Source organism: Nocardia sp. NPDC004168 (assembly GCF_040610355.1).
Classification (GTDB): domain Bacteria; phylum Actinomycetota; class Actinomycetes; order Mycobacteriales; family Mycobacteriaceae; genus Nocardia; species Nocardia sichangensis.
This window is the reverse complement of record NZ_JBEXME010000002.1, coordinates 618,136-664,424: the sequence shown is the minus strand read 5'-3', so window position 1 is coordinate 664,424 and position 46,289 is coordinate 618,136. Positions and strand designations below refer to the sequence as shown.

Sequence of the window (46,289 nt, the reverse complement as noted above, 5' to 3'; positions counted from 1 at the left end):
CGCACGATGCCACGCTCGTCCAGATCCGCGAGCACCTCATCGGAGACGTTCGGGATATCCCGCGTGATCTCCTCGGCACCCAGCTTGGTGTCGCGAGCATCGATCTCGTGCTCCTCGATATGAATCGAGGTGAGAACGTCCTCCTCCACCAACCGCTGCGACAGGATGATCGCGTCCTCGTAGTTGTGACCCTCCCACGGCATGATCGCCACCAGCAGGTTCTTACCCAGAGCCATCTCACCGTTCTCGGTGCACGGACCATCGGCCAGAACCTGACCGCGCTCCACCCGCTGGCCCTCGTCCACGATCGGACGCTGGTTGGAGCAGGTGCCCTGGTTCGACCGGTTGAACTTACGCATCCGGTAGCTCTTGCGGGTGCCGTCGTCGGCCATCACGGTGACGTAGTCGGCGGAGACCTCCTCGACCACACCGGCCTTCTCGTTCACCACCACGTCACCGGCGTCGACCGCCGCGCGCAACTCCATACCGGTGCCGACGATCGGCGCCTCGGAACGGATCAGCGGAACCGCCTGACGCTGCATGTTCGCACCCATCAGGGCGCGGTTGGCGTCGTCGTGCTCGAGGAACGGGATCATCGCCGTCGCGACCGACACCATCTGGCGCGGCGAGACGTCCATGAAGTCGACCTCGCTAGCGGCGACGAGCTCGTTCTCCTCGTTGCCACGGCGGCACAGGACCCGATCCTCGAGGAAGCGGCCGTCCGCGCCGACCGGCGAGTTCGCCTGGGCGCGCACGTGGCGGTCCTCTTCGTCGGCGGTCAGGTAGACCACCTCGTCGGTGACCCGGCCGTCGACGACCTTGCGGTACGGGGTCTCGATGAAGCCGAACGGGTTGACCCGCGCGTACACCGACAGCGAACCGATCAGGCCGATGTTCGGGCCTTCCGGGGTCTCGATCGGGCACATGCGGCCGTAGTGCGACGGGTGGACGTCACGGACTTCCAGACCGGCGCGCTCACGGGACAGACCACCCGGGCCAAGCGCCGAGAGACGACGCTTGTGGGTCAGGCCCGACAGCGGGTTGTTCTGGTCCATGAACTGCGACAGCTGGGACGTTCCGAAGAACTCCTTGATCGCGGCGACGACCGGGCGGATGTTGATCAGGGTCTGCGGCGTGATCGCCTCGACGTCCTGAGTGGTCATCCGCTCGCGGACCACGCGCTCCATACGGGAGAGGCCGACCCGGATCTGGTTCTGGATCAGCTCGCCGACGGTGCGCAGGCGGCGGTTGCCGAAGTGGTCGATGTCGTCCACTTCCACCGGGACCTCGACGCCGCCGGGGGCGGTCATGAGCTTGTCACCCGCGTGCAGGCGCACCAGGTACTCGATGGTGTTGACGATGTCTTCCTTCGTCAAGACCGAACCGACGACCTGCTCGCCCAGGTGGATGCCGAGCTTCTTGTTGACCTTGTATCGGCCCACGCGCGCCAAGTCGTAGCGCTTCTCCTTGAAGAACAGGTTCTCCAACAGGGTCTGCGCGGACTCCTTCGTCGGCGGCTCGCCCGGACGCAGCTTGCGGTAGATGTCCAGCAGCGCCTCGTCCTGACCGGCGGTGTTGTCCTTCTCCAGGGTCGACATCATGATCTCGGAGAAGCCGAAGCGCTCGACGATCTCCTCGGTGGTCCACCCCAGCGCCTTGAGCAGCACGGTGACCGGCTGGCGGCGTTTGCGGTCGATGCGCACACCCACGGTGTCGCGCTTGTCCACATCGAACTCCAGCCACGCGCCACGGCTCGGGATGACCCGCACACTGTGCAAGTCCTTCTCCGTGCCCTTGTCGACACTGTGGTCGAAATAGACACCCGGCGAACGCACCAACTGCGACACCACGACCCGCTCGGTGCCGTTGATGATGAACGTGCCCTTATCGGTCATCATCGGGAAATCACCCATGAAGACCGTCTGGCTCTTGATCTCACCGGTGTTGTTGTTGATGAACTCCGCCGTCACGAACAACGGAGCCGCATACGTCATGTCCTTGTCCTTGCACTCATCGATCGAGGCCTTGACCTCTTCGAAGCGCGGATCGGAGAAGGACAGGGACATGGAGCCGGAGAAGTCCTCGATCGGAGAAAGCTCCTCGAGTACCTCCTCGAGGCCACCGACTAGGCCGACGTCGCCGCGAGCCGCCGCGCGCTCACGCCAATCCGGCGAACCGATCAGCCAAGCGAACGATTCCGTTTGTAGATCGAGAAGCCCGGGCACCTCCAAGGGTTCACGGATCTTCGCGAAAGACACCCGCAACGGGGCTCCGGGGATTCCGGCAACTGCCTTGGTCTGGGTGGAGACTGCCAAGATGCGTCCTTCCAGCACCTCATGCGCGTCGCGTGGTGGTCCGCGACCGTCGCTTGTCTGCTACGAATTCCGCTGGTTACTACCCGAACGAAACTCGAACAGGCAACAACGGAAGTAACACCGGAAGGGTGAACTTACGTGTGCAAATCGAGGTATGGACAGGAGGCAGCCAGCGCAACGTCCAAACCTACACCCAAGTACACGGGGGTGTCAAAGTACCACCCGTGTGATCGTCCGCATGGCTGCCGCGCCGGGCCGAATCCGCTGGCTGCGTCCTGACCCACGGTGCACTGGAAGCCACTGTGACAGCTGCCGCTGTTGTGAATAGCGTGACGGTTCGGGCGAAACTCGTCAAGTGGCAGGCCCGGCCGGGGCGCCGGCGAGATCGCCTGCCGCGCTGCGTCATCCCGGCCGATGTGGTAGCCGTTACTGGTCCACGATGTCGCTGGCCAGCCAGCGACCGCCCACCTTCTGCATGTGCAGGACAACCGGGCCCGAGACGCTCTGCTGCGCCACGCCGTCCTTGGTGGCGCTCACCACCAGATTGACGATCAACTCGGCGCGATCGTCGGTGAGCAATGTCACAGCAATCGGATCGGCTTTTGCATCGGCACTGGTCTGCGCCTGCTTGACCGCCGAAATAGTGGTGTCGGCGTACTTGTCCAGATCGGCGAGCATCTTCCCGGTGAGCACCTGCTTCGCGGTGTCCCGATAGCCGTCGATCTTCTTCACGTCATAGGCGTAGACGGTCCGCAGCGCGTTGTCGGCGGCCGCGCGCACCTCTTGGGTGGCCTCGTTGTCCACGTAGGCCTGATTCGACGTGTCCACGCCGGGCTGTTGCGCGGCGAGCCACGCGAAACCCCCGAGTAGGAGCGCGGCGATCAGCAGGGCCGCGCTGACGCCCCAGCGCGGCCGTCCGGTCGTGCGCCGCGGACGGTCCTTGCCGCGCGAGATGATCTCGCGCCATCGAGAGGCACCCGCAGGGGTTTGTTCGGCGCGGGGGTTATCCGATTCCGCGGCGGGCCGGGAAACGCCCGCCACACGCGGTTTGCGGGCTTGTGCGGGCCGTTCGGTGCGCGAGGACGCGGTACGGGGCGGTTCCGCGCCGGGCCTGCGCTTGGAGGTGACCCGGTTGACCGGTCGGCGAGACGTCATGGGTGTCCTCCTACGATCCCGGCTTCGGCGCGGCGGGCGGCTGGTCGGCCGCGGGCGCGGTCGGCTGAGCGGCGGGCCCGCCGCTCAGCAACACCGGCTGGCTGAGCGAGGAGATCTGCTCGGCCTTCCAGACCTCGCCGTCCTTGGCCAGGTCCACGGTCCAGGTGTAGCGGTAGTCGGCGGGCGGCTTGTCCTTGCCCTTCTCGGTGACCTGCAGCACGACCAGCGCCGACGCCTTGTCCTCCTCGCTGTTGAGCGAGGTGAGCGCGGAGCCGAGCACCTTCGAGGTCATCCCGACCCCACTCTGCTGCGCCATCTGCTCCGCCTGGTCCTTGTTCTTCGTGGCCGAGTCCAGCAACGCTCCGGTCATCGAGGACCGGGCCAGCGCCAGTGAGCCGGGCACGTCGTCCAGGTTCATCGAGGTCATGTTGAGCGCGGCTTGGCGCGCGGCGTCCAGGGCGGTGTCCCTGGCCTCGGCGCGCGGGCCGTCGGTGAACGCGGCCCGTACCCAGCCCGCGCCGAACCATGCGGCGCCGGCCAAAGCGATGACCAGCAGCACGGCCGAGCAGACGAGGACCACCCGGCTGAGCACGGACGCACCACCGAGGCGAGCGGACTCGACGCCTGCCCGGTCGGTGACTTTCCGATCACCGGCGTCGGATTGCGCGGTGGGCGTTTCCGCCGCTGTCGTCACGGTGTCCGGCGCGTCCGGCGCCGCCGCATCGGACCGCTTGGTCAGATCGGCGGTCACGACAGCGCCTCGCCGTCGGTCGGCTCGGTCGCGCTCCACGGCATGCCCGTGGTTCGCTCGCTCCAGTCACTCACGCGAGACACCCTAACGTCATTGCTCCTGGTCACCGCTTCGGCGTGACCCCCAGCAGGGTCGACAACTGCACGGCCACCGGAGTCAGGTTCAGCTTTTCCGGATCGGTTTTGGGGTTGGAGTCCCAGGGCTGGACGATGGCCGGATCGGCGAGATCGGCTCGTTCGCCACCCCGGACGGCGGTCGGATTACCGAACGGCACAAGACATTTGGCGTCCTTGTTGAACGGGAACTCGTCGCGCGTGTCGTCGAAGTTCGGGTTCTGCGCCTTCATCTGTTCGAGAATCCGATGCGTGCCCTCGTAGCCCACCGTACAGGCGGGCGGATTGTTGGTCTCGAGCACCAGGCCGAAGTGACTGGTCCCGTCGCCGGGCGCGGTCGAGGAACCGCCGATCGACAGCTGCGGGAGCATCTGCAGCAACGGCTTGATCGCGTAGAACTTCGGTGAGATCGCCTGCAACAACAGCCGCAGATTGGACAAATCCTGAGTGAGCGAGCCGCCGCTCTGCTCGAGCAGCGCGCCGATCTGCTCGCCCGCGTCGGTTCCGGTGCCGATGAGCCTGCGCACGTCGGGGTCGCTGGAGCGCAACTGGGCGGTGAGCTTGTCCAGGCCGTCGCTGAATTCGCGGATTTGCGCGGACTGCTCGGCCTGCGTGCCGAGGGCGACCCTGCCGTCGCGGACCAGCTGGATGGTCTGCGGCAGCGTCTGATGGAAGGTCTCGGTGAATTTGTTCAGCGAGTCGATCAGCACCTGCAGATCGTCGCCCTTGCCGTCGAACGCCTTGCCCAGTTCGCGCACCGTCGTGTTGAGCGCTGTCAGGTCCACCGAGCTGGCGAAGGTGTCCACGCTGGACACCAGTTGCTCGACCGACACCGGCAGGGTCGCCGAGGTGATCACCGAGTTGTCCCGCAGGAACGGGCCGGCGTCCGAATCGGGCTGCAGATCCACGTACTGCTCACCGATCGCGGACCGGTTGGCCACCACGGCTTTCGCCGACGCCGGGATCTTCGGTGCGCTCGAGTCGATGACGAGGTTCATCACCACGCCCTCACCGGTGAGTTCCAGCTCGCCGACCCGGCCGACCGGGACGCCGCGGTAGGTCACCTCGGCGCCTTTGTAGATGCCGCCGGTCTGCGCCGCGCGCAGCTTCACCGTGTACTGGTTGAGCCCGAACATGTGGTCGAGCCGGATGTACTTGCCGCCGACGTACACGACGCCGAGCACCGCGATGACCACGAACGCGATGAGCTGCCACCGCACCAGACGTGTCATCGCGGACCACTCCCTACGCCGAGTTGCTCGAGAATCGCCCCGACCGGACCGGGCACGCCGGGCGCGGGCGGCTGCGCCATCAGCGGCGGCAGCGGCAGGATCGACACCGTAGGCCAGCCCGGACGCGGACCGTTGCCGTTGTAGTACGGGTTGGTCGGGTTCACCGGCACCGGCGGACCGACCGGCGGGATGTACACCGGATCGGGTTTGCCCACACCCAGGTTGCTGAGCGTGACGCCGATCTGCTGGTCGACCGACAACCACGTGTTCACACTGCCGCCGAAGGTGCTCTCCAGCGCCGAATCGGGGAACGGGTAGGTCGGGATCAAGGGAACCGCGGTGACCAGATCCGGCGCCGACCGGCCCAGTTCCTGCAGCGTGGGCCGCAGCGAGGTCAGGTCGCGGATCAGGTCGTCCTTCGCGGTGTTCAGCACGTCGAAGCCTGCCTCGCCGAGCCGGTCCAGCTGCGCGAGCAGGGCGACCAGTTGCGGGCGCTGCTCTTCCAGGATCTTGATGCCCTTGGGCAGCTCGTCGAGGATCTTGCCGATCTGATCGGTCTGCTTGCTCACCCGGCTGCTGAGCACGTCGAGACCGTCCAGCGCCCGGGTGATGTCGTCCACCTGCTGGTTCAGGCCGTAGATCAGCGTGTTCGCCTGCTCGATCAACGAGCGCACCCGGTCCTCGCGGCCGCCGAGGGTCTTGTTCAACTCGGTGACGATCGGCTGCAACTGCGCGACGCCACCGCCGTTGAGCAGCAGTGACAGCGCGCCGAGCACTTGCTCCACCTCGGTGGCGTGCCGGGTGCGGTCGACCGGGATGACCGAGCCGTCGCCCAGCCGGGTGGACTCCGGCTCGGCGGCGGGTTTGGAGAGCTCGATGAACTTCTCGCCGAGCAGGTTCGATTGCCGGACCTCGGCCCGCGCGTTCGCGGGCAGGTTCACCGACGAGTTGACCACCGTGCGCACCGTGGCGGTCCACTGGTCCTTGCCGATGCTGATCTTCTCGACCCGGCCGACCGGCACGCCCTCGACCTTGACCGCCGACTGCGGCACGAGGTCGAGGACATCGTCGAACTGGATGTCGATGTGCATCGGATGCTCGCCCACGTCGGCGCCGCCGGGCAGGGGCACGCTGTAGATGCCGTCGGAGGCGCACGATGTGATCAGCGCGCCGGTCAGGCCGAGCGCCAGCGCCGCGCCGAAACCGCGTACGAGCGAACGGATTCGAGTGCTCATCGCGCCCCTCCCTGCGACGGCGGAAGCCGGTCCGACGGCGTGCCGGGCACGGTGCCCGGCACCGGATCGCGCTGCTGGTTCTCGCCGCTGAGGATGCCGAACGGCAGGTTCAGCGTCGGGGTCTGCACCCCGGAGGTGATCTGGTCGGTGATCTCCTTGCAGTGGTCGAGGATCGGCCGCATCTGCCTGCCGAGCGCCTCGAACTTGGGATCGCCTGGCATCAGCTTGGACAGGTCGAGCATCTTGCACACCACGCCGAACGGGTCCTGCAGTTCGGGGAAGTTCGCGCGCATGTCGAGGGTGCCCGATTCGGCGTTGTGCACGTTGATCAGGTTGCTCAACGCCAGCGGCAGGACCGGCAGCAGGGCGGCCACGTCGTTGCGCTGATCCGACAGCGTCTTGGTGAGCTGGGTCAGTTTGTCGGCGTTGCTCGCGATCAGGTCCCGGTTGTCGTCGATGAAGCGGGCGACGTCACCCAGCGCGATCGACAGCAGATTCAGTGCCGCGCCGAGATTCTGCCGCTCGTCGGCGAGAAAGGACGACAGGTCGGCCAGCTGGGTGTTGAACTGCCGGACCTGCTGGTCGTTCTGGGCCAGCATGGTGATGAAGGCCTGCAGGTTCTTGACCGTGTCGAAGATGTCGCCGCGGGCGTCCGACAGGTATCGCGCCGCCCTGGACAGCTGGGTGAGGCTGTTGGCCAGCGCCTCGCCATTGCCCGACAGGTTCGCCGCGCCGGTGCGCACCAGCTCGTTCACCGCTCCCTCGGCGTTGGCGCCGTTGGGCCCCAGCGCGTCGGAGAGTTCGGTGATGCTCTTGTACAGCTGGTCGACTTCCACCGGCGTGGCCGTGCGCTCGCGCGGAATGGTCGCGTTCCGCGCCATCTTCGGGCCGCCGGTGTAGGCCGGGGTGAGCTGGATGTAGCGATCCGACACGATGGACGGCGTGATCTGCGCGGCTCGCGCGTCCGCGGGCACGTCGTACTTGCGATCCACGCTCATCACGATCTTGACCTGATCGCCCTGCGGCTCCACCGAAGCGACCGAGCCGACCGGCACGCCGAGAACGCGCACGTCCGAGCCCTCGTAGATGCCGACCGAGCGATCGAAGTAGGCGGTGATCTTGGTCGTGGTCAGCCGGTCGAACAGCCACCACAGCACCACCGCCACCAGCACGGCCAGCACGACGACCAGCGCGATGCCGACCTTTGCGCCACGGCTGGAGCCGCGCACCGCGCCGACCGGATCGCTACGCCAGTTGTCCGCCACGTCAGTTACCTCCCAAGGTGCGGATCGGCTGACGGTAGCCGGGGATTTCGGGCAGTGCGGGCGGCACCACGTTGACGATCACCGCGTCGAACCAGCGCCCGGTGCCGAGCACACTGGCGTAGAGGCTGTAGAACGGCGCCGCGAGTTCCAACGTCTTCGAGACGTTCTGCTGGTTGTCGTTGAGCAGGTCGATGGCGGCGCGCAGATTCTTCAGCGCGGGCCCGATCTGCTCCTCGTTGTCGTGCACGAGCGCGCTCAGCTCCGCGGAGACCGTCTTGGCGCCCGACAGCAACTGCCTGATGGACTGCTGGCGGACGTTCAGTTCGGCGAGCAACTGGCCGCCGTTGGCGAGCAGCCGCTCGAACTGGGCGTTGCGGTCGGCGAGTATCTGCGTGGTCTGCCTGGTGGCGGCGAACAGCTTCTTCAACTCCTGATCGCGCTTGGCCAGCGTCTCCGACAGCCGGGCGACGCCGTCGATGGAGCCGCGGATCTCCGGCGGCGTCGTCTCGAAGGCGTCCGACAGCACCTGCATGCTCTTGGCCAGCTGGGTGGTGTCGATCTGATCGATGGTGCGCGCGGCGTCGGTGAACGCGTCCACCACGTCGTACGGGGAGACCGTGCGCGAGAGCGGGATCCGTGAACTGGGATCGGCCGGCTTCGAGCCTCGCGGATCGAGTGCGAGGTACTTCTGGCCGAGCAGCGTCTTGATCTGAATGGACGCGGTGGTGTCGTTGCCGATCCAGGTGTCCTTGGTGCGGAAGTCCACGAGCACCCGGTCACCGTCGAGCCGGACGTCGGACACCGACCCGACCTTGACGCCGGCCACCCGGACCTCGTTGCCCTTCTTCAGGCCCGCCGCCTCACGGAATTCCGCGGTGTACTTGGTCCCCGCGCCGATGATCGGCAGCTGATCCAGGAAGAACGCCGACACCGTCACCAACAGCACCACGGCGAGGCCGAGCGCGCCCAGGAACGCCGGGCTGCGCTTGCCGAGCAGAATGCGATCATCCATCAGCGAGCCTTCCCGTGGCAGCGCGGCGCGGCGTTGGTGTACAGCGGCTGGTTGATCGTCGGCAGTCCTGCTGGCAGGTTGAGCTGCGGCGCGTCGACGGCGCCCGGCCCGACGACGATGTCGATGCCGCACAGATAGAACTGGAACCAGGAGCCGTAACTCGCGGCGCGCCCGAGCTTCTCCATCTTGAGCGGCAGGTTGGTCAGCGCTTCGTTCACCTCGTCCTGGCGCTCGTCGAGCGTGCCGGTCAACTGGCTCAGACCCGCGATCGACCCTTGCAGGGTCGGACGCACCGGGACGAGCAGGTCGGAGGTCGCCGAAGTCAGGTTGGCCAGCGAGGTCACCGAACGGCCGATCGTGTCGCGATTGGCGTTGAGGCCGCTGATCAACGCTTCGGTGTTCACGATCAACTGATCGAACTGGTCGTCACGCTGATTGACGGTGTCCAGCACGGCGGTCAAATTGCGGGTCAGCTCACCGATCACGGCGTCCTTGTCGGCGATCTTGTTGGTCAGGTTCGCCGTGGTCGCGACGAGATCGTGGATCGTGCCCTGCTCACCCTGGAAGACCTGGATGATCTCGAAGGAGAGCTTGTTCACGTCGTCGGCGGTCAGCGTACGGAACAGCGGCCGGAAGCCGTTGAACAGCGTGGTCAGGTTCAGCGCGGGCCTGGTGTGCTCCAGCGGGATGGTGCTGCCCTTGTTCAGCTTCCGTCCCTGCTCCCCGGTCCCCTGCTCCAGCGCGATGTAGCGCTGGCCGACCAGGTTGCGGTACTTGATCGTCGCGGTGGTCGACGCGGGCAGCCAGTCCCGGTCGGTGAGGTCGAATTTCACCTCGGCCAGGCGTTTGTCGACGATCGAGACAGCGGTGACCTTGCCGACCCGCACGCCCGCGATGCGGACCTCGTCACCGGGATTGAGCGAGGTGACGTCGGTGAACCTGGCCTTGAAATGCGTGCCGCCGCCGCTGTAGTTGGCGATCGACAACGCGAGCACGGTGGTCACGAACAAGGTCACCACGACGAAGATGACCAGCTTGGTCAACGGCCCGCCCAGGCCGCGCAGTTGCTGCTTCATCGCACGCTCACCTCGCTTCCACGGAACGCGGGCGCGCCGACCCTGGTCACCCAGCCAGGCACCTGATCCGGGGCGACACCGTTGGCCGCGCCGTAGATCGCGCCGAGCGACTGCTGCTCCATGGGGGAACCGGCGATCGTCGGCATCTTGCTCGCCGGGTGGACGCCGAACTGCGGCGGCTCCAGATGACCGGTCTGCTGGTCACCCGGGTTACGACTCGGGACGGCGTAGGAGCCGTCGTTGTTCGGGCCGCCGGTGTACTGGCCGGGATCGACGCCCACCGGCATCTCGGGGATGCACCACGGCCCCCTGGTGTCCAGCCAGCGCGGTTCGTCCTGGTTGGGCAGGTATTTGCCGCGGGTGTTGGTCAGCTCGATGGTCACTCGGGAACCCGGGTTGTCGGTGCCCTTGCCGAAGATCCGGTCGATGCGCGGCTTCAGCTGCGCGAAGTTCGCCAGCGCGCACGCGTAGTTCGGCGAGTAGTAGGCCAGCTGCTCCAGCGCGGGACGGGAGTCGGCCGCCACGTCGACGATGTTGTCGCGGTTGGCGAGCAGGAACTCGGTGGTGGTGGCCGAGGTCGGCGTCAGCGTCGCGTACAGGGCGTCGATGTCGGTGCGCCGCTGCACGATCGTGGCGTTGGTAGTGCGCAGGTTGTCCAGGGCCTGGATCAGCTGCGGCGCCGCGTCGGAGTAGGTGGCCGCCACCTCGGCGAAACTGCGCAGGTCGGCCCGCAGGTCCGGAAGCACCACGTTGACCTGGCGGAAGATGTCGTCGAGCTTGTCCAAGGTCTGGCCGAGCGCGGTGCCCTGCCCGGACAGCGCCTGGGACAGCGCGCCCAACGTGGCCGCGAGATCCTGCGGCGGGATGGCCTGGAGCAAGGGCAGCACATCGTCGAGCAATTTGCTCAACTCGATGGCGTTGCCGCTGACGTCCTGGTGCAGTGTGACGCCGTCGGTCAGATGCTGGGGGCTCGGCTGCTCCGGGATCACCAGGTCCACGTAGCGCTCGCCGAACAGCGTCTTCGGCAGCAGGCGCGCGGTCGCGTTGACGGGAATCTGCTGCGCCTTGTCCGGATTGATGGCCAGGTGCAAGGTCACCTCGCCGCCTTCGGAACTGCTCGAGCGCACCTCGCCGACCGTGATGCCACGTACCTTCACGTCCGCGTTGCGAGTCAGCGCGTTGCCCACGCTGTCGGTGATCAGATCGACGTCCACCGTCTTCACGAATTGCTTGTTGTAGATCGCGATGGTGGTCCACAGGAACAACGCGACCACGACGAAGAACGCGATCCCCAGCGCCCGAGTACGTAGCTTCGCGGTGGAGCGCCAGGTTTGAGTGCGGCTCATCCGGCCACCCGCACCGTGGTGGTGGTGCCCCAGATCGCGAGGCTGAGGAAGAAGTCGAGCACGTTCACCAGGACGATCGCGGCGCGGACCGCGCGGCCGACCGCGACGCCGACGCCCGCGGGGCCGCCGGTGGCGTGGAACCCGTAGTAGCAGTGCACCATGATGATCACGAACGCGAAGACCAGCACCTTGAGGAACGAATAGAGCACGTCCTCCGGTGGCAGGAACAAACTGAAGTAATGGTCGTAGGACCCGCTGGACTGCCCGTTGAACCAGATGCTGATCGTCCGCGACGCGATGAACGTGCCGAGCAACCCGACGATGTAGAGCGGGATCACCGCGAGGAACCCGGCGATCACGCGGCTGGTGACCAGGAACGGCACGCTGGGCACCGCCATCACCTCGAGCGCGTCGATCTCCTCGGAGATCCGCATGGCGCCGAGCTGCGCGGTGAAACCGCAACCGACCGTCGCCGAGAGCGCGAGCGCGGCGACCAGTGGCGCGATCTCACGGGTGTTGATGTAGGCGGTGAGGAAGCCGGTGAGCACCGAGCTACCGAGCGCGTCGAGGGCCTTGAAGCCCTGCAGGCCGACGACGACGCCGACGGAGCCGGACATGAACACGATGACGCCGATGGTGCCGCCGATCACCGCCAGCGCGCCGGTGCCGAAGGTGACCTCGGCGAGCAGCCGCATGACTTCCTTGCGGTAGTGCACCGCGGTCCGCGGGATCCACGCGATGGCCCGCGAGTAGAACGACATCTGCTCGCCCGCGCGATCGATGACGTTGAGCGGCATACGAGCGACTTCACCCACCCGGCGCATGGACTTGGCGACCGGGGTTCGGTATGACGTGGCCATCTGTCAGGCACCCTTGGCGGGGACGACCTGTAGGTACACCATGGTCAGGATGAGGTTCACGAAGAACAGCACCATGAACGTGATCACCACGGATTGGTTCACCGCGTCACCGACTCCTTTCGGGCCCCCCTTGGGATGCAGCCCTTTGTACGCGGCGATGACGCCGGCGAGCAGACCGAATACCGCCGCCTTGATCTCACCGATCCACAGGTCCGGCAGCTGAGCGAGGGCGGAGAACGACGCCAGGTAGGCGCCGGGAGTGCCGCCCTGCAGCAGGACGTTGAAGAAGTACCCGCCGGCGATGCCGACAACCGACACCAGTCCGTTGAGCAGCAGCGCGACCAGCATCATGCCGAGTACGCGCGGCACCACCAGCTTTCGCACCGGATCGATGCCGAGCACCTCCATCGCGTCGATCTCCTCGCGGATGGTCCGCGAGCCGAGATCGGCGGCCACCGCCGACCCGGCCGCGCCCGCGATGATCAGGGCCGTCACGACGGGAGCCGCCTGCTGGACGGTTGCCAGCACACTGGTCGCGCCGGTGAAGGATTCCGCGCCGAGCTGCTTGATCAACGAGCCGGTCTGCAATGCCACGACCGCGCCGAACGGAATCGCGACCAGCGCGCTGGGCAGGATCGAGACACTCGCGATGAACCACGACTGCTCGATGAACTCCCGCCACTCGAAGGGGCGGCGGAAAGTCTTTCGCAAAACGTCCAGGAGCAGCGCAAAGATGTTGCCGGCCTGGGCAAACCCCGACTCCAGGGGAGTTCGCAATCGCGCCAGGGTCGAATTCACGATCGCAGATGTTACCCGTTAGTTGTGTTGTGTCGCACGGTGGTGTCGAAAGCGCCACCTTGATAATTAGCCAGGTCGCCGCTGTTGTATGCCATCACCTGCGTATCGTCGTTGTCGTCAAGTGATTCACGGATCGCGACCTGCGCGGCATGCGGCAGCGTATGCATGATCTCGCGCACCCGCTCCTTCCGCCGCAACACCGCCTGACGCACCGGCATCCCCGGAGTCGCGCGCATCTGCGGAATGATCCCCTCGACCTCCTCCGCGCCACCGTGATGATGCCCGGCGTCCACCAACGCCTGCTCGCGCGCCATCTGCGCCTCGTCCTTCTCCTCCGACATACCGATCGGCCCGATCATCCGCCCGTTGAGGAACTGCTTGACCACCGGCTCCTCCGAGGTCAACAACACCTCCCGCGGACCGAACATCACCAACTGACGACGGAACAACATCCCGATGTTGTCCGGCACCGTCCGCGCCAGATTGATGTTGTGGGTCACGATCAGAATCGTCGCGTCGATCTGCGCGTTGATATCGATCAACAACTGCGACAGATACGAGGTACGCACCGGATCCAGACCCGAGTCCGGCTCATCGACCAGAATGATCTGCGGATCCAACACCAACGCCCGCGCCAATCCCGCACGCTTCCGCATACCACCGGAGATCTCACCGGGAAGCTTGCCCTCGGCCCCGAGCAGACCGGTCAACTCCAGCTTCTCCATCACGATCTTCTTGATCTCGGATTCGCTCTTCTTCGTATGCTCCCGCAACGGGAACGCCACGTTGTCGAACAGGTTCATCGACCCGAACAACGCACCGTCCTGGAACAACACGCCGAACAACTTCCGGATCTCGTACAGCTCCTTGTTCGAACACGTCGTGATATCCGTGCCATCGATGAAGATCGAACCACGTTCCGGGCGCAGCAGACCGATCAGCGACTTCAAGAACACCGACTTACCGGTACCCGACGGCCCCAGCAACGCACTGACCTCACCCGAAGGCAACGTCAACGACACATCCTGCCAAATGCGCTGGGAACCGAAAGACTTGGTCACACTCTCGGTCCTGACCTCGACGCCCACGCCAACCTCCACAAATTCTCAGCGAGCTGCCCACCGGCGAACCGCGCGCTCGGTCATCGCGGTCCGTCACGTGTGGGTTCGGTCACTGTAACTCATGGGACAGATCGGGCACACCCCAACCTGACTGCGTAGTAACTCCGCAATCCTTTCGGTATCGGCGATAGCGGCGGGATTGCCAAAAACGCGAACGGGCGATCCCCAAAGGGGACCGCCCGTTCGGCGTGTTCGGTCGTGAATTACTTGACCGAGACCTTGGCGCCGGCCTCTTCCAGCTTCGCCTTGGCGGCCTCGGCGGCGTCCTTGGCGACCTTCTCCAGGATTGGCTTCGGGGCGCTCTCGACCAGGTCCTTGGCTTCCTTCAGGCCCAGGCCGGAGACGATCTCGCGGACCACCTTGATGACCTGGATCTTCTTGTCGCCCGCACCCTCGAGGACGACGTCGAACTCGTCCTGCTCCTCGGCGGCCTCGGCCGGAGCGGCGGCACCGCCGACGGCGGCGACGGCGACCGGAGCAGCCGCGGTGACCTCGAACTTCTCCTCGAACTTCTTCACGAAGTCCGACAGCTCGAGCAGGGTCATGTTGCCGAAGGTCTCGAGCAGTTCGTCAACGTTGGCCATTGTTGTGTTCCTTTCGGTAGTTGATGTCTATGCGGGCGAGTCGTGCCGCACGGGTCTTACTCGGCGGCCGGTGCGCCTTCTTCGGCCTGCTTCTTCTCCTGCAGCGCGGCGGCCAGGCGGGCCACCTGCGAAGCGGGAGCGTTGAACAGACCGGCGGCCTTGGTGAGGTTGCCCTTGAGCGCGCCGGCCAGCTTGGCCAGCAGCACCTCGCGGGTTTCCAGGTCGGCGATCCGCTCGACCTCGGACACGGACAGCGGAGCGCCGTCCATGTAGCCGCCCTTGATGATGAGCGCCTTGTTGTCCTTCGCGAAGGTCTTCAGGGCCTTGGCCGCGTTGACCGGCTCACCCGTGATGAAGGTGATCGCGGTCGGCCCGACGAACAGTTCGTCGAGACCTTCCACGCCCGCCTCGGCGGCGGCACGCTTGACCAGGGTGTTCTTGGCGACGGAGTACGTGGCGTCGGCGCCGAGCGCGCGCCGCAGCTCGGTGAGCTTTCCGACCGACAGGCCACGGTATTCCGTGACGACGGTGGCCGTCGAGCTCTTGAACTGCTCCGCGATCTCCTCGACCGCGGTGACCTTCTCGGGTTTTGCCATACTTCGCCTCCTCTCTGATTGGTCGGTTCGTATACGCGAACTACCGATCAGGGGCCGGCGACAAAACAAACGCCCCGAACGCAGAGCGTTCCGGGGCGCAACAGAAAACCGATCCGGTGCGTATCCGGATCAATTCCCAGCCTCGGCTCTCCCTGCGTGGGCCGCCGGCAATGTCGCCGGACCTTCGACCGAACCCATACGGGATCGGCGACCAACGGTCTTCGGTAGAACGGATTGGGTAGCGATCGAACTCGTCGATAACTGACTTCCAATGTACCTGCATGGGTTCCCATCTGCCAAAACGGGCCCCGGCAGACGTCTGATCGCACCACTCGGCCGTCGAATCGTTGTGCCGCGACTCACTTTTCCGCGGTGCACACCCGTGCGCCGCCTGGAATGCGATGCCGCGGTCCGCGTCGGCGAGTGGTGTTTCTCACGAAGTCGCGGTCGCGGCATGCCGCTCGAGACCGCGCAACACGGCCGTGGCGCCGGACCGGAATTCAGGGTCGGCGACCAGTCCGTCCGGGCCGACGCCCTCGCGCGGCACAGGGAGTCGTCGGCAGGCATCCGGATCGATGTCGGCTCCGACGTAACCCAGCACGCTGCGCAGTGTGGCGGTCGCGCCGTCACCGCGACCCTCCGGCGCGACCGTGATCCAAGCGACCGGCTTGCCGTAGAGATCACCGGCGCCAACCGTCCAGTCCAGCAGGTTCTTCAAACTGCCCGGCAAAGTGCCCGCGTATTCGGGCGTGGAGAACAGCACGGCGTCGGCGCGCGAAAGTTGTTCGCGGAGCGCGACTACCGCGGGATGAGCGGTGCCGTCGTCGTCCGGAGCGAAAGCGGGCAGATCCGCGAGCCCGTCGTACCAGACGGTTTCGACACCGTCCGGGGCGATCGCCGAGACGGTTCGTAGTGCGGCGGAATTGGTGGAGGCGGCGCGAGTACTACCGGAGATCAACAGAACGACGGTCACATCCACCCCAACCACGCCGTCGGGCGGATTAGTCCTCGAACGCGCAACGGCGGGAACGCACAATGCGTTCCCGCCGTTGCCGCGGCTCGCTGCTGCTTACGCGTCCTCTTCCAAGAGGTTGCGGGTGCGGTTCGGGTCCACCGGGATGCCCGGTCCGGTGTTCGTCGAGACCGTCACCTTCTTGACGTAGCGGCCCTTGGCGGTCGACGGCTTGGCCCGCAGGATCTCGTCCAGCGCGGCGCCGTAGTTCTCCACCAGCTTGCTGTCGTCGAAGGACGCCTTGCCGATGACGAAGTGCAGGTTGGCCTGCTTGTCGACACGGAAGTTGATCTTGCCGCCCTTGATGTCGTTGACGGCCTTGGTCACATCGGTGGTGACCGTGCCCGTCTTCGGGTTCGGCATCAGGCCGCGCGGGCCGAGGACACGCGCGATCCGGCCGACCTTGGCCATCTGGTCCGGGGTGGCGATCGCGGCGTCGAAGTCCAGCCAGCCGCCCTGGATCCGCTCGATCAGGTCCTCGGCGCCGACGGCATCGGCGCCCGCGGCCTCGGCCTCGGCGGCCTTCTCGCCCGCGGCGAACACGATGACGCGGGCGGTCTTACCGGTGCCGTGCGGCAGGTTGACCGTGCCGCGGACCATCTGGTCCGCCTTGCGGGGATCCACACCGAGACGCACGGCGACCTCGACGGTCGCGTCGGTCTTGGTGGTGGCGGTCTCCTTCGCCAGGCGCGCGGCGGCCAGCGGGGAGTAGAGCTTGGTGCGATCGACCTTCTCGGCCGCGGCGAGGTACGCCTTGCTTCGTTTTGCCATGATTCTCTGTCCTGTTCGATCGGTAGTTCAGACGTGGTTATCGGGCCTGGCCGGCCCTCCCACCGGGGAGCGGTTCCGCTCAGCCCTCGACGGTGATGCCCATCGAACGCGCGGTACCCGCGATGATCTTGGCCGCCTGCTCGAGGTCGTTGGCGTTCAGATCTTCCTGCTTGGTCTTGGCGATCTCGCGCACCTGGTCCATGGTCACCTTGGCGACCTTGTTGCGGTGCGGCTCCGCCGAGCCCTTCTGCACGCCGGCGGCCTTGAGCAGCAGCTTGGCGGCGGGCGGGGTCTTCAGCTTGAAGTCGAACGACCGGTCCTCGTACACCGAGATCTCGACCGGGATGACGTTGCCACGCTGCGACTCGGTCGCGGCGTTGTACGCCTTGCAGAACTCCATGATGTTGACGCCGTGCTGACCGAGCGCGGGGCCGACCGGAGGGGCCGGGTTCGCCTGGCCGGCCTGGATCTGAAGCTTGATGATCCCGGCGAGCTTCTTCTTCTTGGGGGGCATCTTTCTTTCCTAGGTGTTGGTGTCCCTTGCTCTTTGCAAGTCTGGTGTTGCGATCCTCGCCCGGGCCGGATTCACCCGGCCGCCGACAGAGCTGGTCTAGATCTTCGCGACCTGGGTGAACGCCAGCTCGACCGGGGTCTCGCGGCCGAAGATCGACACGAGCACCTTCAGCTTCTGCTGCTCGGCGTTCACCTCGGAGATGCTGGCGGGCAGCGTCGCGAACGGGCCATCCATGACGGTCACCGACTCGCCGACCTCGAAGTCGACCTCGATGACCGGCTTCGGCGCGATCTCGCCGCCCGCGGTCTCGGGAGTCGCCGCAGCGGCTGCCGCGGCGGGCTTCTTCTGCTGCTGTGCGGCCGGAACGAGGAACTTCACCACGTCATCGATGGACAGCGGCGACGGGCGCGAAGTGGCGCCGACGAAACCCGTGACGCCGGGGGTGTTGCGCACCGCGCCCCACGACTCGTCGTTCAGCTCCATGCGGACCAGGATGTAACCGGGCAGCACCTTGCGGTTGACGTGCTTGCGCTGCCCGTTCTTGATCTCGGTGACCTCTTCGGTGGGCACCTCCACCTGGAAGATGTAGTCCTCCAGGTCCAGGTTCTGCACGCGGGTCTCGAGGTTGGCCTTCACCTTGTTCTCGTAACCGGCGTAGGAGTGGATGACGTACCACTCGCCGGGAGCGCGCCGCAGCGCCGCCTTCATCTCGGCGACCGGGTCGGCGGGCTCGGCATCGACGGCGGCGGCAGGGGCGGACTCAGCGGGCTCCGATTCCTCGACCGCGGGCTCGTCGGTCGCGAACTCCTCGACGGAGTCGGTGGACTCGGCCACCGTGTCGTCGGCCGGGAACTTGTCGTGTGTGTCGTTCTCCGGGGTGCTCACTGGGGCACTCGCTTCCTGTGTCGTCACGTACATCCTCTGCGTGCCGGGCCGGGCGCGCGGCGAAATCACTCCACCCGTCTCCGCCCGGGATCGGCTACCGGCGTCGGCGTCGTTCAGCTAGCCGAACAGCCAGTTGACACCCTTGATGAACGCCAGATCCAACCCGCTGATGAACGCGACCATGAAAATCACGAACACCAGAACAACGCTCGTATAGGTGACCATCTGCTTCCGGTTGGGCCAGATCACCTTGCGCAGTTCCGCGATGACCTCACGCAGGAACTTGAGCAAACGCTTGAACGGATTACCCGACTTCTTGCGTTCGGCCCGATCGGTCGCCTTGGTTGCCTTCCGCGACGGACGGTCGAGCGTGGCGATAGCGCCCGTGTCGACCTCCGAAGACCCGGCACGGGTCCGCCGCGCGGACCGCTTTCCGCTCGGCCGTGTCGCTGCGGCGGTGTCGTCGCCTTCGTCGGCGGCATGTGCGCCGCGGCGAGTGTCCCGCTCGTCGCTCACGCCTTCTCCTCGCTGAGCTCGGTGCCGTCGTGCGCGATGCGCGCTGTGCCAATGGCTCGCTCGCTACGCTCGCTCACGTCGATCCTCTCTCGTCGCTGGCATCCAGGGCAGGGGCGACAGGACTTGAACCTGCAACCTGCGGTTTTGGAGACCGCTGCTCTGCCAGTTGAGCTACGCCCCTTTGGTCGGACGATGTTTACTGTCCAACCACTGTTCGATATTCAGTTGTGCCCTGGTGTCACACAACACGCGCGCCGCTCCGGCAGTTGCCGGCCCCGTCGGCGAATCCTCGCGGATCGCCTGGAACCAGCCCCTCAGAGCAGCGCGCAGCGGCTGGCGACCCCAGAAACCTGAGTGTACGTTACCGTCCGCGCCATTAGCCAATCCGGGTCGCTGTCCCTGGTCAGGCCAGCTGCACCGTCGCGGTCGCGCGGCCGAAGATCTTCTTCCCCGCCGCCTTCGCGACGATGGCCACGACCGCGGTCTTTGTCTCCGGATCGACCGACTTCACCTTACCGGTGTACTCGACTTCGGCGGCCTCGTCGGACCCGACGTAGACCGGGCTGGTGAAGCGGACGTTGTACTCCTTGATCGCGCCCGGGTCGCCCAGCCACGAGGTGACGAAACCGCCACCGAGGCCCATGGTCAGCATGCCGTGCGCGACCACGTTCTCCAGGCCGACCAGCTTCACGACCTCGTCGCTCCAGTGGATCGGGTTGGCGTCACCGGAGACGCCCGCGTAGTTCACCAGATCGCCGCGGGTGAGCCGGACGACGCGGGCGGGCAGCTCGTCACCCACCGAGACGTCCTCGAACCCGATGGCGTGCTTGGTGCGCACACCGTCCACGGGCGGCACGACCGGCGCCGGCGCCTGGGTCACCGCGAGCGAGCGCGGACGATGCCCCGGCGCGTCCTCGCCGATGCCGTGCATGAGCACGTTCCGGACGGCGGCGTTGAGGTTCGGGTCGATATCGCCGCCGCTGCGGCCGACGAGGGTGGTGTAAGTGGTGAGCACCAGTTCGTCGTTCTGCGCGGTGACGATGTTTTTGGTCACGATGATGTCGCCGCCGAATGCCTGCCGGAACGAGTGCAGGTGGACATCGCAGGTGAGCTGGTCGCCGACCTTGATCGGGCGATGGAACTCGAGGATCTGGTCGGTCTGCATGATCTGGCTGAGGTCGTAGCCGGTGACGACCTCTTCGAACAGTTTGCGCTGGGCGAGAATTCCGACCAGGGAGATGAAGGTAACCGGCGCGAGCAGGTTGTCGTACCCGTACTCCTGCGCCGCGTCCTCGTCCCAGTGCACCGGGTGGTAGTCCTGCACGGCGCGGGCGTATTCACGCACCTTCTCGCGGCCGACCTCGTAGTAGTCGTCGACGCGGTAGTGGTGACCGACCATCGCCGCGGCGTTCGCCGCGGGGTCGAGCGCCTCGCTCGTCTGGACCGCTTCGTCTGTACCGGTGTTGATTGTCACGGGAGGACTGTACCTATCTGACCCCGTCACCCGGAGTCTGTGGAGCGCTCACCACCGCACCCACACCGTGAAATGCGTCAGGGCCGGACAATTGTCCGGCCCTCGCGGTGCCACGGCCCGAGATACCGGGAGCGACTCCCGGCGCTACACCACGCGGTAGTTCACGCGTGGATGACTAGCGGGATTCGCGGTGCGCCCGGTGCGTGCCGCAGTTCGGGCAGAACTTCTTCAGCTCCAGGCGGTCCGGATCGTTGCGCCGGTTCTTCTTGGTGATGTAGTTGCGGTGCTTGCACTGCTCGCAGGCCAAGGTGATCTTTGGCCGGACATCGGTGGACTTCGCGGCCACGATATGCCTTCTTTCCGGTACCTGATGGGCTTGATCGGTTGTGGTAGCGATGGCCGGACTTGAACCGGCGACACAACGATTATGAGTCGTTTGCTCTACCGACTGAGCTACACCGCCACGGCGTCGCATTGCCATGGTGCCGAGCCCGCACTATCGGGAGCGATGCCGAGTCGGTCACCACCGGCAATCCGGCGAGCCCCCTAACGGAATCGAACCGTTGACCTTTTCCTTACCATGGAAACGCTCTGCCGACTGAGCTAAGGGGGCATGACTACTTCCGCACCGAGCCCCAAACACCCGACCTCAGCGCGGTGAAGTCTTGAACGAGGTTACACACTCACAGCTCCCACCACCAAACCGTGTGGTCAGAGACGTATTTTTCGCCCGCGCGGACACGGAATTCCACGCGTCGCCAGGGCTCGCACCCACGCCGGCGCCGCTCGCGACCGCGTTGAGCGCACAAACCGACCCCGCAGGGCTGTCGGGTTCACGCAGACCTCGGAGTGCGCGGCCTCGAAATGCACGGCGTATGAGATCGGCCGATCGGCACACACGGGCACCCGAACACCCGTGACCGACGCCAATCCGGCAATCCCAGAATCAAACGAAACGCGTGTGACCAACGCAACCACTGGAAGGGGGGTCCCGGGGGGCGAAGCCCCGCCGGGCGGGCGTGGGGGTTGCACCCCCACAAGACATTACGAAGCGAGCCCTGTACGCGCTTTCTGCGTACAGGGCTCGCCTAGTGAGCGGAGTGGCAGGTGTAGGATTCGAACCTACGTAGGCTTTCACCGACAGATTTACAGTCTGCTCCCATTGGCCGCTCGGGCAACCTGCCTTTCGCGCATTGTTTCGCGCGCTGAGCAGAATACATCGAACCCGCACCCTGAATGCAAACCGGCTGGCTATCGGCCGTGCGACGCGACTACCCTCGGGTCTCCGGGTAGAACTGACGGGGGCTGGAAGCGTCCGGTTCAACTCACCCGTCGGACCATCAGAACAGGAGCGCAGCGTGGCTGATTCGTCTTTCGATGTTGTGAGCAAGGTCGACCGGCAGGAGGTCGACAACGCCCTGCATCAGGCGGAGAAGGAGCTCAACACCCGCTACGACTTCCGCGGCACCGGCACGTCGATCGAATGGTCCGGCGAGGACAAGATCGTCCTCACCGCGGAGGCGGAGGAGCGCGTCAAGGCCGCGCTGGAGGTGTTCAAGGAGAAGCTGATCCGCCGCGACATCTCGCTGAAGGCGTTCGACGCGGGTGAGCCGGTCTCCTCCGGCAAGGTCTACAAGATCACCGGTTCGCTGGTGCAGGGCATCGACTCCGAGCACGCGAAGAAGATCTCCAAGAAGATCAGGGACGAGGGCCCCAAGGGCGTGAAGGCGCAGATCCAGGGCGACGAGCTGCGCGTGAGCAGCAAGAAGCGCGACGATCTGCAGGCCGTCATCGCCCTGCTGAAGGGCGAGGATTTCGGGATCGCGCTGCAGTTCGTCAACTACCGCTGAGCGCCGGGTCCGCAGCGCGGCCGGGTCGGTCGCGTTCAGCGTGTCCACGAGGGTGCTAGAGGGGACTGCATGTCGACCGAGGAGCGGGCCGGACTCGGCGTGGACGAGGGCATCCGCACGTTGTTGCTGCTCATGCCGCGCGTGGTCGGACGGGCCAAGAAGTTGGGCGTTCCCCCGGAGCTGGAATCCCTCTCGCTGGCGCCGCGGCACCTGTCGTTGCTGGCCAACCTGGTGTTCGACGGCCCGACCACGGTGACGGACCTGGCCGCCCGGCTGGAGGTGGCGCCGACGACGGTGAGTCTCATGGTCGGCGAACTCAGCAAGCAGGGTGTGCTCGAACGCGGCACCGACCCGGACGACCGCAGACGCACCATCGTCGCCATCGCATCGGCGCACGAGCGATCCGTGCACAAATGGCTGGGACGCAGCGCTCGCGCCTGGCGTACGGTGCTCGAGCCGCTCACGGCGGACCAGCGGAAGTTGTTCGTCGATACGTTCCGCGCTTACGAAGACCAACTGGCCTCGGACGACTGAGGCCGCCGGGCTCAGTACCGGCGGGGACCGCCCGCCATCTCCTCCAGCCGGGCGATGCGCTCGTTCATCGGCGGGTGCGTGGTGAACCAGCGGGCGACCCGCTCACCCGGACGGAACGGGTTGGCGATCATCAGATGCGACTGCGACGCCAGCCTCGGTTCGGGCGGTAGTGGGGCGGTGTGGACGCCGCGTTCGATCTTCCGCAGTGCGGAGGCGAGGGCCAGCGGGTCGCCGGTCAGTTCGGCGCCGGATTGGTCGGCCTGGAATTCGCGCGAGCGGGAGACGGCCAGCTTGATCAGCGTGGCCGCGATCGGGCCGAGCAACGACACCAGCAGCACGGCCAGCACGTTCGGCCCCTCGCCGTTGCGGTTGCCGCCGAACATGGACGCGTAGACGGCCAGGTTGGCCAGGCCGGAGATGACGGCGGCGAGCGCACCCGCGATCGAGGAGATGAGGATGTCGCGGTTGTAGACGTGCGACAGTTCGTGGCCGAGCACGGCCCGCAATTCCCGCTCGTCGAGAAGTTGCAGGATGCCGCTGGTGCAGCACACCGCGGCATGGCGCGGATTGCGTCCGGTGGCGAAGGCGTTGGGCGCGTTCGTGGGGCTGATGTACAGCCGTGGCATCGGCTGGCGCGCGATGGTGGCCAGCTCGCGCACGATCCGGTACATGACCGGCGCCTCCAGCTCGCTGACCGGCTGCGCGTGCATGGCCCGCAACGCGATCTTGTCGCTGTTGAAGTACGCGTAGGCGTTCATGCCCACCGCGAGCAGGATCGCGACGACGAGGATCGTCGGGTTGCGGAACAGCGCGCCGATGAACACGATCAGGGCCGACAGGCCCACCATCAGCCCGAACGTCTTCAGCCCGTTCGCAAACCCGTGCCCGTGCATACGTCTCCCTTGCCGCTCCCCCGTTCACCGAGTCGCCTTACAGCAGATAAACGATAGAAGCTCCAGGCAAAGTTCCGATGAATCCGCGCCCAGCCGAAATCAGCCGGCGGAAATCAATCCTCGCCGACATGCGCCCCGGCTCATGAGCGGCGGACCACTCAACCCACGCGTTCGATGGTGTAGCGGACCAGCCGCTCGAGCGCGTCGTTCGCGGGGCCGCCGGGCAGGGCGGACAGCTCGGCGTAGGCGAGGTCGGCGTAGCCCTGGAGCTTCTCCTTGGCCAGCGCCATGCCGCGGGAGTCGGCGAGCAGGTCGAGCGCCTCTTTCACCTCGTCGTCGGTCTCCAGCGGACGCGCGAGTAGCTTGCGCAGCCGGTCGCCGTCGACGCCCTCCTCGCGCAGCGCGTACAGCACCGGCAGCGTGTGCACACCTTCACGCAGGTCGGTGCCAGGGGTCTTGCCGGACTGCTCGGAGGCGGAGGAGATGTCGATGATGTCGTCGGAGATCTGGAAGGCGGTGCCGACCGCGTCGCCGAGCCGGGCCAGTCGCTCGACGTGCTCGGCATCCGCACCCGAGAAGGTGCCGCCGAAGCGGCCTGCGGCGGCGATGAGCGAACCGGTCTTCTCCCACACCACGCGCAGATAGTGCTCGACGGGGTCCTGGGATTCGCGGGCGCCCATGGTCTCGCGCATCTGACCGGTGACGAGTTCGGCGAAGGTCTCGGCGATGATGCGCACCGCGTCGGGACCGAGGGTGGAGGTGAGCCGGGACGCGTGCGCGAACAAGTAGTCGCCCGCGAGGATCGCGATGTTGTTCCCCCACCGCGAGTTGACGCTCGGCGCGCCGCGGCGCATCGGGGCCTCGTCCATCACGTCGTCGTGGTACAGCGTCGCCAGGTGCACGAGTTCGACGACGGTGCCCGCGGTGACCAGAGCGGGATCGGCGGGGCGCGGGCCGAGCTGTCCGGTGAGGATGGTGAAGAGCGGACGGAATCGCTTGCCGCCGGCCTTGGCCAGGTGCAGCGCCGCCTCCTGGAGGAATTCCGCGCCGTCGGACAGCTCGTCGACGAGGAGTCTCTCCACGTCCGCCAAGCCGTTGCGCACGGTGTCGGCCAGCCCGACGTCACCGAGATCGACCCCGGCCACGACCGTGCCCGCGTCGCTCCCGGCTTCGCTGTGCCCGCCGTGCGCCGTGTCCATGATTCGCTCGCTGCGCTCGCTCATGGCCGATGTGCTCATTCCTTCTCCCAGCGATGCGTCCGACCCCACGGTAGAGAACCTAGCGTGTCCCCGCCGGATGGCCCATGAACACCGTCACTCTGTGGCGGATCGTCCACTGCCGCACCGCCTCGATGGTGACCGTCCACGACGCGAGCGCGACCGCCGTCGACATCGGCGAGACGGCCCTGCGAGTATGGACCGCATGGGTTCACCGGAAGCGAGTCCCGCGCCCGACGAGGACGCGTTGCCCAGCCGGGCCGAGGTGCTGGTCGTCGGCGCGGGCCCGGCCGGATCGGCGTCGGCGGCCTGGGCGGCGCGGGCCGGACGCGACGTAGTGCTCATCGATTCCGCCGTTTTTCCCAGGGACAAGACCTGCGGTGACGGGCTCACCCCGCGTGCGACCGCCGAATTGGAGCAGCTGGGGCTCGGCGAGTGGGTGCGCGCGCACGTCGTCAACCACGGCCTCCGGATGACCGGCTTCGGCCGCGAAGCGCTGCTGAACTGGCCGGGCGGTTCCTTCCCCACGTACGGAAGCGCGGTTCCCCGAACCGAACTCGACGACAAGTTGCGCGAGACGGCGGTGAAGTCGGGCGCGCGCATGGTGGACGGGACGAAGGTAATGGATGTCACCCGGGAGGGTGACCGGGTCACGGGTGTGACGGTGCGTACGGCGGGCGGCGCGCGCACCATCGCCTGCCGGACGCTGGTGGTCGCCGACGGGGTGCGTTCGCCGATCGGGCGGCTGCTCGGCCGCGTCTGGCATCGGCAGTACGCCTACGGCACCGCCGCGCGGGCCTACATCAAGTCCGGCCGCAGCGACGACCAGTGGATCACCTCGCATCTGGAGTTGCGCGACGCCTCCGGCGAACTGGTTCCCGGCTACGGCTGGGTGTTCCCGCTCGGCAATGGCGAGGTGAACATCGGTGTGGGGTCGCTGGCCACGGAACGTCGCCCCTCGCACATCGCGTTGAAGCCGCTCTTGGCGCACTACACCGCGCTGCGCACCGAGGAATGGCAATTCGAGGGCTCGCTGCGCGCGGTCGCCTCGGCCCTGCTGCCGATGGGCGGGGCGGTCTCGAACGTCGCGGGGCGCAACTGGGTGCTGATCGGCGACGCGGCGGGGTGTGTGAACCCGCTGAACGGCGAAGGCATCGATTACGGCTTGGAGGGCGGCCACATGCTGGCCGGCCTGCTGGACGAGCCCGACTTCACCGCGATCTGGCCGCAGACCCTGCGCGCCCGCTACGGACGCACGTTCTCGGTCGCCCGGCGGATCGCGGGCCTGGCCACGCACCCGCGCATGGTGCCGCTGGGCGGTCCTCCGGTGATGCGGTCGAAGTACTTGCAGCGCACCGCGGTCCGGGTGATGGGCAATCTGGTGACCGACGAGGACGTCGACCTGACCGCGCGGGCGTGGCGGATGGCGGGCCGGGCATCGCTGCGCTTCGACGAGCGTCCGCCGTTCGCTTAGGGACGAGGGCGGCGCGATGGGCGGACAACGAGCGCGCGGCTTGCCCGCGCTGTATCTGCTCCCGCATCTGCGCCGGGCCAGGGACCTCGCGGACCGCCATTACGCCGACCCGCTGCATCTGGAGGAACTGGCGGCGGCCGCCGGGGTGTCGAAATACCACTTCCTGCGCGCGTTCGCCGCGGTCTACGGCCGCACCCCCGCCGTGTACCTGGCCGAGCGGCGCATCGAACGCGCTCAGGACCTGCTGCGCTCGACCAATCTGACGGTCACCGAGGTGTGCATGCTGGTCGGCTACAGCAGCCTCGGCTCGTTCAGCAGCAAGTTCCGGCAGTTGGTCGGGGTCACGCCGTCGGAATACCAGGCGAAGTTCGCCGACGGCGCTCCGCGTATCCCCGGCTGTTTCGTTTTCATGCACGGGCTCTCCGACCGCAAGCCGCCAGGCTGACCGAACGGCGCAATTTCGGAGAAGCCGGTGGCCCCGCGCCCGCCATAGCGTGGACCGCATGACGACGATTACGAACGTTTCCCTGGTGACGGTGTACGTGACGGACCAAACCGCCGCGAAAGAGTGGTACGTCGACAAGCTCGGCTTCGTCGAGACCAGCGATGTCACGATGGGCGACAACGGTTTCCGCTGGGTCACCGTCGCGCATCCCGCGCACCCCGAGCTGGAGATCACGCTGATGCTTCCCGGCCCGCCGCTGGACGAGAACTACGCCGACGCCGTCCGGCGGGCGCTGGCCAACGGCACGCACGGCTCGCTCGGCCTGCGGACCGAGAACTGCCAGAAGACCTTCGAGGAACTCACCGCCAAAGGGGTGGAGTTCGTGCAGCCGCCCGCCGAACGGCCCTACGGGACCGAGGCGATCATCCGGGACAATTCGGGAAACTGGCTGGTCCTGGTGGAGCCGAAGGAGTTCTCGCCGCAGGACTTCGCCTAGGCCGCGACGGCGTTGCCCCGGCGCGCTGGGGCAACGCGCGCGCTCACGCGGTCGACTCGGCGGACAGCCAGTCCTCGATGCTTTTGCGCTCGCCCTTCAGCACTCGGTGGAGCAACTGCTCGGCGAGTGGCTCGATCGCGCCGCCGACCACGAGAACCTTCACCCGCACGGTGCCGACGACCTCGATCTCGGAACCTTCCGCGGTGGAACGGATCTCGTAGGACCCCGACATCGCGGTGTTGATGCCGCCGGTGGAGACCTCGAAGGTGCCTTTGGCGACCTCGCCGACCAGCGGCTGCCAGTTGTCGGTGCGGGAGAAGGTGAGTTCGCTCCTGAGCACCTTGCGGACCAGCGCTGGCACCTTGTCCTCGGGAGCCTTCTCGGTCATATGGATGCGAATGGTGCCCGCGCCGTCGGGATGCGACAGGTCGACTGTCGCCGTCTCCGCCTCGGCGAAGCGGGACCGCCAGACGTCGTCGGTGATGAGTGCCCGGTGGAGATCTTCGACCGGGACTGTGTACGGCACGGTGAAGCTGAATTTTCGGGACATGGCCGCCACCGTAGCCGAGCCGATCGGTAGCCTGTGGCGGTGTCGGAAACCAGCCAGTTCACCAGGCGGCCGATCCGCCTGCGACGGGCCAGGATCGGCGTGTTGATCGCCGCGACGGCGGTGAGCGTGCTCGTCGGGCTGCTGGTGCTGGCCGCGTGGCGCAACGATTATCTGATCAGCTCGGACAAGGGCAGCACCACGGCCGAGGTGCTCTCGGCGGGACGGCTGCGCTCGGCGGTCATGTACGTCACACCGGACGGCGAGACACACAATCCGAAGGTCGGCGTGCTCTATCCGACCAACTTGACCGCGGGCGAGCGGATTCGTGTGGAGTACCGCCGCAGCGACCCGGACCTGGTGCGGGTGGAGGGCCGTGACGTGCGCGTCGCCGTTCCGCCCGCGTTGTCGGTGATCGTCGTGGTGTGGCTGCTCGCGCTGCCCGCGCTGTGGTTGCTTTTCCGCGCGGGTAGGCGCGGTCCCGCGCCGGTGGTCAGGCCCGCCCCGCAGGCCTGAGATCCGCGTCACCGGGAAAGCGGTCGGGGTTCCGATAGTTCGCCGGATCTTTCCGTGCGCTTCACTTCGGCGTGGCGGCGTGGCGCGGTGTAGCGGTCACGCTGGGAGCGTGCGTGTAGCGATCGTCGCGGAGTCGTTCCTGCCGAACATGAACGGTGTCGTCAACTCGGTGCTGCGGGTGCTCGACCACCTGGACCGGAACGGGCACGAAGCGCTGATCATCGCGCCGGACACCCCCCGCGGACAGCCCGCCGCACCGCGCCACTACGAGCGTTTCCCGGTCCACCGGGTACCCGCGGTCATGGTCCCGAAGGTCAGTTCGCTGCCGGTCGGGCTGCCCCAGCCGGGCATCGTCTCGGCCATCGAGGACTTCGACGCCGAGGTGGTTCACCTGGCCTCTCCGTTCCTGCTCGGCGCCGGCGGCCTCGGCGCGGCATTGCGGCTGGATCTGCCCACTGTCGCGGTGTATCAGACCGACGTGGCCGGCTTCGCCAAGAGTTACGGGCTCGGGCTGGCGAGCCGTGCCGCCTGGGGCTGGACCCGGCGCATCCACGAGGGCGCCACCCGCACGCTCGCCCCGTCCCGGGCCGCCGCCGAGGACCTGGCCAGGCACGGCATCCCGCGCGTGCACCGGTGGGGGCGCGGCGTCGACATCGCGCGGTTCACGCCGAGCGCCCGCTCCGCCGAACTACGGGACGCCTGGCTCGCGGGCCGGGACCGCCTGCTGGTGGGCTTCGTGGGGCGACTCGCGCCGGAGAAGCACGTCGAGCGGCTCGCGGTGCTGGCCGCCGACCCGGACATCCAGCTGGTGATCGTCGGCGACGGGCCGGAGCGTCAGCGGCTGGCCCGGCTGATGCCGACCGCGGTGTTCACCGGCGAACTCGGCGGCGGCGAGCTGGCGCGGGCGTACGCCAGTCTGGACGTCATGGTGCACGCGGGCGAACACGAGACGTTCTGCCAGGGCGTGCAGGAGGCGCTGGCCTCCGGTGTCCCGGTGATCGGTCCCGACGCGGGCGGTCCCCGCGACCTGATCGCCCACTGCCGCAACGGCTATCTGCTTCCGGTGGACCGGTTCGGCGAGTTGCTGCCCAGCGCTGTCGGGGCGCTGCACGATCCGGAGCTGCGGACCCGGTTCGCCGGGGCGGCGCGGAAGTCGGTGCTGTCGCGGACTTGGCCCGCCATCTGCACCGAGTTGATGGGCCACTACACGGAAGTGACCGGCGCGCGGATTCGGTTGCCGCATACGGCATGAACCCGGCCGAAGCGTGACGGAGGTATCCACGCGCCGCGCTCGGTTCGTAACAGACCGCGAGTTAGGGTCTTCCCGTGCCGAAAACGCAATCGAACCGGGCCTCGTTGGACAAGCAGCCGCGCGAAGTCGCGGCGATGTTCGATGGCGTCGCCCGGCGCTACGACCTGACCAACACGGTGATCTCCGCCGGACAGGATCGCTATTGGCGCTGGGCGACCCGCAAGGCGCTGGCGGCACGGCCGGGCGAGCGGCTGCTCGATCTCGCGGCGGGCACCGGTGTATCCACCCTGGAATTGCAGAAATCCGGCGCGTGGTGCCTCGCAGCCGACTTCTCCAAGGGCATGCTCAGCGCGGGCCGGTTCCGCGACGTGCCGATGGTGGCGGCCGACGCGATGGCGCTGCCGTTCGCCGACGACTCCTTCGACGCGGTGACCATCTCCTTCGGGCTGCGCAACGTGGCCGACACCGACCTCGCCCTGCGCGAGATGCTGCGGGTCACCAAGCCCGGCGGCAGGCTGGTGGTGTGCGAGTTCTCCGCGCCGGTGCTGCCGGTGTTCCGCACGGTGTACCTGGAGTACCTGATGAAAGCGCTGCCCAAGGTGGCGCGCGTGGTGAGCAGTAATCCCGAAGCCTACGTCTACCTGGCCGAATCGATCACGGAGTGGCCCAATCAGCGCAGGCTGGCGATGCGGATCGCGGCGAACGGGTGGTCGTCGGTGAAGTGGCGCAACCTCACCGGGGGCGTGGTTGCCCTGCACCGCGCCTACAAGCTGGACTGAGCCGGAGATCTGGATCACACCTCACCGACCGATCCGGGAGCGGTGAGGAGGAATGTCACCTGGCGATAACGCGAGGTAAATCCGGCGCAATCGGCGGTCCGCATGATCGGAGACATGACCGATCCAGTGACCGGCCGCGGCGACGGCACCGCCCGAACGGCGTGCTCGTACTGCGGCGTCGGCTGCGGGATAACGGTGTCGACGGCCGCCGACGGCGCGGGCAAGCCGGTGATCGCCAAGGTCAGCGGCGACAAACTGCATCCGGCGAACGCCGGCAGGCTGTGCACCAAGGGGGCGACCCACGCGGAGTTGATGCGCACTCCCGGACGGATGGAGACCGCCTACCGGCGCTTCGAGCGCGGCCAGGTTCCGGTGCCGTTCCCCGTCGACGAGGCCGTCCACGAGGCGGCCACTCGGTTGCGCGCGATTCTCGACGAACACGGTCCGGACGCGATCGCGCTGTATGTCTCCGGGCAGATGTCGCTGGAGGCGCAGTACCTCGCGACCAAACTCGCCAAGGGTTATCTGCGCACGGTGCACATCGAGGCGAACTCGCGGCTGTGCATGGCCAGCGCGGGCACCGGGTACAAGCAGTCGCTCGGCGCGGACGGGCCGCCCGGCTCCTACGACGACTTCGAGCACGCGGACCTGTTCTTCGTCATCGGCGCGAACATGGCCGACTGCCACCCCATCCTTTTTCTGCGGATGGCCGATCGCCTGAAGACGGGCGCGAAGCTCATCGTGGTCGACCCGCGCCGCACCGAGACCGCCGCACGCGCCGACCTGTTCCTGCAAATCGCGCCCGGCACGGATCTCGCGCTGCTCAACGGGTTGCTGCACCTGCTGGTCGCAGGCGGCCACATCGACGCGGAGTTCATCGCCGAGCACACCGAGGGCTGGGACGCGATGCCGGAGTTCCTGGCCGACTATCCCCCCGAGCGCGTGGCCGAGATCACCGGACTGGCCGAGGCCGACATCCGGACCGCGGCCGAATGGATCGGCGCGGCGGGCGAGTGGATGTCGCTGTGGACGATGGGACTCAACCAGTCCACACACGGCACCTGGAACACCAACGCGCTGTGCAACCTGCACCTGGCCACCGGCGCGATCTGCCGTCCCGGCAGCGGGCCGTTCTCGCTCACCGGGCAGCCGAACGCGATGGGCGGGCGCGAGATGGGGTACATGGGCCCCGGCCTGCCCGGCCAGCGCAGCCTGCTCTCCGCCGAGGACCGCACGTTCGTGGAGACCGCGTGGGAACTGGCGCCCGGCACCCTGCGCACCGAAGCCGGGCCCGGCACGGTGGAGATGTTCCGTGAACTGGCCGAAGGAACGATCAAAGCGGCCTGGATCATCTGCACCAACCCCGTCGCCACGGTGTCGAACCGGAAGACCGTGATCGCGGGGTTGGAGGCGGCCGAACTGGTGATCGCCCAGGACGCCTACACCGAGACCGCGACCAACGCCTACGCCGACCTGCTGCTCCCCGCCACGCTGTGGGCGGAAGCCGACGCGGTGATGGTGAATTCCGAACGCAACCTCACCCTGCTGCAGCAGTCGGTCCCGCCCATCGGCGACGCGCGACCGGACTGGCGGATCATCGCCGACGTCGCCACCGCCATGGGATTCCCCGGCTTCGACTTCGCCTCCAGCGCCGAGGTGTTCGACGAGATCAAGCGGTTCGCGAATCCCGCCACCGGCTACGACCTGCGCGGCGTGACCTATGCGGCGCTGCGCGAAGGGCCGATGCAGTGGCCGTGCGCGGAGCCGGACCGCAGGCGCAACCCGATCCGTTACGTCAACGACGGCGTCAGCCAGACGCTGTTCATCGACGAGAACGGCCACCGGCCCCGGCTGGCCTTCGCCACGCCGAGCCGCCGCGCGGTGTTCTGGCCCCGGCCACACCTGCTGCCGGAGGAGATGCCCGACGACGACTACCCGTTCCTGCTGAACACCGGTCGCCTGCAACATCAGTGGCACACGATGACCAAGACCGGCAAGATCGACAAACTGACCAAGCTGAACGGCACGCCGTTCGTCGAGGTGCATCCGGCCGACGCCGAGCGGCTCGGTCTGCGCACGGGCGACCAGCTCGAGATCGCCTCCCGCCGTGGCCGTGCGGTGCTGCCGGTGCAGGTCAGCGACCGGGTGCGGCAGGGCGACTGCTTCGTGCCGTTCCACTGGAACGACGAGCAAGGCGAATACCTGACCATCAACGCGGTCACCAACGACGCGGTCGATCCGGCCTCGCTGCAACCGGAGTTCAAGGCCTGCGCGGTGGCGCTACGCCGGGTGGCTTCCGTGCCGCGGCCGCAGGCTCCCGCCGCGCTGCCCGCGGCTCAGGCGGCGCACCCGCTGGCCGCCGTGCTCGGCCTCGACAGCGGCACCGCCCCCACGCTCAGCGAGACCGAGCGGATCTACCTCAGCGGCTATCTGGCGGCGCTGCAAGCGCTTCCGGTGACCGGTCAGCCGGTGCTTCCGGAGACGGCGCCGATGTCCGCGCACACCAGGCTGTGGGTCGACGGGCTGCTGGCCGGGATGTATTCGCGTAGTGCGGCGCCCACGACGGACACGGGCGCCGCCGCCCGCACGGTCACCGTGCTGTGGGCCTCGCAGACCGGCAACGCCGAAGAGTTCGCCGCCGCCGTCGCGGCACATCTCGCCGAGCACGAATTCACACCGCGCCTATCGGACCTGGACTCCTGCGATCCGGGTGCGCTCCAGGGCGACGTGCTGGTGGTCAGCAGCACGTTCGGCGACGGAGGGCCGCCGGACAACGGAGCCGATTTCTGGGATCGGCTGGCCGACAGAGTCCTGCGGCTGACCGGTGTGCGTTACGCCGTGTTCGCGCTCGGCGACTCCTCCTATGACGACTTCTGCGGTTACGGTCGCAAACTCGACCAGAAATTCGCCGAACTGGGCGCGACCCGATTGCTCCCGCGCGTCGACAGTGAACCCGACTACCAAGACGCGGCACAGCGCTGGCTCGATGACGTGCTCGCCGCCTTGGGCGACGGCCCGGCCGAGGACCCCGCCGATTCGCCGGTGACCGGTGCGGCCGCGCCGAGCCGACCCACGCCCCGTGGCGGCGGGGTGGCCACGGTGGAGTCGCCGAGCATGGCCCCGGCACTCGGTCGCACCCGCACCGCACCGTTCACCCGGGCCGCGCCGCTGCGTGCCGCACTGGTGCGCAACGAGTTGCTCTCCGCCGCGGGATCACCGAAGGAGGTGCGCCGCTTCGCGTTCGATCTGCGCGGCTTGGACGCCGCGTACGAAGTGGGCGATTCGCTGGGCGTCTGGCCGGTGAACAGCACCGCTCTGGTCAGCGAATGGCTATCCGCCACCGGGCTGGACGGTCGCCGCGTCGTGGAAGTCGACGAGCGCGAAGTTCCCCTGGCCGACGCGCTGCGCACGCACTTCGACATCACCAAGGTCGGTCAGGATCTGCTCGGCTTCCTCGCCGAGCGCAACGCCAGCGGCAAACTCGCCAAACTGCTGCGCCGAGACAATCGCAACGAGCTGGCGAACTACCTGTGGGATCGGCAGGCCGTCGACGTGCTGCGCGATTTCCCTGTGCGGGCCGATCTGGTGGAGTGGCTCGGCACCCTGAAAAAACTGCAGCCGCGCCAGTATTCGATCTCGTCGAGTCCGCGGGTCAGCCCGGATGAAGTGGAGCTGACCGTCGGCATCGTGCGCTACGGCGACCCGGCGGCCACCGGCTCGGCGGCGCGGCGCGGCGGCGTTTGCTCGACCTTCCTCGCCGATCGCGCCGACCTCACCGACACGGCGGTGCCGATCTTCCTGCAGCGCGCACCGCATTTCCGTCCTCCGGCCGACCCGACCGCGCCGATGATCATGGTGGGCCCCGGCACCGGCATCGCCCCCTTCCGCGGATTTCTTCAGGAGCGCAGGGCCCTCGGCTGCACCGGACGCAACTGGCTGTTCTTCGGCGATCAGCACGCGGCGCACAATTTCTACTACCGCACCGAGCTGGAGGACATGTTCCGTTCCGGCTTCCTGACCCGGCTCGACCTGGCCTTCTCCCGAGACCAGCGCGAACGGATCTACGTGCAGCACCGCATGATCGAGCACGGCGCCGAGCTGTGGTCCTGGCTGCGCGACGGCGCCCACTTCTACGTCTGCGGCGACGCCAGCCGCATGGCCAAGGACGTCGACGACGCGCTCCTGCGAATCGCCCGCATCCACGGCAAACTCGACGAGGACGGCGCACTGGCCTTCAAGAAGCAACTCATCGCCGAGAAGCGCTACGTCCGCGACGTGTACTGACCGACCGTATCGCCGGGCCCACAGCGCTCGATTCAGTGATCGACATCACATCATGGAACGCGGTCGCACTCCGCTCCGTCAAGAAACACGACGGGTTCGAAGCGACCGTCACCGACCGCCGGGGGACGAGGCTGCCATGGAAGATCCGACACACGACGAACTGACGGACTCCATCGTTCGAGCCGGGACGTGGGAAGGCTTGAACATCCAGGTATTGCATGGCGTCCCACCCATTGTCGAACGCAACGAGGCGGCGCTGACTCCGCCGATCGCCATGCGGTTCTCGCCCGGCACGCTGCTCGCGTACTACCGGCGTATCGCGCAGGACGGTTCACGAGGCAGCGCCACAACTTCGTGGGACTGGTGGATGGTCCTGATGTCCACCCACCTCGGCGAGGCGATATACGACCTGGACCGCATCGACGGTCCGGCCGTGATCACGATCGGCAAGTTCGGCTTCACCGCGACGCCGATCAGAGGGGGCTGACCGCCCGCCGTCGAATACTTGCTCACACCGCGGGCGGGTTGAGCCGGGTGAAGTCCGGGAGGCGGTAGTACGGGTAGTAGGGGTAGGGCGGGGTGGTGGCGCTGGCTTTGTCCAGGCGGGCGATCTGGTCGGCGTCGAGTTCCCAGCCGATCGCGCCGAGGTTCTGGCGCAGTTGCTCCTCGTTGCGGGCGCCGACGATGACCGTCGCGACGGTGGGGCGGCGCAGCAGCCAATTGAGCGCGATCTGCGGGACCGTCTTGCCGGTTTCGACGGCCAGCTCGTCGAGGACGTCGACCACGTCGTAGAGCTTCGCGTCGTCCACCGGAGGGCCTGCCTCGGCGGTCCGGTGCAGGCGGCTACCTTCCGGAAGCGGTTGTCCGCGGCGGATCTTGCCGGTGAGCCTGCCCCAGCCGAGCGGACTCCAGACCACCGCGCCTACGCCCTGGTCGCGGCCGAGCGGCATGAGCTCCCATTCGTAGTCCCGCCCGACCAGCGAGTAGTAGACCTGGTGCGCGACGTACCTGGTCAGCCCGTTGCGATCCGCCGCGGCAAGGGATTTCATCAACTGCCACCCCGCGAAGTTGGACGCGCCGACATAGCGGATCTTGCCGGCGCGCACCAGATCGTCCAGCGCGGCGACGACTTCCTCGACCGGCGTGCCCGCGTCGAAGGCGTGCAGCTGGAACAGATCGATGTAGTCGGTGCCCAGCCTGCACAGCGATCCCTCCACCGCACCGATCAACCTGGCCCGGCCGGAACCGGCGTCCCGCGGACCCGGTCCGGTCGGCAGCGTCGCCTTGGTGGACAGCAGCACCCGATCGCGTCTGCCCTTCACGGCGGCGCCGAGCACTTCTTCGGAGGCACCGTCGGAATAGACATCGGCGGTGTCGAACATGGTCACGCCTGCGTCCAAACTGATGTCGACCAGCCGTCGCGCCTGTTGGGCATCGGTATCGCCCCATGCTCCGAACAGCTCGCCGCGACCGCCGAAGGTGCCCGCGCCGAAGCTCAACGCCGGGACGTGCAGACCCGACGCGCCGAGCCGCCGGTACTCCATTTGCGTCTCAACCGTCCGAACGTTCACTGGACCACCCTCCTAAAGGGTCTGTTGTTCCATTAACGCTACGGACAGTACACCCCTTCGCGCGTAAATGAAACTGGAGTACCGTTATGGTCATGGATGACGCGACCCCCGGCTCCGTCCGGCCCGGCGGACGGACCGCCCGGGTCCGCGCGGCCGTACTGCGAGCCGCGGGCGACCTGCTGACCGAACGCGGCTTTGCCAACTTGGACCTCGCCGAAGTCGCCACACGCGCCGAAGTCGGCAAGACCACCGTCTACCGCCGCTGGCGCACACCCACCGGCCTGATCGCGGACCTGTTGGTCGACATGGCCGAGCAGTCGCTGCCGCACGCCGACACCGGCTCGCTCCTCGGCGACCTCACCGCCAATGCCCGCCTGGTCGCGAAAACCCTGTCCGATCCTCGCCAAGGCAGGCTCTTCCGCGCCGTGATCGCGGCCGCCACCTGCGACGAGTCCACCGCAGCCGCCCTGCGCCGCTTCTACGACGTGCGTCTCACCGAGTGGTCGGTCTGCGTGGCGGCCGCCATCGCGCGCGGCGAAGCGCCCGAGCGCACCGACGCACGCGCGGTGCTGTCCGCGGTGTCGGCGCCGCTGTACTACCGGCTGCTCGCCAGCGGCGATCCGATCGATGACATCGTGGCGGACCGAGCCGCCCGCGCCGCCGTCGATGCCGTACGGGCGGGCACGTTCGTGTCCGCCGCCGACTAGCCGAGCACCGCTCCCCGGTCACCCGCGGTCCAGTCGGCGCGGCGACCGGTGAAAGCGAGGACTCGCTCCAAGGCGGTGGCATCGGGCGCGACCGGCACCACCGGCCCGAACAGACCCGGCACCCCTTCGGCGGGTGTGCCGCGCAGCATGTCCAGCAAGGTCGCCAGATCTTCGGCGGCACACGAAAACGGCTGACCGGTGGCCTTCGCGAGATCCCAGCCGTGCACGACGACCTCGTCCAGCGCGATCCTGGCCATCACCGGGGCGGGCTCGTTCACCCCGCCCGCCTCCGTGCTGCCGTACCAGGCCGCCGGCTCCCGCCACGCCGCCACCAAGGCATCGAGCTGAGCCGGAATGCGCTCGCGCCAGTCCTCCGCCAAGGCGCGCTCGGCAGGGGCGCCGGGCGCGACGGATCCGCCGACGGCCTCCTTGGTCGCCGACTGACGGAATGCCTCGGTCAGATCGACTACGTGGGCGAGCAGATCGCGGACCGTGGTGTCGGCGCACGGTGTCGGCGCCGTGAGCTGGTCGTCGGCGATGCCGCCGACGACGGTCGCCAGAGTGGCGGCCGCGGGCTCGAAATCGAACTCGGGATTCATCGGGCCTCCTCAGGTGTGGGACGTCTCCGGAAATAGAGACGGAGCGAGACGCCGAAATTGAGCGGCGAGTCGTTCCGCAATCAACCCGTAGCGGCGAAAAGCCCTGGAAAAGCGGATAATTGAAAGATGAAGGGTGATCGGGTGGAGATCGTCGTCGACGTCGGCGACGGGTCCCGCAGTTACGAGATCGCGGCTACCCGAGCTGGTAGGCGGGTCGAGGTGAGGATCGCGCGAGGCGTGGTCGAAGTCAGCGAAGTGACGCGATCGGGGACGGCCGTGCGGACCGCGCGGTTCATGGCCGGGCGCATGCTCGCGCTGGTCGAACACCCCGCGGACGCGACGGCGGCGCGGGCGGGCGAAGCGCGACAACACTGAGCGCCGGATGCTTGCCGTACGCCCGGACCGCGGGCATCCTCGATGCAGTCCGAGTTGATCGTCCGCCTCGATTGCGGCGTGCCACGACGGGTATGCCGATCGAGAGGCCTACGCGGAGAGGAGCGCACGATGTCAGACCCCCTTGCCGACGCGATCCCGGAGGCCGATCTCGCCGAGCAGTCCGTTCCGGCGTATCCGGAGGAGCCGGTGCTCGCCGACGAGCCCGAGCAGGACGAAGCCGTCGGACGGGCGACTCCGGAGCGCGACACCTTCGAGGCGAACCCGGCGGACGTGATCGAACAGTCCATCGCGGTCCCGATCGATGACGAACCCGAGGACGAATCCGGCTACTGACCCGGTCAGGGCTGGATCTTGGCCCGCACCGTCGCGTGCAGTTCCCGCAGGCTGGACCGCTCGGTGGCCACCTCGAGCACCCGTGTGCCATGGGCGTGCCCGGTCAGCTCGACGGCCAGCTGCTGCGGATCGACCTGCCGGTGCGGAATGCGATAGGCGGCGCACAAAGCGGCGAGATCCATGCCGTGCGGGGTGCCGAAGACCCGCTCGAACACGCCCGCGTATTGCGGGTCGCCCTGCTCGAGCAGTTCGAAGATGCCGCCGCCGTCGTCGTTGGCGACGACGATGGTCAGATCGGCGGGCCGCGGTTCGCCCGGCCCGATCAGCAGGCCGGACGCGTCGTGCAGGAAGGTCAGGTCACCGATCAGGGCGATGGTGCGCCCGTCGTGGTGCAGAGCGGCGCCGAGCGCGGTGGACACCGTGCCGTCGATACCCGCTACGCCGCGATTCGACAGCACCCTGATCCCCGGACGCGGATGCGACACCAGCGCCGCGTCTCGCACCGGGTTCGAGGCGCCGAGCAGGAGTTGGTCACCGTCGCGCAGCGCGTCCATCACGACTGCGGCGACGTGCAGCCCCGTCGGCTTGGGGTGCCGCGCGAGTGCGCCACGCACCACTTGGTCGGCTTTCGCGTTCAGTTCGCGGCAGTGCTCGAGCCATTGCGCGCTGGGTGCGCCGACAGTAACGGCGCGGGTACCGGTGCCGACCACGTTGCCGGACACGTCGGGCCAACGCGGACCGGTGGTCAGCGCGTAGACCCGGACGTCCGGGTCGGCGAGCACCTTCGATACCTGCCGGTGCAGGGTCGGGCGGCCGGTGATGATCGCCTGCGTCGGCCGCAACAGCGGCAGCACGAGGGGATGCAGCGCGGGACCGTGCATGGGGGCGGTGGGTTCGGCGACGGTGGGCAGATTCGCCAGCTCCGGCCGCAAGCCTGCGCCGTGTCCGGAGATCACGACCGTGTCGGGCGTGAGGTCGAGATCGAGCGGCACGTCCAAGGTGGCGTATTGGGTGTCGGTCCAGGCGCACTCCCCCGCGCGGCCCGCCGGAGCCGTCTCACCCGGTTTCAAGTCGGGGACCAAGGGCTCGCGCAGCGGGACATCGAAGTGCACCGGGCCCGCGTTGCCGGAGCGGGTACCGCGCGCCGCCGCAAGCACTCGGCAGACCGCCGAGCGCCACTGGCTGTTCTGCCGGCCGTAGGGCGGATGCTCGGCGTCGCCCGGCTCCTCCTCCGCGAGACCGAGCGAGATGGTGGCGCGAACCTGGCTGCCGAACAGGCCGAATTGTTCGACGGTCTGGTTGGCGCCGGAGCCGAGCAGCTCGTATGGCCGGTTCGCGCTGAGCACCACCAGCGGGACCCGAGCGTAGTTCGCCTCCAGCACGGCAGGCCCGAGATTGGCCACCGCGGTACCCGAGGTCATCACGACCGGGACCGGGAGCCGGCTCGCGATCGCGAGCCCGACGGCGAGGAAGCCCGCCGTTCGCTCGTCGATCCGCATGTGCAGGCGCAGTCGCCCGGCCGAATCGGCGGCTTGCAGGGCGAATGCCAGCGGAGCGTTCCGGGAGCCGGGGCACAGGACGACATCCCGCACGCCCCCGCGCACGAGTTCGTCGACGACGACCTGCGCTTGTGCTGTAGACGGGTTCACGCCTCCAGACTGGCAGACAGTCAACTAGAAGTCCGCGCCGGGAGGCTCGCAATCACACTGTGTCGTCGCACACGTGGCCCATTCGCGGCCGGGCTCGCGTCCGAGTGCCGCCGCGTACGCGACGAAGTCGCCGGCGGCGGTCGCTCGGACGCGAGTCACAAAATCATCCAGCGTGCTTCTGGATCAGGTCGCCGACCCGCGGCAGCGCCTCGATGACGTTCTTCTTCGCCGAGGAACGCATCGAGGAGTAGACCTTCTGCAGTGCAGGGCGGCTGGAGGACTCGGCCCGGGCGTCGGTGACGGCGAGCAACGCCTCGGCGACCTCATCGGACTTGGCGACGAGCAGATCGGCGAACTTGCCGGAGCCCGACGCCGTGTACTCCTGCCAGAACGGCTCCAGCTGCGCGACCAGTTTGGGCGCCAACGACTCCAGCGCATCGGGCACGATGGACGGGCTGATCTTCTTGACCGCCGCGTAGCCACCCTTCACAGCCAGGCCGGACGCACCACCCTTGTCCGACACCTCGGCGTCGAGAACCTCGACGGCATCGGCAAGGAAAGCCGGGCGCTTCGCGTCGTCGAGCAGGGATTCAGACAGTGCTGCAACCACTTTCAGGTTCCTCCGGATCGGTATCGATGAACGAGCGAGGGCAACTATACGTGCCCGCGCCAGCATTCACCCGGCTACGGCTGCCACGGTAGCAACTCGACCATGAGACCTTCGCAGTCCGCGAGGAGATCGCCCTGCTCATCGAGCAATTCGGCGGTGATAAAAGTTTTTCGCCCTTCGATCCGATCGACCCGTCCGCGAACCGTCAGTTCCGTCTCGAGCGGAGTGATCTTGCGGTAGTTGACGTGAAGATACGCGGTGCGGCTGATCGGCCGTCCGGCGTAATGCACGATCATGCCGAGCAGATCGTCGAACAGCAGCGGCAGCACACCGCCGTGCGCGGCGCCGTTGCCGCCGAGATGGAAGCGGCGGAACACACCCGTCATCTCGATGCCGTCCGGCCCCGCCTCGACCACCCGCCACGGCAACAGCAGAAGGCTTCCCCGCCCGGGCAATTCGACCGCGCGGCCCGCCGGCCCATGCAACTCGGGGGCGCGGTAGGGCTCGAGCAGGTCGATCAGCTCGCGGGCTTTGGCCTGCGCGGCCCCGAAGACATCGTCCGGCGCGTTCGCGCTCACCGCGAGATCCTGCAACGTCCGCATGGCTTCGATGAACCCGCCGAAGTTCGGCCCGACCTTCGCGGGTGTGACCTTCGGAAACCCGCCGTGCTTCTCGTACCGGGATCCGTCCACCGCGCTCCGGTCTATAACCGGTTTCACTCGCTCGCTCATACTTGCACGGTAACGCGTAGTTTTACACCGTCAAATCGAAGTCCGGCCAACCCCGCGCGAATGCCCGGGTTCGCGGGGCCTCGACCGCACCGCTCGCCTCCGCCGCCGCTGGATCGCAAGTCCGGGTCGTCGCCGCTTCCCGGGCCCGACCACGACTTTCAGGCGAAGCGAGACCTAGCATTGCCCGGTGACGTTCAATCCGAAGCTGTGGCGCCCCGTTCCGGGATTCGAGAACCTGACCGACATCACCTATCACCGGCACATCGAGCAGGGCACCGTGCGTGTCGCGTTCGACCGGCCGGAGGTGCGCAACGCGTTCCGCCCGCACACGGTCGACGAACTCTACCGGGCACTCGACCACGCGCGGATGACTCCGGACGTCGGCGCGGTGCTGCTCACCGGCAACGGGCCCAGCCCCAAGGACGGCGGTTGGGCCTTCTGCTCCGGGGGTGACCAGCGCATCCGCGGTCGCAGCGGATACCAGTACGCCAGCGGCGAGACGGCCGACACGGTCGACCAGGCCCGCGCGGGCCGCCTGCACATCCTGGAGGTGCAGCGGTTGATCCGTTTCATGCCGAAGGTGGTGATCGCGCTGGTGAACGGCTGGGCCGCGGGCGGAGGTCACAGCCTGCACGTGGTCTGCGATCTGACCTTGGCCAGTCGCGAGCACGCCCGGTTCAAGCAGACCGACGCCGACGTGGGCAGCTTCGACGGCGGCTACGGTAGCGCGTACCTGGCCAAGATGGTCGGCCAGAAGTTCGCCCGCGAGATCTTCTTCCTGGGCCGCCCCTACACCGCCGAGGAGATGCACCAGATGGGCGCGGTGAACAAGGTCGTCGACCACGCGGAGCTGGAGGACGTCGCGCTGGAGTGGACCGCCGACATCAACGGCAAGTCCCCGCAGGCGCAGCGCATGCTGAAGTACGCGTTCAATTTGCTGGACGACGGACTGGTGGGCCAGCAACTTTTCGCGGGCGAGGCGACCAGGATGGCCTACATGACCGACGAAGCCGTCGAGGGCCGCGACGCGTTCCTGCAGAAACGCAAGCCGGACTGGACCCCCTACCCCTGGTACTTCTGACATGGACATCCTCAGCAGCCGGATCATCCTGCGGCCCGCCGACTACCAGGCCACGCTCGCGTTCTACCGGGACGGGCTGGAACTGGCCATCGCGCGGGAGTATCCGGGCGGCACGGTCTTCTTCGCGGGACAGTCGCTGATCGAGGTGGCCGCGCACGGCGGGTCCGGAGAATCGTCGTCGTTCGAGGGCGCGATCTGGCTCCAGGTGCGCGACGTCTCCGCCGCCGCCGTGGAACTGGCGCTGAAGGGCATCGCGATCGATCGCGCCCCCGTCGAGGAGCCGTGGGGTCTGCACGAGATGTGGATACGCGATCCGGACGGTGTGCCGATCGTTCTGGTGGAGGTTCCGCCTGCCCATCCGATCCGGCGGGATTCCCGCTGGCAGGCGTCGTAGCAACGGTTCCATTCGGTAGTTCGGCGGGCCGCACCGAGTTGCCAACGCGCCGACCGGCGAGGACGATAACGCTCGGATGGCCACCCGACCGCCGACGTCCGGGCCGGCTGTGTCCGTGTCCCGTCCGACGAGTGAATCGCAGTCTCGATGCCTGTCCCACTTGAGCCCCGATCCGACCGGATGGCCGCGCTACGGGCGCGCCACTCCGGCATACCGACCCGTTCCGCACGCGGCGGCGCGGGCATGACACGATCCCTACCGTGAGGGAGTGCAGCGAGCGAGCCATGGGCACAGCGGCTCTGGGCACCACCGAGCCGGGCGAGCGGCGAGGCATGGCATGACCAAGAAACTGCGTACCTTGCCGATGCCGACCGGGTCCGGTCTCGGCGACGTCATGCCCCACCTACGGGAGGCGCTGGAAGGTAACGGGGCCGCCTGGCTCCCCATTCCCACCAGCGATCGGCGCGAGGCGCGGCGCCTGAGCGACGCTTTGTCGCCGGGCGAGCCGATCGACGAGGACATCGCTCTGGTGGTGACCACCTCGGGCACCACGGGCATACCGAAGGGCGCGATGCTCAGCTCGTCGGCCCTGCGCGCCAGCGGCACCGCTACCCACGACCGGCTCGGCGGCCCCGGCAACTGGTTGCTGGCCCTGCCGACCCATCACATCGCCGGTATCCAGGTGCTGTTGCGCAGCATCCTGGCGGGGACCGAACCCACCGTGCTCGACGTGTCCGGCGGATTCCTGCCCGAGGCCTTGGCGGGCGCCATCTCGGGTATGCGCGGGGAGCGGCGCTACACGGCCCTGGTGCCGACCCAGCTGATCAAAGCGTTGGAGTCGCCGGTCGCCGCTACCGCGCTGGCCGAGCTCGACGGTGTGCTGGTGGGCGGCGCGGCCACTCCGCTGCCGGTCTACGAGCGCGCACGCGCCGCGGGCATCACCGTGGTGCGCACCTACGGCATGAGCGAGACCTGCGGCGGCTGCGTGTACGACGGCGTGCCGCTGGAGGGCACGAAGGTCCGTATCGAAGAGGGCCGGGTGGTGCTGGGCGGCGCGATGATCGCCTCCGGCTACCGCAATCAGCCCGACCATCCCGCCTTCGCCGAGCCGGGCTGGTTCCGCACCGAGGACGCGGGCACCTTCGACAACGGCGTCTTGAGCATCACCGGGCGGCTGGACGAGGCGATCACGACCGGCGGCCTGCTGGTGATCCCGCAGGTGGTCGAGGCCGTGCTGATCAACCACCCGGCCATCAGCGAGGTGGTCGTCCTCGGCTTGCCCGACGAACGGCTCGGCCAGCGCGTCGCGGTCGCGGTGATCCCCGCCCCAGGCGCCACCCCCAGCCTCCCCGAGCTGCGCGAATACGTCTCCGCCGAACTGGACTCCATCGCGGCCCCCCGCGAACTGGCCGTCCTCGACGAATTCCCGCTCCGCGGCCCCGGCAAGCCCGACCGCGCCAAACTGCGCGAATACCTCTTGGCCGAGTCGACCCGCTAGCGGATCGCCGGGCAGCGCACGCGTCCGGCGAAGCTCTCTCGTCCATGGCTAGGTGCGCAAGTGGCGGCTCAGATCGCCCGTCAGGTGAATATGAACCCGGCGCTCCACGAATCGCCACTGCCCGTCGACGCGTTCGAAGTGGTCGTGGTAGCGGCCTGCCGCCACGGGTTGCATTTTCTCGACGCCGTCCCGGCCCCTGATCGTCGTACCGCTGCCGACGAAGACGCCGTCGGCGAACAGCGCGCCGACACCGGCGAAATCCCCGGCGTCGACCAGTTCCGCGTACTTCATGATCAGGTTCGTCACGGCAGTCGTATCACCGGCTGTGCTCGCATTCGTGAGGGTAGCGCCGGAAACCAAGCCAGCGCCGTGCAAGAGCCGTGCAAGTCGAGGCATCCACAGTTGTCCACATGACTTCTTTCGCACCAACTTCAGCGCTCGCCGTCGAGGCGGACGGCCTGGTCAAGGTGTTCGGGGAACAGCGGGCCGTCGACGGCGTGAGCCTGGCGGTGCCGCAGGGCTCGGTGTACGGCGTGCTCGGACCGAACGGCGCAGGCAAGACCACGACCATCCGGATGCTCGCGACCCTGTTGCGACCGGACGGCGGCAGCGGACGCATCTTCGGCCACGACGTGGTCGCCGAGCCGACGGCCGTCCGCTCGCTCATCGGCGTCACGGGACAGTACGCCTCGGTCGACGAGGACCTGAGCGCCACCGAGAACCTGATCGTCTTCTCCCGACTGCTCGGCCTGAGTCGCGTCGACGCCCGGCGCAAGGCGGCCGAGCTGCTGGAGGAATTCGACCTCACCGAGGCGGCGAACAAGCCGCTGCGGCACTTCTCCGGCGGTATGCGACGCCGCCTCGACCTGGCGGCCAGTCTCATCGCGACGCCGCCGCTGCTGTTCCTCGACGAACCGACCACCGGGCTCGACCCGCGCACCCGCGCCCAGATGTGGGAGACCATCCGCCGCCTCGTCCGCGAAGGCGCGACGGTGCTGCTCACCACCCAATACCTGGACGAGGCCGATCAACTGGCCGATCGCATCGCGGTGATCGACCGCGGCAAGGTGATCGCCGACGGCACGGCCGACGAACTGAAGGCCTCCGTTGGCGGTTCGTCGCTGCATCTGACGCTGGTCGATCGCGGCCAGCTCGACGAGGCGCGCCGCATCGTCGGCGATTTCCTCGGCGTCGAAGCGCAGATCACCCCGGAGGCCGGGCGGCTCACCGCGCCGTTGACCGACGCCGGAGTCACCGCCGATCTGCTGATCCGCCTGCGCGAGTGGGAGATCGGCATCGATGAGATCACCGTGACCAAGCCGAGCCTGGACGAGGTCTTCCTCACCATCACCGGCCACCCGGCCGAGGACACCACCGACGATTCCGCGAAAAGCGCGGCATGAGCGTCCGGACCGCAGGCAGCAGCCTGCGTGACCACGCCGGATCCCGCGCACGCGGAGAAGGAGCACGACCATGACCACCATCACCGCGACCGAGACGCGCCGAACGGCGCCGACGAAGATCCCCGAAGTGAGCAACCACGTTCCGCTCGTCCAAGCGGCGGCGAACTCGTTCACCATGGCCTACCGCGGCCTGCTGAAGATCAAGCACAAGCCCGAGCAGCTGTTCGACGTGACGATCCAGCCGATCCTGTTCACCGCCCTGTTCGCCTACATCTTCGGCGGCGCCATCGGCGGCAGCGTGCAGGACTACCTGCCGGTCCTGATTCCCGGCATCCTGGTGCAGACCGTGGTGCTCACCTCGGTCGTCACCGGCACCCAGTTGCGCGAGGACATGGACAA

The 46,289-nt window shown here is 67.6% G+C and carries 48 protein-coding genes and 4 tRNA genes (1 of these 52 running past the window's edge); 18 read left to right on the top strand and 34 right to left on the bottom strand.

The window, feature by feature from the left end:
• The 25 genes from rpoB to ABZW96_RS06900 all read right to left on the bottom strand — a co-directional run.
• Positions 1-2,333, bottom strand: a 2,333-nt coding sequence (gene rpoB, locus ABZW96_RS07020; RefSeq protein ID WP_355072061.1) for a DNA-directed RNA polymerase subunit beta, incomplete at its 3' end; no start/stop codon positions are given.
• Between the two features lie 408 nt (positions 2,334-2,741).
• Positions 2,742-3,470 carry a hypothetical protein gene (locus ABZW96_RS07015; RefSeq protein ID WP_355072060.1) on the bottom strand — a complete coding sequence of 243 codons (729 nt, stop codon included), beginning with the start codon at positions 3,468-3,470 and terminating at the stop codon, positions 2,742-2,744.
• Between the two features lie 10 nt (positions 3,471-3,480).
• Positions 3,481-4,221, bottom strand: a complete 741-nt coding sequence (locus ABZW96_RS07010) for a hypothetical protein (RefSeq protein WP_355072059.1) — start codon at positions 4,219-4,221, stop codon at positions 3,481-3,483.
• A 103-nt stretch (positions 4,222-4,324) separates the two neighbouring features.
• Positions 4,325-5,566: an MlaD family protein gene (locus ABZW96_RS07005; RefSeq protein ID WP_355072058.1), complete on the bottom strand. Its 1,242-nt coding sequence runs from the start codon at positions 5,564-5,566 to the stop codon at positions 4,325-4,327.
• The gene (locus ABZW96_RS07000) at positions 5,563-6,801 is read right to left on the bottom strand and encodes an MCE family protein (RefSeq protein WP_355072056.1); all 1,239 of its coding nucleotides are present in this window, start codon (positions 6,799-6,801) and stop codon (positions 5,563-5,565) included. The genes ABZW96_RS07005 and ABZW96_RS07000 overlap by 4 nt, the downstream gene beginning before the upstream one ends.
• Positions 6,798-8,030 (bottom strand): MCE family protein, encoded by a 1,233-nt coding sequence (locus tag ABZW96_RS06995; protein WP_355072148.1) that lies wholly within the window; start codon positions 8,028-8,030, stop codon positions 6,798-6,800. Before ABZW96_RS06995 ends, ABZW96_RS07000 begins: the two co-directional genes overlap by 4 nt.
• A 37-nt stretch (positions 8,031-8,067) precedes the next feature.
• Complete coding sequence (locus ABZW96_RS06990; RefSeq protein ID WP_355072054.1) at positions 8,068-9,078, bottom strand: MCE family protein; 1,011 nt, start codon at positions 9,076-9,078, stop codon at positions 8,068-8,070.
• Entirely contained in the window at positions 9,078-10,154 is a 1,077-nt protein-coding gene (locus ABZW96_RS06985) for an MCE family protein (RefSeq protein WP_355072053.1), read from the bottom strand. The genes ABZW96_RS06990 and ABZW96_RS06985 overlap by 1 nt, the downstream gene beginning before the upstream one ends.
• Positions 10,151-11,500 carry an MCE family protein gene (locus ABZW96_RS06980; protein WP_355072051.1) on the bottom strand — a complete coding sequence of 450 codons (1,350 nt, stop codon included), beginning with the start codon at positions 11,498-11,500 and terminating at the stop codon, positions 10,151-10,153. Before ABZW96_RS06980 ends, ABZW96_RS06985 begins: the two co-directional genes overlap by 4 nt.
• Positions 11,497-12,360, bottom strand: coding sequence for an ABC transporter permease (locus ABZW96_RS06975; RefSeq protein WP_355072049.1), 864 nt, complete (start codon positions 12,358-12,360; stop codon positions 11,497-11,499). The genes ABZW96_RS06980 and ABZW96_RS06975 overlap by 4 nt, the downstream gene beginning before the upstream one ends.
• Positions 12,361-12,363: 3 nt before the next feature.
• Positions 12,364-13,158, bottom strand: a complete 795-nt coding sequence (locus ABZW96_RS06970; protein WP_355072047.1) for an ABC transporter permease — start codon at positions 13,156-13,158, stop codon at positions 12,364-12,366.
• Between the two features lie 11 nt (positions 13,159-13,169).
• Complete coding sequence (locus ABZW96_RS06965) at positions 13,170-14,246, bottom strand: ATP-binding cassette domain-containing protein (RefSeq protein WP_355072045.1); 1,077 nt, start codon at positions 14,244-14,246, stop codon at positions 13,170-13,172.
• Between the two features lie 236 nt (positions 14,247-14,482).
• Positions 14,483-14,863: a 50S ribosomal protein L7/L12 gene (gene rplL, locus ABZW96_RS06960; RefSeq protein WP_043698929.1), complete on the bottom strand. Its 381-nt coding sequence runs from the start codon at positions 14,861-14,863 to the stop codon at positions 14,483-14,485.
• A gap of 56 nt (positions 14,864-14,919) precedes the next feature.
• Complete coding sequence (gene rplJ, locus ABZW96_RS06955; protein ID WP_355072042.1) at positions 14,920-15,459, bottom strand: 50S ribosomal protein L10; 540 nt, start codon at positions 15,457-15,459, stop codon at positions 14,920-14,922.
• A gap of 433 nt (positions 15,460-15,892) precedes the next feature.
• Complete coding sequence (locus ABZW96_RS06950; protein WP_355072040.1) at positions 15,893-16,432, bottom strand: NAD(P)H-dependent oxidoreductase; 540 nt, start codon at positions 16,430-16,432, stop codon at positions 15,893-15,895.
• 96 nt (positions 16,433-16,528) lie between these two features.
• Positions 16,529-17,242 (bottom strand): 50S ribosomal protein L1, encoded by a 714-nt coding sequence (rplA, locus tag ABZW96_RS06945; protein ID WP_067810457.1) that lies wholly within the window; start codon positions 17,240-17,242, stop codon positions 16,529-16,531.
• Positions 17,243-17,321: 79 nt separating this feature from the next.
• Positions 17,322-17,756 carry a 50S ribosomal protein L11 gene (gene rplK / locus ABZW96_RS06940; RefSeq protein ID WP_043733097.1) on the bottom strand — a complete coding sequence of 145 codons (435 nt, stop codon included), beginning with the start codon at positions 17,754-17,756 and terminating at the stop codon, positions 17,322-17,324.
• Positions 17,757-17,852: 96 nt separating this feature from the next.
• Complete coding sequence (gene nusG, locus ABZW96_RS06935; protein ID WP_355072038.1) at positions 17,853-18,668, bottom strand: transcription termination/antitermination protein NusG; 816 nt, start codon at positions 18,666-18,668, stop codon at positions 17,853-17,855.
• A 90-nt stretch (positions 18,669-18,758) separates the two neighbouring features.
• On the bottom strand, positions 18,759-19,157 hold the full coding sequence (secE, locus tag ABZW96_RS06930; protein ID WP_355072036.1) for a preprotein translocase subunit SecE: 399 nt from the start codon (positions 19,155-19,157) through the stop codon (positions 18,759-18,761).
• Between the two features lie 108 nt (positions 19,158-19,265).
• Positions 19,266-19,338 (bottom strand) — tRNA-Trp (locus ABZW96_RS06925).
• 222 nt (positions 19,339-19,560) lie between these two features.
• Positions 19,561-20,625 carry a fused (3R)-hydroxyacyl-ACP dehydratase subunits HadA/HadB gene (locus tag ABZW96_RS06920; RefSeq protein ID WP_355072146.1) on the bottom strand — a complete coding sequence of 355 codons (1,065 nt, stop codon included), beginning with the start codon at positions 20,623-20,625 and terminating at the stop codon, positions 19,561-19,563.
• 181 nt (positions 20,626-20,806) lie between these two features.
• Positions 20,807-20,977: a 50S ribosomal protein L33 gene (rpmG, locus tag ABZW96_RS06915; RefSeq protein ID WP_011211653.1), complete on the bottom strand. Its 171-nt coding sequence runs from the start codon at positions 20,975-20,977 to the stop codon at positions 20,807-20,809.
• Between the two features lie 41 nt (positions 20,978-21,018).
• A tRNA-Met gene (locus tag ABZW96_RS06910) sits at positions 21,019-21,094 on the bottom strand.
• A 77-nt stretch (positions 21,095-21,171) separates the two neighbouring features.
• Positions 21,172-21,244, bottom strand: a tRNA-Thr gene (locus ABZW96_RS06905).
• A gap of 488 nt (positions 21,245-21,732) precedes the next feature.
• A tRNA-Tyr gene (locus ABZW96_RS06900) sits at positions 21,733-21,815 on the bottom strand.
• 174 nt (positions 21,816-21,989) lie between these two features.
• Here ABZW96_RS06900 and ABZW96_RS06895 point away from each other — a divergent pair.
• A complete protein-coding gene (locus ABZW96_RS06895; RefSeq protein ID WP_355072035.1) occupies positions 21,990-22,481 on the top strand; it encodes a YajQ family cyclic di-GMP-binding protein in 492 nt (163 codons plus the stop codon).
• A gap of 69 nt (positions 22,482-22,550) precedes the next feature.
• Positions 22,551-23,015, top strand: a complete 465-nt coding sequence (locus ABZW96_RS06890; protein WP_355072033.1) for a MarR family winged helix-turn-helix transcriptional regulator — start codon at positions 22,551-22,553, stop codon at positions 23,013-23,015.
• Between the two features lie 11 nt (positions 23,016-23,026).
• Here the strand turns inward: ABZW96_RS06890 and htpX are convergent, their stop codons facing one another.
• Positions 23,027-23,908 carry a zinc metalloprotease HtpX gene (gene htpX / locus ABZW96_RS06885; RefSeq protein ID WP_355072031.1) on the bottom strand — a complete coding sequence of 294 codons (882 nt, stop codon included), beginning with the start codon at positions 23,906-23,908 and terminating at the stop codon, positions 23,027-23,029.
• Positions 23,909-24,066: 158 nt separating this feature from the next.
• Entirely contained in the window at positions 24,067-25,107 is a 1,041-nt protein-coding gene (locus ABZW96_RS06880; protein WP_355072144.1) for a polyprenyl synthetase family protein, read from the bottom strand.
• A 223-nt stretch (positions 25,108-25,330) separates the two neighbouring features.
• Between ABZW96_RS06880 and ABZW96_RS06875 the strand changes: the two genes are divergently transcribed.
• Genes ABZW96_RS06875 through ABZW96_RS06865 form a run of 3 tightly spaced genes read left to right on the top strand, consistent with a single transcriptional unit; the run spans position 25,331 to position 27,540 of the window.
• Positions 25,331-26,599, top strand: a complete 1,269-nt coding sequence (locus ABZW96_RS06875; RefSeq protein ID WP_355072029.1) for a geranylgeranyl reductase family protein — start codon at positions 25,331-25,333, stop codon at positions 26,597-26,599.
• A 16-nt stretch (positions 26,600-26,615) separates the two neighbouring features.
• A complete protein-coding gene (locus ABZW96_RS06870) occupies positions 26,616-27,044 on the top strand; it encodes an AraC family transcriptional regulator (protein WP_355072027.1) in 429 nt (142 codons plus the stop codon).
• 58 nt (positions 27,045-27,102) lie between these two features.
• On the top strand, positions 27,103-27,540 hold the full coding sequence (locus ABZW96_RS06865; protein WP_067810448.1) for a VOC family protein: 438 nt from the start codon (positions 27,103-27,105) through the stop codon (positions 27,538-27,540).
• Between the two features lie 43 nt (positions 27,541-27,583).
• On the opposite strand, the gene ABZW96_RS06860 is transcribed toward ABZW96_RS06865, so the two are convergent.
• Positions 27,584-28,090, bottom strand: a complete 507-nt coding sequence (locus ABZW96_RS06860) for a DUF2505 domain-containing protein (protein WP_355072025.1) — start codon at positions 28,088-28,090, stop codon at positions 27,584-27,586.
• A 39-nt stretch (positions 28,091-28,129) separates the two neighbouring features.
• Between ABZW96_RS06860 and ABZW96_RS06855 the strand changes: the two genes are divergently transcribed.
• The 5 genes from ABZW96_RS06855 to ABZW96_RS06835 all read left to right on the top strand — a co-directional run bounded on the left by ABZW96_RS06855 (position 28,130) and on the right by ABZW96_RS06835 (position 35,405).
• Positions 28,130-28,603, top strand: coding sequence for a DUF3592 domain-containing protein (locus ABZW96_RS06855; RefSeq protein WP_355072023.1), 474 nt, complete (start codon positions 28,130-28,132; stop codon positions 28,601-28,603).
• A 109-nt stretch (positions 28,604-28,712) separates the two neighbouring features.
• A complete protein-coding gene (locus tag ABZW96_RS06850; RefSeq protein ID WP_355072021.1) occupies positions 28,713-29,855 on the top strand; it encodes a glycosyltransferase family 1 protein in 1,143 nt (380 codons plus the stop codon).
• Between the two features lie 74 nt (positions 29,856-29,929).
• Entirely contained in the window at positions 29,930-30,634 is a 705-nt protein-coding gene (locus ABZW96_RS06845; protein ID WP_355072019.1) for a demethylmenaquinone methyltransferase, read from the top strand.
• A gap of 114 nt (positions 30,635-30,748) precedes the next feature.
• The gene (locus ABZW96_RS06840; protein WP_355072018.1) at positions 30,749-34,918 is read left to right on the top strand and encodes a bifunctional nitrate reductase/sulfite reductase flavoprotein subunit alpha; all 4,170 of its coding nucleotides are present in this window, start codon (positions 30,749-30,751) and stop codon (positions 34,916-34,918) included.
• Between the two features lie 136 nt (positions 34,919-35,054).
• Positions 35,055-35,405 carry a hypothetical protein gene (locus ABZW96_RS06835; protein ID WP_355072016.1) on the top strand — a complete coding sequence of 117 codons (351 nt, stop codon included), beginning with the start codon at positions 35,055-35,057 and terminating at the stop codon, positions 35,403-35,405.
• A 22-nt stretch (positions 35,406-35,427) separates the two neighbouring features.
• On the opposite strand, the gene ABZW96_RS06830 is transcribed toward ABZW96_RS06835, so the two are convergent.
• Positions 35,428-36,462, bottom strand: a complete 1,035-nt coding sequence (locus ABZW96_RS06830) for an aldo/keto reductase (RefSeq protein ID WP_355072015.1) — start codon at positions 36,460-36,462, stop codon at positions 35,428-35,430.
• Between the two features lie 113 nt (positions 36,463-36,575).
• On the opposite strand from ABZW96_RS06830, the gene ABZW96_RS06825 reads away from it, so the two are divergent.
• Positions 36,576-37,196, top strand: coding sequence for a TetR/AcrR family transcriptional regulator (locus ABZW96_RS06825; RefSeq protein WP_355072013.1), 621 nt, complete (start codon positions 36,576-36,578; stop codon positions 37,194-37,196).
• Here ABZW96_RS06825 and ABZW96_RS06820 read toward each other — a convergent pair.
• Complete coding sequence (locus tag ABZW96_RS06820; RefSeq protein WP_355072012.1) at positions 37,193-37,795, bottom strand: TIGR03086 family metal-binding protein; 603 nt, start codon at positions 37,793-37,795, stop codon at positions 37,193-37,195. The genes ABZW96_RS06825 and ABZW96_RS06820 overlap by 4 nt on opposite strands.
• 126 nt (positions 37,796-37,921) lie before the next feature.
• On the opposite strand from ABZW96_RS06820, the gene ABZW96_RS06815 reads away from it, so the two are divergent.
• Together ABZW96_RS06815 and ABZW96_RS06810 are read left to right on the top strand one after the other, a co-directional pair.
• Entirely contained in the window at positions 37,922-38,170 is a 249-nt protein-coding gene (locus ABZW96_RS06815; RefSeq protein WP_355072010.1) for a hypothetical protein, read from the top strand.
• Positions 38,171-38,299: 129 nt separating this feature from the next.
• Positions 38,300-38,524, top strand: a complete 225-nt coding sequence (locus ABZW96_RS06810) for a hypothetical protein (protein WP_355072009.1) — start codon at positions 38,300-38,302, stop codon at positions 38,522-38,524.
• Between the two features lie 5 nt (positions 38,525-38,529).
• On the opposite strand, the gene menD is transcribed toward ABZW96_RS06810, so the two are convergent.
• From menD to ABZW96_RS06795, 3 genes are all read right to left on the bottom strand, one after another.
• Entirely contained in the window at positions 38,530-40,173 is a 1,644-nt protein-coding gene (gene menD / locus ABZW96_RS06805; RefSeq protein WP_355072008.1) for a 2-succinyl-5-enolpyruvyl-6-hydroxy-3-cyclohexene-1-carboxylic-acid synthase, read from the bottom strand.
• A 163-nt stretch (positions 40,174-40,336) separates the two neighbouring features.
• Entirely contained in the window at positions 40,337-40,783 is a 447-nt protein-coding gene (locus ABZW96_RS06800) for a hypothetical protein (protein WP_355072006.1), read from the bottom strand.
• 74 nt (positions 40,784-40,857) lie between these two features.
• Positions 40,858-41,514 carry a PaaI family thioesterase gene (locus ABZW96_RS06795; RefSeq protein WP_355072005.1) on the bottom strand — a complete coding sequence of 219 codons (657 nt, stop codon included), beginning with the start codon at positions 41,512-41,514 and terminating at the stop codon, positions 40,858-40,860.
• A 187-nt stretch (positions 41,515-41,701) separates the two neighbouring features.
• Between ABZW96_RS06795 and ABZW96_RS06790 the strand changes: the two genes are divergently transcribed.
• The 3 genes from ABZW96_RS06790 (at position 41,702) to menE (ending at position 44,487) form a co-directional block, all read left to right on the top strand.
• Complete coding sequence (locus ABZW96_RS06790) at positions 41,702-42,595, top strand: 1,4-dihydroxy-2-naphthoyl-CoA synthase (RefSeq protein ID WP_159841692.1); 894 nt, start codon at positions 41,702-41,704, stop codon at positions 42,593-42,595.
• 1 nt (position 42,596) lies between these two features.
• A complete protein-coding gene (locus ABZW96_RS06785) occupies positions 42,597-42,989 on the top strand; it encodes a VOC family protein (protein WP_355072004.1) in 393 nt (130 codons plus the stop codon).
• A gap of 337 nt (positions 42,990-43,326) precedes the next feature.
• Positions 43,327-44,487 (top strand): o-succinylbenzoate--CoA ligase, encoded by a 1,161-nt coding sequence (gene menE, locus ABZW96_RS06780; protein WP_355072003.1) that lies wholly within the window; start codon positions 43,327-43,329, stop codon positions 44,485-44,487.
• A 48-nt stretch (positions 44,488-44,535) separates the two neighbouring features.
• Here the strand turns inward: menE and ABZW96_RS06775 are convergent, their stop codons facing one another.
• On the bottom strand, positions 44,536-44,793 hold the full coding sequence (locus ABZW96_RS06775) for a hypothetical protein (protein WP_355072001.1): 258 nt from the start codon (positions 44,791-44,793) through the stop codon (positions 44,536-44,538).
• A 104-nt stretch (positions 44,794-44,897) separates the two neighbouring features.
• Between ABZW96_RS06775 and ABZW96_RS06770 the strand changes: the two genes are divergently transcribed.
• A complete protein-coding gene (locus tag ABZW96_RS06770) occupies positions 44,898-45,890 on the top strand; it encodes an ATP-binding cassette domain-containing protein (protein WP_355072000.1) in 993 nt (330 codons plus the stop codon).
• A gap of 70 nt (positions 45,891-45,960) precedes the next feature.
• On the top strand, positions 45,961-46,289 hold the start of the coding sequence (locus tag ABZW96_RS06765) for an ABC transporter permease (RefSeq protein WP_355071999.1). The gene runs 505 nt beyond the window's last position; the window shows 329 of its 834 coding nt (coding positions 1-329); it begins with the start codon at positions 45,961-45,963; its stop codon lies off the right edge, out of view.

Bases quoted from the DNA above. Each gene is read 5' to 3' on its own strand.
- htpX (WP_355072031.1), bottom strand. From the start codon at position 23,908: ATGCACGGGCACGGGTTTGCGAACGGGCTGAAGACGTTCGGGCTGATG.
- ABZW96_RS06985 (WP_355072053.1), bottom strand. From the start codon at position 10,154: ATGAAGCAGCAACTGCGCGGCCTGGGCGGGCCGTTGACCAAGCTGGTC.
- rplL (WP_043698929.1), bottom strand. From the start codon at position 14,863: ATGGCCAACGTTGACGAACTGCTCGAGACCTTCGGCAACATGACCCTG.
- menE (WP_355072003.1), top strand. From the start codon at position 43,327: ATGACCAAGAAACTGCGTACCTTGCCGATGCCGACCGGGTCCGGTCTC.
- ABZW96_RS07005 (WP_355072058.1), bottom strand. From the start codon at position 5,566: ATGACACGTCTGGTGCGGTGGCAGCTCATCGCGTTCGTGGTCATCGCG.
- ABZW96_RS06785 (WP_355072004.1), top strand. From the start codon at position 42,597: ATGGACATCCTCAGCAGCCGGATCATCCTGCGGCCCGCCGACTACCAG.
- ABZW96_RS06990 (WP_355072054.1), bottom strand. From the start codon at position 9,078: ATGGATGATCGCATTCTGCTCGGCAAGCGCAGCCCGGCGTTCCTGGGC.
- ABZW96_RS06890 (WP_355072033.1), top strand. From the start codon at position 22,551: ATGTCGACCGAGGAGCGGGCCGGACTCGGCGTGGACGAGGGCATCCGC.
- ABZW96_RS06830 (WP_355072015.1), bottom strand. From the start codon at position 36,462: ATGGAGTACCGGCGGCTCGGCGCGTCGGGTCTGCACGTCCCGGCGTTG.
- ABZW96_RS06795 (WP_355072005.1), bottom strand. From the start codon at position 41,514: ATGAGCGAGCGAGTGAAACCGGTTATAGACCGGAGCGCGGTGGACGGA.
- ABZW96_RS06880 (WP_355072144.1), bottom strand. From the start codon at position 25,107: ATGGACACGGCGCACGGCGGGCACAGCGAAGCCGGGAGCGACGCGGGC.
- rplK (WP_043733097.1), bottom strand. From the start codon at position 17,756: ATGCCCCCCAAGAAGAAGAAGCTCGCCGGGATCATCAAGCTTCAGATC.
- ABZW96_RS06820 (WP_355072012.1), bottom strand. From the start codon at position 37,795: ATGAATCCCGAGTTCGATTTCGAGCCCGCGGCCGCCACTCTGGCGACC.
- ABZW96_RS07000 (WP_355072056.1), bottom strand. From the start codon at position 6,801: ATGAGCACTCGAATCCGTTCGCTCGTACGCGGTTTCGGCGCGGCGCTG.
- ABZW96_RS06975 (WP_355072049.1), bottom strand. From the start codon at position 12,360: ATGGCCACGTCATACCGAACCCCGGTCGCCAAGTCCATGCGCCGGGTG.
- ABZW96_RS06815 (WP_355072010.1), top strand. From the start codon at position 37,922: ATGAAGGGTGATCGGGTGGAGATCGTCGTCGACGTCGGCGACGGGTCC.
- ABZW96_RS06865 (WP_067810448.1), top strand. From the start codon at position 27,103: ATGACGACGATTACGAACGTTTCCCTGGTGACGGTGTACGTGACGGAC.
- ABZW96_RS07015 (WP_355072060.1), bottom strand. From the start codon at position 3,470: ATGACGTCTCGCCGACCGGTCAACCGGGTCACCTCCAAGCGCAGGCCC.
- ABZW96_RS06810 (WP_355072009.1), top strand. From the start codon at position 38,300: ATGTCAGACCCCCTTGCCGACGCGATCCCGGAGGCCGATCTCGCCGAG.
- ABZW96_RS06825 (WP_355072013.1), top strand. From the start codon at position 36,576: ATGGTCATGGATGACGCGACCCCCGGCTCCGTCCGGCCCGGCGGACGG.
- ABZW96_RS06840 (WP_355072018.1), top strand. From the start codon at position 30,749: ATGACCGATCCAGTGACCGGCCGCGGCGACGGCACCGCCCGAACGGCG.
- ABZW96_RS06875 (WP_355072029.1), top strand. From the start codon at position 25,331: ATGGGTTCACCGGAAGCGAGTCCCGCGCCCGACGAGGACGCGTTGCCC.
- rplJ (WP_355072042.1), bottom strand. From the start codon at position 15,459: ATGGCAAAACCCGAGAAGGTCACCGCGGTCGAGGAGATCGCGGAGCAG.
- ABZW96_RS06870 (WP_355072027.1), top strand. From the start codon at position 26,616: ATGGGCGGACAACGAGCGCGCGGCTTGCCCGCGCTGTATCTGCTCCCG.
- rplA (WP_067810457.1), bottom strand. From the start codon at position 17,242: ATGGCAAAACGAAGCAAGGCGTACCTCGCCGCGGCCGAGAAGGTCGAT.
- ABZW96_RS06980 (WP_355072051.1), bottom strand. From the start codon at position 11,500: ATGAGCCGCACTCAAACCTGGCGCTCCACCGCGAAGCTACGTACTCGG.
- ABZW96_RS06835 (WP_355072016.1), top strand. From the start codon at position 35,055: ATGGAAGATCCGACACACGACGAACTGACGGACTCCATCGTTCGAGCC.
- ABZW96_RS06770 (WP_355072000.1), top strand. From the start codon at position 44,898: ATGACTTCTTTCGCACCAACTTCAGCGCTCGCCGTCGAGGCGGACGGC.
- ABZW96_RS06860 (WP_355072025.1), bottom strand. From the start codon at position 28,090: ATGTCCCGAAAATTCAGCTTCACCGTGCCGTACACAGTCCCGGTCGAA.